The sequence below is a fragment of the Bacillus cereus group sp. BfR-BA-01350 genome, assembly GCF_022663775.1.
Lineage (GTDB): Bacteria > Bacillota > Bacilli > Bacillales > Bacillaceae_G > Bacillus_A > Bacillus_A paranthracis.
The window spans coordinates 1-57,671 of the sequence record NZ_JAKUGD010000011.1 but is presented as its reverse complement, the minus strand read 5'-3'; the positions used below and the strand labels follow the sequence as shown (position 1 = coordinate 57,671).

Sequence of the window (57,671 nt, the reverse complement as noted above, 5' to 3'; positions counted from 1 at the left end):
GCATTTTTTCTCGTGCTTCTTCGTCATTTCCATCTTTAAACGCTCTTGGTAAATATTTAAATACGAGATCAATGGCCTTTAATGCTAATCCATCTGTATAGTCATTTGCTAAAACAGACACATACGCCTCGATTGCATGCGTTAATACGTCCATCCCAGTGTCTGCTGTTACATGTGGTGGTACTGTCATTACAAATTGTGGATCAACAATTGCTACATCTGGCGTTAATTCATAATCGGCGAGTGGATACTTTATATTATTTTTCTTATCTGTAATAACCGCAAATGGTGTCACTTCTGATCCTGTTCCAGATGTTGTTGGAATAGCAACAAACTGCGCCTTACTTCCTAATTTCGGATATTTACATGTACGTTTTCTTATATCTAAAAACTTCTGTTTAATTCCATAGAATGTTGTTTCTGGGTGCTCATAGAAAAGCCACATCCCTTTCGCTGCATCCATCGCTGAACCACCACCAAGTGCGATAATGACATCAGGCTGAAAACTTCTCATCATTTCCGCACCTTTAAACACAGTTTCATCTGACGGATCTGGCTCAACCTCAAAGAAAACTTCAACTTTCACATCATTTGCATGTTTACGTAAATAATGCGTAACCGTATCTACATATCCGTGCTCAACCATTCCTGGATCCGTTACAATAAACGCACGTGAAATTTTAGGCATATTTGCTAAATATGCTGTCGCATGTTTTTCAAAATAAATTTTTGGTGGTAATTTGAACCACTGCATATTCTTTTTTCTATTTGCCAACCTTTTTATATTTAATAAATGCGTCGCTGTTACGTTTTGAGAAACCGAGTTTTTCCCGTAGGAACCGCAGCCAAGCGTAAGTGATGGAATAAATCCATTATATATGTCACCGATCCCACCTTGTGATGAAGGAGCATTTACAATAAGGCGGCAAGCTTTCATACGTAATCCAAATTGCTTTTGCACTTCTTTATTTACAGAATGGATAACTGCTGAATGTCCTAAACCACCGAGGTTTAACATTTCTTCACAATATGTAAATCCTTCTTCTAATGAATTTGCTTTTACACAAGCTAATACTGGACTTAACTTCTCACGAGATAGTGGATATGCGGCTCCGATGCCTTGTATTTCAGCTACAAGCATTTTTGTATTTTTAGGTACAGTAATTCCAACTAATTCGGCAATATACTGTGCAGATTTCCCTACAATATCACTATTTACTGCACATGTATTTTCATTAATAACAAGCTTTTCTAATTTACTTCTCTCTTCCTCGGTTACAAAATAACAATTATTTGCAATCATTTCTGTTTTCACATCATCATAAATTTCCTTGTCTACAATAATTGCTTGTTCTGATGCACAAATCATACCATTATCAAATGTTTTAGATAAAATCAAATCATTAACCGCTCGTTTTATATGCGCTGATTTCTCTATATAACATGGTACATTACCAGGACCTACACCTAGCGCTGGTTTTCCAGTAGAATAAGCTGATTTCACCATACCAGCCCCTCCAGTTGCCAAAACAAGAGCAATACCTTCATGGTTCATTAATTGTTTCGTCGCTTCGACAGAAGGCTTTTCAATCCACTGCATACAATGTTTTGGTGCCCCCGCCTTCACCGCTGCATCGTATACTGTTTTCGCAGCTGCAATAGAACAGTTTTGTGCGGAAGGATGAAATGCGAAAATAATTGGATTTCTCGTTTTTATCGCGATTAATGCTTTAAACATTGTTGTCGATGTTGGATTCGTTACTGGCGTTACCCCAGCTACTACACCGACGGGCTCCGCAATTTCTATTATTTCTTCATGAGGATCTTCGTGAATAACCCCTACTGTTTTATCTTTCTTTATGCTATGCCAAATATATTCAGTAGCAAAAATATTTTTAATACATTTATCTTCGTATACACCACGACCTGTTTCTTCAACAGCCAACTTCGCAAGCGGCATATGTTGATCAACACCTGCTAATGCCATTTCATGAACAATGTTGTCAATTTGCTCTTGTGTAAAACTTTCTAATGCTTGTAAAGCTCTCTGACCGTTATTCACTAACGTATCAATCATCTCTTTTACTTCCTGCATTTCATTTACAACTTTCTCTTTGACTACCATGTAAATTCCTCCTATTCTGCTATCTTGGACTAAATAAGACCCTACAGGTCATAATCAGTCCCGATTAGCGCAAAAAAATAGAATTGCTTTCCTACATGAACCTCATTGTTTGTGAAATATTTCACAAGTTTGTTCGTGAGTAACACTTCATGAATTCAATATACATGAAATCATTTTATTTGTGTATGTCTATTTTGTGAAATATTTCACAAAATAATGTAGTAAAAATGCACTGCCTATACTAGCAGTGCATTTTTACTACGCTAACGCTTGTGCTAAATCTTCAATTAAATCTTCTCCGTCTTCAATACCGACAGAAATTCGAATTAATGTATCTGTAATTCCTAGTTCTTTACGACGATCTGCTGGGATTGATGCATGCGTCATTTGAGAGGGGATAGAAATTAAACTTTCTACTGCTCCTAAACTTTCAGCCAGTGTAAAGTATTGTAATTTCTCAAGTACTTTATTTAATGTTTCTTCGCTATCTACATCAAATGAGATAATAGCACCAAATCCATTTGCTTGTTCTGTTGCTAATTCATGGTTTTGATGTGACTCAAGACCTGGATAATATACTTTATTCACTTTTGGATGATTATTTAAAAACTCAGCAATTGCGCGTGAATTCGTTTCATGCTCTTCCATTCGAATTCCTAATGTTTTTAAACCACGAAGTAGTAAGAAGCTATCTTGTGGGCCAAGAATGCCTCCTGTTGAGTTTTGTACAAAGTGAAGGTCTTCTGCTAATTGCGGGCTATTTACAACTACTAAACCTGCAACTACGTCACTATGACCTCCTAAATATTTCGTTGCACTATGAAGTACAATGTCTGCTCCTAAAGAAATTGGCGACTGCCAATATGGCGTCATGAATGTGTTATCAATAATTGTTAATAAATCTTTCTCTTTAGCAAGAGTAGATATTTTTTTAATATCAGTAATTTTTAGTAATGGATTCGTTGGTGTTTCTACATAAATCGCTTTCGTATTTGGACGAATGGCTTCTTCAACTTCCTCTAAGTTTGTTGTATCTACAAATGTATGCTCAATACCGAAGCGGTTTAACACTTTCGTAATCACGCGGTACGTTCCGCCATACACATCATCTGTTAAAATAACGTGGTCACCTTTTGAGAACAACATAATTGTAGCTGTAATAGCCGCCATTCCTGAACCAAATGCGAAACCAGCATGGCCGTTTTCTAATACCGCAATCATTTCTTCTAAAGCTGCGCGTGTTGGGTTTCCTGTACGTGAATATTCATATCCTTGATGCTTACCAACTGCTTCTTGTTTGTACGTACTCGTTTGATAAATCGGTACATTTACAGATCCAGTTGAAGGTTCTCCTATGCGAATACCATGAATTAACTTTGTCTTTGCTCTCATTTTTTATTCCCATCCTTTGTATATGTCTTTACTTAAATAGCGTTCACTACTATCAGGAAAAATCGTTACGATATTTGTACCTGGCGCCGCTTTCTCTGCTTCAAGTAAACTTGCATGAAATGCTGCTCCTGAAGAGCTCCCAACAAGAAGTCCTTCTTTTTGCGCTAATTCTTTCACTCGTAAAAATGCATTGCGATCAGAAATTGTATGAATTTCATCAAAATAAGATGTCTTCAAAAATGGCGGGATAAATTCCAGTCCAATTCCTTCGGTCTCATGTGAACCAGCCTTACCACCATTTAAAATAGATCCTTCTGGTTCCACAATAACCGTTTTTATATCTACATTTTTTTCTTTCAAGTAAGATGCAGTTCCCATAAACGTACCGCCAGTTCCTGCTCCAGCAACAAATATGTTAATCTCTCCATTCAATGCGTCCCACAGTTCAGGCCCTAATGTTTTAAAATATGCACGAGGATTTGCCTCATTTGCGAACTGACTTGGAGAGTATGAATTCGGTATCTCATTTACTAACTCTTTTGCTTTTGCAATTGCACCGGTCATTCCTTGCTCAGTCGGCGTATGCACGACCGTTGCGCCTAGTGCTTTCATTAATTCTTGTTTTTCAATGCTAAATTTCTCTGGTACACAAACGATAACGTGTAAATCATGTTGTAACGCTGCGAGTGCCAGTCCAATACCAGTATTTCCAGCTGTCGGTTCAATAATTGTTCCGCCCTCTGTAACAAGCCCTTTTTCTAGCGCATCTTCGATTAATTCTCTTCCTAATCGGTCCTTAACGCTTCCGCCTGGGTTATAAAATTCAAGCTTTGCAAATAAACGGACCCCTTCTGGAAGTGAAAAACGAGTAATTTCCACAATTGGTGTATGACCAATTAACTCATGAACTCCACGATATACATTCATCGTGTTCTCCCCCTTATTTGCCAATAAAGAAAAGGCAACTGTATGTATTTTCTTTATATGAGACAGTTGCCTTTTTGTTACATTACTTTAACTCTTCTAATACTTTTACAATAAAGTTTGTAGAATGAAGAGCTGCTTGATCTAAAAATTGATCAAATGAAACATTTGATTCTTTACCAGCAATATCAGAAAGTGCGCGAATGATAACAAACGGAACTTCGTATTGGTGGCATACTTGTGCAACAGCTGCTGCTTCCATTTCTACTGCATAAAGATTTTCGAATTTATCACGAATGGCTGCAACTCGGTTCGGATCACTCATAAATGAATCACCTGTTGCAATCATACCTTTTACAACTTGAATATTTTCTTCTGCCTGCATACATTTTTCAGCTAATGCAACTAATGCTTCATCAGCTTTAAATCCAGGCGGCATTCCTGGTACTTGCCCATACTCATAGTTAAATGCTGTTACATCTACGTCATGGTGACGAACTTCTGTTGAAATAACGACATCCCCAACATTTAGAGAATGATGGAATCCACCAGCTGAACCAGTATTAATGACTTTTTCAGGCTTATATCTTTCTAATAAAATTGTCGTTGACATCGCTGCATTTACTTTACCAATACCAGACTTTAACAAGATTACTTCATGTCCTGCTAATTGTCCTTTCGTAAATTCACAACCCGCAACCGTTTCTGTTTCTGCTTGTTCTAATTTGTCACGTAAAATACGTACTTCTTCTTCCATTGCTCCAATTACAGCAATTCTCAATCTAATCCCTCTTTCTATTGCTTAGTTGCCTCCATTACCCACACGAAATGATTTAATCTCGTAAACGTTACATGGAAGCCATTGTTTTCAAAAATAGTCTGCATAACTGGAATACGTGTATAGTATTCCGTTTGCAAATCGTTTGCTAACTGATGAAAACCTCTTTGTTTTGCTGCTTCAACAGTTTTATCATATGCATCTTGATCTGCAAATATCGTATCAGCAAACACTATTTTACCACCTTTGTTTAGCAATTGACTATACTTCGCAATCGCTACATTTTTTTCATCATCTGTTAAATGATGAAACGCATAGGTGCTTACTATGGTATCAATGGAATTCGGGACTTCAAACGAAAGAAAATCACCTTCTGTAACGGAAAACTCTTTTGGCAATTTCTCTTTTGCAATCATGCGCATTTCACGTGACGGTTCTATACCGTAAACTGTGCGGCCAGCAAGTAATAATTTATTTGTTAAATTACCTGTACCGACACCAAATTCTAATACGTTACCAAATGACTTGTTAACTACATCCTCTAGAATGTCCTCATAACGGGCGAAAACTTCTTTATATTGTATATCTTCGCCTTGTACAAATGAGTCGTACGTATGAGCCCACTCATCAAATAAACCATTAAATTCTGTACCCATAAAAATTCCCCTTTTTCTTATCGGTTTTATCAGTATGATATTCCCTCTTTCTAAAAATGTCAATTGAAATGTACATGGTATTTCCTTCTTTTCTTTGTTACACTATAGTTGATTACATAGGAGAGGGGCCGTCTTCATGTCATTTACCTTTGAAATGTTAGAAGATAAAGTAGAATTTTTTGAAGCGGGAGACTTAGCTTCTTTAGAACGTAAAATCAGTGAACAAATCGATAATAATAAAGCACTTATGCTTGAAGTTCATCACATCTCGCATCAAATGGTTATGGATCCTGAAAGTAAAAGACCATATTATAGCGCGGTTGTTCATTTTAAATTAAAGAAATTACGCTAACTAAAAAAGAGAAGCTCCTAAGGAGCTTCTCTTTTTTAGTTTAGAGTTTGAACAAGTACTGGTTTCCAGCCTTCATTGTCTACCCAATCAATATTTACATAATATCTTTTACCTGTTTGTTTATCTTGTACGTTACCGTAAGCTTTATTCTTACCGTTATTTCCGATTCGATGAATAATTAATTGCTCTACTGGAACGTCAATTGCAGCTGAAATCGCTTGATTCATCTCATTCCAATCTGCTGTACCTTTTTTAAACGTCATCGCAGGTGTTGCACCTTGCTCTGTTCCTACTGGCTTCCAAGAAGACTTCGTATAAGCGTCAGTTGCCTTTGGCTGTGTTTTTTCAGCTGGTACTTTCTCGTTAGCTTTCGCTTCTTCTTCAGCTTTTTTCTGTTCTTCTTCAGCCTTTAGCTTCTCTTCTTCTTCTTTCTTCTTAGCCTCTGTTTTCTCTTGTTCATTCTTCTTCGTCTCTTCTTTGCCTTTAGCTTTCTCAGACTTATTCTCTTTCGTTGTTTGCTGAGACACCTTTTTATCGCTAGAAGACGCTTGCTCTTTCGTATCAGGAACAAACAATTGATATGCTACAATAGCTACTGCTACTAGTACAATAGCGATTGCAATATTTAAAACACCGTTTTGACGACGTTTTTGTTGTTTCTGTTGGAATCTAGATCCTCCTGCCATTCTTCAAACCTCCATGCAGTTTTTCATACTTGCTATTGTAACATTAAATCTAGAAAGGTTGAACATTTACAATAATATTTTCACGAAATGAAAACATTTCACTATGAATTGCAAGATTACTTTTCATTCTCTAATCGATAGATTGATTCTACGATTGCTTTAAAAATAGGTGTAACTGCATTTACATTGCTACTCGTTTCTATATCCACGACAACTAAAGCATATCTTGGATTTTCATATGGAAAATAACCTGCAAACCAACGATTCTCTTTCGTTCCTTTTCCTGTTTGTGCTGTCCCAGATTTTCCAGCAACGCTTAATGGTAATGAACTAAATGCTGCTCCTGTACCTTTCTCCGTTGTTACAACGCTCCTTAATAACTGTTGTAATGTTTTCACTGTTTCATATGAAAGCTGTTTCCCACCTAATGTATGGTCTTCAAATGTATAAAAATCCGTTCCATTTTTGTATATTATTTTTTCAACAGCTTTCACTTCCATCTTTTCTCCACCTCTAGCAATCGTCGCCATCATATTTGCAATCGCTAGAGGTGACATGCGTACATCTTTCTGTCCAATTGCTGTTTGCGCTACCGCCTTTTTACTATTCTTATTTCCTTCATTCCGCCAAATCGTAGCACTCTTCTCCTCTGGCATTTGTTCAAAATGAGTTGTATGAAATACAGAACCTCTCCATCCAACCTTATCAGCGCCTCCTAAAGCCGCTACATAAGTTTCTAACACCATCCTATCCTTTTGTATTAACTCGTTGCCTAACTCTGAAAATGTCCTGTTACAACTTCTAGCAAAGCTCTCTTTAAAACTAAGTGTACCCATCATAACTTTTGGGTGGTCTTCACCATATAAATCTTTATTACAATTAAATGCGCGATTAAAAACATTTTTATTTTGATCAATCACTGCCGCTGCAACTATTGTTTTAAAAACAGAACCGGGAAAATGTGGTGTTAACATTTGATTTTCAAGTGTAGTTTTATATAAACTCTCATCTTTCACCTGTACAGATGGTTTGCTGACCATCGCTAAAATTTCATTTTTCTTTACATCAAGTAGCACTACTCCTCCCTTCTTTATTTCACTTGCTTCAACTACTTCTTCTGCTTTCTTCTGTAACTCGTTATGTAAAGTAGTTTGAATCGTCACTGGATAAAATGGATTTCCAGGTGATGTATATTTCGCTTGTTTTCCAAAAATCGGTTCTCCTTGCCGGTCCACTTGATACAATACTTTTGCCTCTCCATCAGTCAAAAGAAATTCATCAAATGATTGCTGCAATCCTGAAATGCCAATCGGTGTTTGTTTTGAAATTTTTCTTACTTCTCCGTACCGTTTTTGAAATTCTCGTTCATTCTCACCCACATTGCCAATTAAATGATTCATCACGCTAGTTTGCCGCAAACGAACTTCAGCTGCTACAATGCCTAATATATTTAATTGATTCACCTTCTCCATCTGCTCTCGTGCCAAGCGAAATGGTCCATTTCCTCTTTGCATAATAAATGCACTTTTCTTATCTTTCATTTGACTTTCAATCTCTTGTCTCGACATACCAATGATATGCGCAATCTTCTCTAACATGTCATTTTTTATTTGTAGAAAGGGAAAAATAATTAAAACAGGATACTTTTTCTCACCTATTTCCTGACCATTACGATCTATAAAATGGCCTCGTCCATCATCTAACGTAATGGATTGCGTCCGCTGTGTAACACTTTTTTCAATTAAATTAATCTTACGATCCGTAAATGATTCCGTATCGATAATTTGTATTTGAATTAAACGACAAAGTAATATAAACATGACACATATAAAACAAATTAAAACAATTGTAATTCTCCGTTTTATTTTCATAAAAAAACACCTCGTCTATTATAGTTTGGACGGAGTGTTTCATCTTTTATACAAATAAAAAAATCACTCGCTTTTACACGAGTGATTTTTAATTATTTTACAGAGATAATCTCTACTTGCATTTCTCCACCTGGTGTTTGGATTGCTACCTTCTCACCAATTTGCTTACCTAATAAGCTTTTCGCGATTGGAGAATCGTTAGAAATTCTTCCTTCAAATGGATCTGCTTCCGCACTACCTACGATTGTGTAAGCTTCTTCATCTCCATTTGGTAATTCTTTAAATGTTACTGTCTTACCTAATGTAACAACAGTAGATTCTTCGCCATTATCTGTGATGATAACTGCGTTACGGATCATGTTTTCTAATTGTGTAATACGTCCTTCTACGAACGCTTGCTCATCTTTCGCTGCATCATACTCAGAGTTCTCAGAAAGATCTCCGAAGCTACGTGCAATCTTAATGCGCTCTACAACTTCTTTACGTTTTACCGTTTTTAAATCTTCAAGTTCGTTCTCTAGCTTTTGCTTACCCTCTTGCGTCATAGGGTATGTTTTTTCTGTTGCCATATTTTCCACTCCTTTTATATACCAATCCCCCGAAAAAAGAGGAGTTCCATATGAAAACTCCCCCGCTTATATGTAAAGCGGAGGTTTCTAGCACGCCTGTACTAGCGGAGTTGTCACATACAACCCCGTATTCCCAATTCTTCTTTATATAAAGAAGATATGTATGGAAAGTTGATATAAATATGCCCTCACCTATATATAGATGAGGTTGCATGTTTCATTGTATTCGATAGGAAGGGAAAAAATCCCTTCCTACCGTATATCTTTTACTATGCTATTACAAATTTACTTTTTGTTCAAGAATTGTTGCAATTTTTGTAACCATAATATCAATTGCAACGTGGTTTTGTCCACCTTCAGGGATAATAATATCCGCAAATTTCTTAGAAGGCTCAATAAATTGATTGTGCATTGGACGTACAACATTTACATATTGATCAATAACTGAATCCATCGTACGACCACGTTCTTTAATATCACGCTGCATGCGGCGTAAAATACGAAGGTCAGCATCTGTATCAACGAATAACTTAATGTCCATTAACTCACAAAGACGTGGGTCTTCTAAAATAAGAATTCCTTCTAAAATGATTACATCTTTCGGCTCAACTGGAATAATTTCATCTGAACGCGTATGCAATGTATAGTCATATACAGGTTTCTCTACTTGTTTATATGCAAGCAACTGCTGCAAATGTTCAATTAACAAATCATTATCAAACGCTAATGGATGATCATAATTTGTTTTTAAACGCTCTTCCATTGGTAAATGGCTTTGATCTTTGTAATAATAATCTTGCTCTAAGATTAAAATGGAATGACCTTTAAAATGGTCAAAAATCGCTTTCGTTACACTTGTCTTACCTGACCCTGAACCACCAGCAATTCCAATTACAACAGGCTTATTCGTCCCCATTCGACTATCACTCTTTCTTATTGAAGTATGCTTTTGCGCATCATATTATTCACATACACTGGTTGATCCACTTTGAATTTCACGATCTGCAACGGATGTCTCGCTGCATCTAATTCGTTTCCATCCTCATCCCAAATTTTCTCCACCGTCTGCGTAAAGTTTTCTATTTCTGGTCCAAAGAACTCCACTTCATGTCCTGGTTTGAAATGATTACGTTGCTCAATCGTTACGATGCCCGTTTCTTCATTATAATCTAACACTAAACCAGCGAAATCATACGTTGTTTTCTTACTATGATTTCCAAACATTTGCTCTTGATGTCCTGGAACCCCTTCAAAGAATGCAGGAGCTGTATCACGATTTGCACATTTATCAAGCTCATCTAACCATTCTTGCTTAAACTCAAAGTTATCAGGATCCGCACAATATGCATCAATTACTTTACGGTATACTGTCGCTACAGTAGCTACGTAATGGATTGATTTCATACGTCCTTCAACTTTTAAGCTATCAATTCCAATTTCAATCATTTTCGGAATTGATAAAATTAAATTTAAGTCTTTTGGACTCATTGCAAAGTGAGCATCTTCTTCTTGGAATAGAGGAAGCTCTTTCGCATCTTTATGTTGTGATACTGTTTGAACTAAATCATAATCCCAGCGACAAGATTGACAACAACCACCACGGTTAGAGTCACGCGCTGTCATATGGTTACTTAGCGTACATCTTCCTGAATATGCGATACACATTGCACCATGGACGAATGCTTCAATTTCAATATCCACTTTTTCTTTAATCTCTTTCATTTCTTCATAGCTTGCTTCACGAGCTAATACAAGACGATGTAAACCTTCTTCTTTCCAATACTGTGCTGCTTTCCAGTTGGATAGTGATTGCTGTGTGCTTAAATGCACCTCAACAGAAGGCGCTACACGTTTACAAGTCTCAATGATAAGCGGATCAGCAACGATAATTCCCGTTACGCCAGCTTTTTCAATCCCTTTTAAATATTCCTCTAGCCCGTCCATATTTTCATTATGTGCAAAGATATTTGTTGTTACATATATTTTTGCTCCATATTTCTTTGCAAATTCCACACCTTCTGCCATTTCTTCCAGTGTAAAGTTACCTGCATTCGAACGAAGACCAAATTCTTGTCCACCTAAATATACAGCATCTGCCCCGTAATGGATAGCTACTTTTAATTTTTCTAAGTTACCCGCAGGGATTAACAGTTCAGGTTTCTTCACAATAACGCGTTTGCCATCGATCACTCGTGAAATTTCTTGTACAGTCATTTCCTACACCCTCCTCGTTTAGTAAACCGTCTCTTTAAAGAAGAATCCTGTATCTAACGGACGATTCACCGGTTGCATTTCTTCTATCTCTTTATATAAGTCGTCTTTCACGTCGTAATACGCATCACGATCTTCTACACATAAATCAATTGCTTTACGATATTTCTTCGTTACCTCAATAATGTATGCAGAGCTTTTTAGTACACCATCAACTTTTAAGCTATCAATTTCAGCATCAATTAGCTCTTCTAACTCATCGATGAAACAAATATCATTTGGACTCATAATGTGAGTACCATTTTCATCTTCATAAATTGGATATTTATTGTTACGCTCTGGGTCATATAAGAACATATTCTCTTCATATTTTTTCTTTTCGATGTCAAGATGACGTCCTTGATACTCAAAGTAGTTTCCTACTAACGAACGCTTCGACTGGAACATACAAGTCATACCGTGAATTTGCACTTCAAGTTCCACTTCAGCATTTTCTTTTAATTCAACAATTTCATCTAAGCTAAGCTCGCGAGCTAATACAGCACGTTTTGCTCCTCTTTGTCCCCAGTAGTTACAAGTAAACCAGTTTGTTGCTGTTGTTTCTGTATTCCAGTGCAATTGCATATTTGGCGCTACTTCGCGAACCGCCATTAATACTGCTGGGTCTCCAAAAACAATTGCATCTACATGTACTTCGTTTAAAAATGCAACATAGTCTGTTAATTCTTCTACTTTATCGTTGTGGAACATAGCGTTCATTGCTACGTATACTTTTACACCATTTTCATGTGCAATCTTCACAGCTTGTTTCACATCTTCACGTGAAAATTCCCCTGCTAAACGTAAACCAAACTTTTGCTCACCGATCATTACCGCATCTGCTCCTGCTTTCGCAAGAGGTTCGATATCCGCCACTGCTTTTGGTGTTACTAACAATTCTGGTTTCTTCATACCTTGGTCACCCTTTCTTTTTACTAACAGCTACTCCATCACCAATTGGGAAAATCGTTGTATCATATCCTTCATGGTTCATAAGCCATTCATTGTACGTCTTAATACGACGGATTAAACCACGTGTACGTCTGTTTTCAATTTTCTCTTTTGTCGTTACAAGGCCATGGTACATAACATTATCTGAAATAATTACGCCACCAGGATTTAATAACGGTTCATATAAATCAAAAAAGCGACGATATTGTCCTTTTGCTGCATCAATAAAAATAACGTCAAATGTTCCATGTTCTTCTACTTGCTCGCCTGTTTCTAACGCATCACCATAAATAACGGAAATACGCTCTTTAACTGGTGAACGTTCTATATATTCAAGTGCTTTTTCATATCGATCGCGATTGCGCTCAACTGTCACAATGCGAGAATTTGGAATAGCTTGCATCATACGAATGCTAGAATAGCCAATTGCTGTACCAAGCTCTAAAATACTCTTCGGTCCAATTAAACGTAAAAATTGCAACATAAATTCCATTCCAAGTCGATCCATAATTGGCACATGATTTTCTTTCGCATAGTCTTCCATTTCAAGAATTAATTTATCTTTCGGATCAATAAATGATAATAGGTACTCGTTAACTGCATCCTCCATAATGGTCCTCCTTATTTACATGGAGAAGTGCCTCTATGACGTCTTTTCACACATAGAATGCAATAAAAATACAAGCCAGCTTTACCCTTAGCTTGTACGTCCCGTTTTGATATTAAAAACGATTCTTCTGCCAGTTTTTAACCCGATATATTTTACCACAAAAAAGAGGGATGTGCGACCTTTTTCGCTATCCCTCCCCATTTCACTGCTTTTTCGTAATATATTTTTGCTTTAATGCATTATGCTCTTCCAATGTTTTCGCATAATACACTTCACCAGTTGGTGCAGCTAAGAAATAATAATACTCTGTTTGCGCAGGTTCTAACGCCGCTTCCACTGAATGTTTGCCAGAGTTTGCAATCGGACCGACAGGCAATCCTTTCACAACATACGTATTGTACGGTGAGTTAACCTTTAAATCTTCGTATAACACACGTTGTTTATGCTTTCCAAGTGCATATAATACCGTCGGATCAGTTTGCAGTGTCATGCCTTTTGCTAAACGATTATAAAAGACACTAGAGATCTTTTGACGATCTGTAAAGCCTGTTGCCTCTTCTTCAATAAGTGAAGAAAATGTTAAAAGCTGGTGAACATCCCAGTTTTTCGCTTTCATTTTTGCCTCGTTTTGAACAATGATTGCATTCGTTTTTTCAAGCATTGGAATTACAACTTCTTCTAACGTCGTATCTTTTTTATAGAAAGAGTACGTCGCAGGATATAAATAACCTTCTAATGGATATTTAATATTGCTATCAAAGATTTTATCGGTTAACAACTTTGGATACTTTTGCTGCATTTTTTGAATAAATGCTTTATCGTTTAATTGACGTACGACATCATCTTTATTCCACTTTAATTCGTTTGCAACCGTTTCTGCAATTTCAGTTACTTGTGCTCCTTCTTTTATCGTCACTTTATAAAGAGCTGGACGATGTACATTACCAGATGACATTTGCTCCATTACATCTTTCGCACTCATTGAAGGATTTAATAAATATGTACCCGCTTGTAAATTTTTAGATTTAGCCTTTGTATAAAAACTAAAAACTGTACCGTTTTTCACAGCACCTTTTTCTTCTAAAATCTCACCAATTTTACTAGTAGATGATCCCTTTGGAATTTCTACTTCAATCTCTTTTTTATTCCCGCTATCAACTGGTCCTAATGCGGATGAAATATACGCATAGACTGAACCACAAACTAAAAGCAGTGCAATAATCGAAAATAAAAAAATGCGTCTACGCTTCTTTTTCACTTGATTCTCTATCAAAACTCTTCCTCCTTATTCAATTGTAGGCCATATGTACATCTTTCTATACAACATGATGAAAAATCACAATAAACTTACCTATCATTTTTGACAGATATTTTATTTTTCTACAATCCGTCTCATTATACTACAAAGGATTACGCAGTTTCGACAAAAAATCTTTCATTTTACATATAAAAAAAGGTGGACGATATATCGTCCACCTTTTCAGTACTTATTATTCAGCTTCTTGCTCATCAGCTAGAGTGTTGAACATTTCTTGTACCATTTCCCACTCTTCTTCAGATTCGATTGGAAGTAAAGTTCCGCCCTCTTCTTCATTTTGCTCATAAGCCATTGCATCATAAATTTGGTCTCCATCTTCGTCTACTTCACCGATTGGAGAGAAGACTACGTATGATTTTTTGCCAAATTTTTCAGCGTCAAAAGTGAAAATAATTTCACATAAATGTTCGTTACCTTTTTCGTCTACAATTGTAATTTGATTTTCTTCCATTTTGGTCACCTCTTATTTACTATCTAAAAATCCTTGTAAGATTACGACTGCAGCCATCTTATCAATTACTTGCTTTCGCTTCTTACGGCTTACATCGGCTGAAATGAGTAGACGTTCCGCTGCCATCGTTGACAAACGCTCGTCCCACATTACAACGTCTAATTGTAACAGCTCTCGTAGGTTTTCTGCAAATTGTTGGCATGCTTCACCACGCGGGCCAATTGTACCATTCATATTTTTAGGTAAACCTACTACTATCTTGTCCACATCATACTGTTTTACTAACTCAGAAATGCGGTCAAAACCAAATTGACCTCGTTCTTCGTTAATCTTGATTGTTTCAAGCCCTTGCGCTGTCCAGCCCATTTCGTCACTAATTGCAACTCCGACTGTTTTTGTACCTACATCTAAACCTAATATCCGCATAAATTACTCCTCACGATGATGTTTCAAGTAAGACTTCACAAGCTCTTCAATTAATTCATCACGTTCAAGCTTGCGAATGATGCTTCGTGCATCTTTATGGCGAGGTATGTATGCTGGGTCTCCACTTAATAAATAACCGACGATTTGGTTAATCGGATTATAGCCTTTTTCTTGAAGTGCATCATACACAGTTAAAAGTACATCATTTACATGGACACTCTGTTTTTCATCTTGAATGCTAAACTTCATTGTTTTATCAAAACCGTCCATTTCAAGCACCTCACTTATATAGTAAGTATAGGGAGAAGAACTTCTCCTCTCCCTACCATTGTACACTACTATCTCTTTATTTTGAAACAGATTTAACGTACTCTTGTACAAATGCTAAAGCTTCCTCAACTTGCGCTGGGTTTTTACCGCCCGCTTGTGCCATATCAGGACGGCCGCCACCGCCACCGCCACAACGAGAAGCTACTTCTTTCACAAGTTTACCAGCATGGTATCCTTGGCTAATTAAATCTTTCGTTACGCCAGCTAAGATGTTTACTTTATCATCATTTACAGATGCTAATACGACAACTGCAGATTCTAATTTATTTTTCAGGTCATCCATCATCGTACGTAAGTTGTTCATATCTGCAACATTTACTTTTGCCGCTAATACGTTCACGCCATCAACTGTCATTACTGAATCAGTTAAGTTTCCAGCTTCAATATTGCTTAATTTTGCTGCAAGAGATTCGTTTTCTTTTTGTAGTTGTTTTACTTCAGCGAATAAACCATCTACTCTTGTTAAAATATCTTTCGGATTTGTTTTCATTTTTCCAGCTGCTTCTTTTAATAAACCTACTTGATCGTTCATTAATTCATAAGCAGACTTACCAGTTACTGCTTCAATACGACGAGTTCCTGCACCGATACCTGACTCAGCAACGATTTTGAAAATACCGATAGAAGCTGTGTTATCAACGTGACAACCACCGCAAAGCTCTAAGCTATAATCGCCAACTTGTACAACGCGTACAACATCACCATATTTTTCACCGAATAATGCCATTGCGCCCATTTCTTTCGCTTCTTCGATTGCTTTTTGAGAAATCTCAACATCAATACTTTCCCAAATTTTCTCGTTTACAATACGCTCAATTTTTTCTAATTCGTCAGCTTGTACTTGACCGAAGTGAGAGAAGTCAAAGCGTAAACGTTCAGAAGTTACAAGAGAACCCGCTTGGTTAACGTGCGTTCCAAGTACATCTTTTAATGCTTGGTGTAGTAAGTGAGTTGCTGTATGGTTTTTCACAACACTACTACGGTTTTTCGTATCGATAATAGCTTTTACAGCTGCATCTTTCGTTAACGTACCTTCTTCCACAACAACTTTGTGCAAGTTTTGGCCGTTTGGTGCCTTTTGTACGTCTTTTACAAGAACTTTCACGCCATCAGCAAGAAGATAACCACGGTCTGCAATTTGTCCACCGCTCTCAGCATAGAATGGTGTTACATCAAGCATTAATTGCCCTTCTTCACCAACTTGTAAGCTGTCTGTGTATTCACCGTTTTTCACAAGTGCAACAACGTTACTTTCTGTTGCAACTGTACCGTAACCAACGAACTCGCTCGCTACTTTCACTTCTCCAAGGACACCGCCTTGAACTTGCATAGAATCAACATCTTGACGAGCAGCACGTGCGCGCTCACGTTGTTTTTCCATTTCATTTTCAAAGCCTTCATGATCAACTGTCATACCAGCTTCTTCTGCATATTCTTCTGTTAATTCAATTGGGAAGCCGTATGTGTCATATAGACGGAACGCATCTACTCCAGAAATAACAGTTGTTTTTTCTTCTTTAGCTTTTGCGATAACTTCAGCTAAAATTGCTTCCCCATCATGAAGTGTTTCATGGAAACGCTCTTCTTCATTTTTCACAACTTTTGCGATGAAATCTTTCTTTTCAAGTACTTCTGGATAGAAGTCTTTCATTACTTCTCCAACAACCGGTACTAATTCAAACATGAACGGACGGTTAATGTTTAATTTCTTAGAGTAACGAACAGCACGGCGTAATAAACGACGTAACACATAACCACGGCCTTCATTAGATGGAAGAGCACCGTCACCAACAGCGAATGTTACTGTACGGATATGGTCAGCGATTACTTTAAACGCCATATCTTTTTCTAAGTCACCATTACGATATTTCTCGCCAGAGATTGTTTCTGTTGCACCAATCATTGGCATGAATAAGTCTGTGTCAAAGTTTGTAGGCACATCTTGAACGATAGATGTCATACGCTCTAGACCCATCCCTGTATCGATGTTTTTCTTAGGAAGTGGTGTATATGAACCGTCTGGATTATGGTTAAATTGAGAGAATACAAGGTTCCATACTTCTAAGTAACGCTCGTTTTCTCCGCCTGGATATAATTCTGGGTCACTAAAGTCATTACCGTAAGCTTCTCCGCGGTCATAGAAAATCTCTGTATTCGGTCCACTTGGTCCTTCACCGATATCCCAGAAGTTTTCTTCTAAACGGATAATACGCTCTTTTGGAACACCCATTTTCTCATTCCAAATTGTGAATGCTTCTTCATCTTCTGGATGAATTGTAACGGATAGTAATTCTTTATCGAATCCAATCCATTTGTCGCTCGTTAAAAATTCCCAAGCCCAAGTAATTGCTTCTTCTTTGAAGTAATCACCGATTGAGAAGTTCCCTAACATTTCAAAGAATGTATGGTGACGAGCTGTTTTCCCTACGTTTTCAATATCGTTTGTACGAATTGATTTTTGAGCATTTGTAATACGTGGATTTTGCGGGATTACACGTCCATCAAAATATTTTTTTAATGTTGCTACACCACTGTTAATCCATAGAAGAGATGGATCTTCATGTGGAACTAGTGATGCACTAGGTTCTACTGCATGTCCTTTTTCTTGGAAAAAGTCTAAAAACATTTGACGAATTTGTGCGCCTGTTAGTTGTTTCATTGTATTTTCCTCCTTAAATATAAAAAACTCCCGCCCCTATAAAAGGGACGAGAGTTAACTCGCGATACCACCCTAATTATGAATTGATTACTATAACAATCAATTCATCACCTCATGGTGCCGTAACGTGGCAAGACGGCAGTGATTAGCTGCTCTCAGGATTAGCTTTCTGTTACCCTTCATTTAAAGCTTCTTTCAGCCATATGGAAGCTTCTCTCTATAAATGGACTGTAACGTACTTGTTCCATCATTGATTTAATGTATTATATGACTAAATATAATAGAATTCTCTTAAGTTTGTCAATGTAGATAATCATTTATATTATATCAATTACTTATTAATCATAGCTATTCTACTATTCATTCTTAACAGCCTTTTCATATATTATGCATGTATTAACAAATTGTACTACTCCCACGTACTTTTCTGAATATTTTATTTTTGTTATAATTAAATTATTAATAATAAAGGAGCGATTATAATGACGACCTTATTGAACAAAGCTAAAAATATGTTAACGACTGATGAAACAATATTGTTTTACGTAGCCTGTTCACTAGACATATTTATTTATCGTTCCGTCGCAAGGCCAGGATTGCTAATTTTAACAGACAAACGGCTCTTCTTTTATGGACCAGATGTAAGTAAGAACCCTTTATTTGAAGAGTACGCTTTCGCGAAAATTTCAAATTTAAAAGAACAAAAGCGGCTTTTCAGCAATCAAATTGTATTTATGTACGATAATGAATGGAAAAAAATAAAACATATTCAAACAAATGATGTAAGCTCTCTCCTTCAAAAAATAAACGAGCAACTCTCTAAATAATGATAGCCCTCTACTTTTATAAGTAGAGGGCCTTCCTATTACACATCTTCTTTTTTCCAAAGAGGCCTTACATGAACGATTACTGTACGAATGACCGCTAAAATAGGAACTGATATTAATAACCCTACAATTCCTGCCACTTCTCCCCCAACTAATAATGCAAGCATAATAATAACAGGATGCATGCGAAGCGACTTACCAACGATATAAGGGGATAAAATGTTACTTTCTACGAATTGCAAAATAGCAATCGTAATCCCCGCTTTAATGAGTAAACTTGTTGATACCGTTGCTGCAATCATCAACGCTGGAATCGCTCCTAAAATAGGGCCAAAGTATGGGATTATATCTGTTATCCCGATGATGATGCCAAGTAATAATGGATATTTCATACCGATAAACCAAAAAGAAAGAACCGATACTCCTCCTAATACTAAACAAACGAATAACTGTCCGCGAATATAACTTCCGAGTGACTTATCAATTTCTTTCGCCAACATTTGCCCCGTACTACGCCACTTACTCGGGACTAGTTTCCAAAAGATATGATAAAACTCGCCGTAATCTTTTAATATGTAAAATACAATGAACGGAATTAAGAAAATAATGAGTAACGAATCTAGTACACCACGAGCTGTGCTCATCACTTTATTTAAAAGCGCTTGTATCTTCGTCTCTACTCCGACAAAAATTTGTTTCACCTTTTCATGAATAAATGACGGGAAATTCGCTGTTTGTTCTGTAACACCATCCATCCACGAATCATACATCTTTGTAAACTGCGGGAATTGTTCATTGATTTCTTGTAATTGCTTAATCACAACCGGAGTTCCTTTGTAAATTCCATAACCAATTCCACCAAAGAAAAGGATGTAAATAAGCAAAATAGCGAGTGTGCGCGGCATCCCTTCCTTATGAATTTTTTCAATTAAAGGATGCAATAAATACGCAATAAAACATGCAATAAGAAACGGTGTAATGGCCACTTTACATACAAAAATAATCGGTGCCCATAGCGGCTTAATTTTTAAAAAGACGAGCAAACAAAGAAAGACAAGCAACAATAATCCTAAACGGTATATCCAAATGATTTTAAGATTCTTCACACGAAAAACCTCCTCCACCTTTATTGTGAAAATAAATAGGGTAGGTTATGTGCAAAAGTTTTAAAATCTTTTTGTGCAGACCATACTGTTTTGTAAAGACGTACATATACATAACGTAACAAGGACAACCACCCCTGAGAATGCAACATGAAACAATATAATCAGGAGGGCTCATAATGGTTTTATTTATGCTCATATTATCTGCACTTTTTATGATTCTTGAATGGATTTGTATCGGGTTTGGTATTTGGAAAGGTTTTTTTGTTCGTTCCTCACGAAAAGAAAAAGCGAAGCAATTATTTCATTACGGAATGCTTGGCGTTGGATGTTACGGCCTATCTTATCTCTTCTCTGAAATTGGACTTTTATATTTGCATACAAGTGCATAAAAAACTCCCTTATCATGAAGGGAGTTTTTTACACTTATAAATAAGATTTAATCATCTTACGTGCTTTTTTCATATTGCGTTTTGAAAATACATCTTGTTTGCGAGCATATTGATATGCTGCCGCTCCAACACCTAATGCGATTAATGAATTGCGTAGATTCAAAGTAAATCCCCCTTTTCGTTATCCGATCGTTCTTTCATTCTCATCAAATAAATCATCAAGAGAGCTTAGTGAACCATCTTCTTCTACTTGATGCGTATGGATTTTCCCCTTTGAAACCGATAATTCGATATAACAATTCCAGCAATAAAATTGGTTGACACCTATTTTTCCAATGTCTTTCCCTTTGCAATTTGGACAAATAAACATATGGCGTTCATCTCCTTACAGTCTCCCGGATTCTATTCGCCATTATGTCCAAACTGCATTCATTTATACATTGCTGGAGCCTTTCAACGTTATACGTTTGAAAGTTTCACTATATAATTTCACCTTGTTACATGAAATCATACGGTGAAATGTTTTCCACGTCCATTTCTTCGCCATTAACCGTTACCATCTGTACTTCTCCTTGTGATTCTTGCAAGCGGCTAGCTAAAGTCGTTTGACGCATTGCATCATCAAGGCGATTTACACCAGACTGAAAAGCAGCTTCCTCCCCGCAAATAATAAGGAACTTCTTACTTCTTGTAATACCAGTATAAATTAAATTACGACGTAACATACGATTATAACTTTTCACTATCGGCATAATCACAATCGGAAACTCACTACCTTGCGATTTATGAATGGAACAGCAATAAGCATGTGTAATTTGATTTAAATCTGGTTTTGTATATGTTACCTCAATTCCATCAAATGAAACGATAATCATATCTTGTTGCTCAACGTTTTCTTTCGCATAAAACACCGAAACAATTTCGCCGATATCACCATTAAATACTTGGCTCTCCGGCTGATTAACGAGTTGTAAAACTTTATCGCCTCTTCGGTATACAACATCACCGTAAGCAATTTCTTTACTCTTTTCTCTTTTCGGATTAAACACTTCTTGCAACGCTTCGTTTAGTACATTAATACCAGCCGGTCCACGATACATCGGGGCCAATACTTGTACATCTCTTGCGCTAAACCCTTTTGTCTTAGCGTTTTCGCAAACCTTCTTAACAACCTCAACAATTTGAGCTCCTGTGCAGCCGATAAATGAACGATCTTTTTGATTTTGCGCTAAATCTGGTGGGAGCGTTCCATTTTTTATCGCATGGGCAAGTTGAATCACTGATGAACCTTCCGCTTGACGATAAATTTCAGTAAGCTTTACTGTTGGAACTGCACCTGCATTTAATAAATCTTTCAATACTTGCCCAGGTCCTACAGATGGTAATTGATCTTCATCGCCTACAACGATAACTTGAATGTTAGTCGGCAATGACTTAAACAGCTGATTTGCAAGCCAAATATCAACCATTGAAAATTCATCAATAATGAGTAATTTCCCTTGTACCGGATCTGTTTCATTACGCTGGAAAGACCCTTCTGGCGTCCATCCAAGTAAACGGTGAATTGTGCAAGCTGGAAGCCCTGTTGATTCACTCATTCGCTTCGCTGCTCTTCCTGTTGGAGCTGTTAATAGTATCGGAAATGGATTATCATCACTATATTCATTCGGATTTAACGATAGCCCGTGAAGTGACGCATACATTTCAACAATTCCTTTAATAACTGTTGTTTTTCCCGTTCCTGGTCCACCCGTCAATAACATCATCGGTTTATGAAGTGCCGTTTGAATTGCTTCTTGCTGAAGCGGTGCATACTGTACGTTCAATTGTTCTTCAATTTCACCTAACGTCTTTAACACTTCTGCTTCAGGAAATGAAGGTGTTTCTTCCTGATTCATGAGCCTGCGAATAGACTTTACAACACCTTTTTCAGAATAGAATAACGATGCCAAATATACTCGCTCTTCTTCGATGATGACTTTCCCTTCACTTTGCATCATTTCAATACAGCTTATAATGTCTTCCTCTGTCACTCTTCCTTCTTGATTATTTAAAAGTGACATCGTTTCTCTCATAAGTTGATCTTTTCTCATATAAACGTGACCAAGTTGTAATGATACATTCTCTAACGTATAAAAACATCCCGCGCGTACACGATCATCATGATTACCCGATATACCTAACGCACGTCCGATATCATCTGCTCTTCCAAATCCAATCCCATCCACTTCTTCAATAAGCTGATATGGGTTATTCCGAATCACTTCTAATGTCATCTCTTTATACTGCTGATAAATCTTAATAGAAAGCTTCGTTCCAAAACCGTAACCATTTAAAAAACTCATTACTTTCTCTAATCCTTGATGTTCAACAATTGTCTCATATATTTCTTGCGCTTTTTGTTTGTTAACAACACCGTTTAAAGCCTCAGGATCATCCATAATTTTAGAAATAGCATGTTCCCCTAGATGGTCCACAATTTTTTCAGCTGTACGTTTTCCTATCCCTTTAAATAAATCACTCGCTAAATATTGCACCATACCTGCTTTTGTTTGCGGCAATTCTTTCTTAAACGTTTCAACTAAATATTGTTTCCCATACTTCGGATGGTCTTTAAAATGTCCTGTCAACGTAAACACTTCATCTTCATGCATGCGGGGAAAATGACCGTTTATCATCACTTTTTTTTCGTCGTACGTTTCATTCGTTTCAATGACTTTCATACTGACAACGGAATAGAGGTTTTCTTCGTTGTGGAAAATGGTATGAAGAACTTGCGCTTTTATAAACTTTTTCTCTTCCTCAAACAAATCCATTGCATGTTGATTTCCCATCTTTCCTCTCCTTTCCGGTTTCGTTTCACTTTAATGAGCAGTACATCCCCCACCTCTTTAGATGAGGGATAACTACCCATTAAACAATATTTTTCTTATTCAGCTTCTTGCTCTAATAAACGAACACCATTACCAGCTAAAAAGTGATCTGGCTGAATTTCAGTTGCTTTCTTAAATAAAGCAAGAGCCTTCTCGTTATTTTCTTCAAACACGTACGCAACACCTAAATTATAATACGCATCCGCATGCTCTTCATCCATTTCTAATACCTTTTCAAAATAAGGTTTCGCCTCTTGAATATGTTCTAATCGTGCAAAACAAAGTCCGCACTGGAACACAGCTTCTACATCGTTTTCATCTAATTCTGTTGCTCTTTGTAAAAACGGCAGTGCTAGACGATCATTTCCAAGTTGCACATGCGTAATACCTAGCATAAATGTTACATCAGCTGATTGTAATCCAGCTTGCATCGCTTGTTCAAATACAGCTTTCGCCTCTGCAAATTGCTCTTGACCGTAATATACGTTCCCTAATCCATAATAAGCAGCCGCAGATTTATCATCTAACTCTAATGCACGTTTATAAAATAAAATTGCTCTCTCACTGTCACCTAATACATCTAATAAGTTTGCAAAATTAATATACCCAAGCGCATCTTTCGGATTTTCTTCGATTGCTTCTGTGAAATTTTTAGCAGCTTCTTCCCAGTTTCCTTCTTGCATATATTGAATACCTGTTTCAAGTTTGTTTGACATGTCCTTCACCTCTACAACAAATTATAACAAAGAATGTATTTTCCAAGCGAACGAAAATTCGCCTTATGTAAAAGAAACCTCTAACCGCGAATCGGCAGAGGCTTCTCGTTTTATCCTAAATAATCCAGTTTCTTACCGCTACGGTACACTTCATCAATTGTAGCACCGCCTAAGCACTCATCTCCATCATAGAAAACAACTGCTTGTCCTGGTGTAATTGCACGAATTGGCTCGTCACAAAGAATACGAACTGTATTTTCATCAACGATTTGAACCGTTACTTTATTGTCTTCTTGACGATAACGGAATTTCGCTGTGCACTTAAATTCTTTTTCTTTCGCTTCATTACTTACCCAGCCAACATTGGTAGCAATAACTTCGTCGCCATATAGAAGTTCGTTATGGAATCCTTGATCAACATATAAAATGTTTTCTTTCAAGTTTTTCCCAACAGCAAACCACGGATCACCGTTACCGCCAATACCAAGACCATGACGTTGTCCAATTGTATAGTACATTAAACCGTCATGCTTTCCTTTCACTTCACCAGATAATGTTTGCATCACACCTGGTTGTGCTGGTAAATAGTTACTTAAGAAATCTTTAAAGTTACGCTCACCAATGAAGCAAATACCAGTACTATCTTTCTTCGCCGCTGTCGCTAAACCAGCTTCTTTCGCCATTTCACGAATTTGTGGTTTCTTCAGTTCACCAAGCGGGAACATTGTTTTTGATAATTGCTCTTGGCTTAATTGATTTAAGAAATACGTTTGGTCTTTATTGTCATCAACGCCGCGAAGCATTTTATATTCGCCGTCCATATAAGCAACGCGTGCATAATGACCTGTCGCTACATAATCAGCACCAAGCGCAATGGCATGCTCTAAAAATGCTTTAAATTTAATTTCTTTGTTACACATTACATCTGGGTTTGGTGTACGACCAGCTCGGTATTCATCTAAGAAGTACGTAAATACTTTATCCCAGTATTGTTTTTCAAAGTTTACTGCATAATACGGAATACCAATTTGGTTACACACTTCAATTACATCATTGTAATCTTCTGTTGCTGTGCAGACACCATTCTCATCTGTATCATCCCAGTTTTTCATAAAAATTCCGATTACATCATAACCTTGCTCTTTTAATAAAAGAGCCGCCACAGATGAATCAACGCCACCGGACATCCCGATGACAACACGTGTTTCGTGAGGTAGTTTGTTCATCATGTCACCTCCCATGCTAATTTTGTGTTAATCGCTTCACGATTTTCACTGTTTCGTACGCCGCTTTCTCAATTTGCTCTTTCGTATTTCCAAGTCCGAAACTAAAGCGTACGGATGAACGTATTTGATCGGAGTCTTTTCCGAACATCGCCACTAATACATGTGATGGATCAATCGAACCAGCTGTACACGCCGAACCACTTGATACTGCAATGCCAGCTAAGTCTAAGTTCACAAGAAACGGTTCAATGTTCATTCCTGTAAAACTAATATTAAGCACATGTGGTAAGCGATATTCTAAGTTTCCGTTTACCTCGAAAGTAATGTCTTCATTTTGGAAGACAGATACCATTATATCTTTAAACTCTTCATATTGGGCATTTTTTTGCTCACGAGTTTTTTCAGCTAGCAAAATTGCATGTTGTAAACCAACAATACTTGGCACATTTTCAGTACCAGCACGGCGTTTTCTTTCCTGCTCTCCGCCTATTAATAACGGTTCAAATTTCACATTTGCACCAGCGTATAAGAACCCGACACCTTTTGGTCCGTTAATTTTATGAGCTGAGATCGATAATAAATCAATACCAAACTCTTTCACATTAATTTCTACTAGACCGTAAGCTTGTACCGCATCTGTATGGAAATAAGCTTGATGCTCTTTTAGCAGCTTACCTATTTCTGCAATTGGTTGCATCGTCCCAACTTCATTATTCCCAAACATAACAGATACAAGAATCGTCTCTTCTGTCAATGCCTTTTGTATGTCAGAAACTTGAACGCGTCCTGTTTCATCAACAGGTAAATATGTCACTTCAAACCCTTCACGTTCTAACAGTTCACACGTATGCAAAATTGCATGATGTTCAATTTGCGTCGTTATAATATGGTTACCTTTATGACGGTTCGCACGCGCTACACCGATAAGTGCTAAATTATCAGCTTCTGTACCACCGCTCGTAAATATAATTTCATTCGGATTCGCATGAATGCTACGTGCACATGCGCGTCTCGCCTCATCTACTGCATGGCGCGTTTGACGTCCATAAAAGTGAATACTAGACGGGTTTCCGAATGTTTCTGTCATATATGGAATCATCTTTTCGACCACTTCTGGGTGAGTCGGAGATGTCGCAGCATGATCTAAGTAAATGCGTTCCATTAAATCTCCTTCTTTCCAAATCGTTTCACAAGGAATTAAATGTAAAACATATAGCCCCCGTGATTTTCTTCCTCATAACGTACTAAATCTTCTAACGTTGTACTATCTAACACTTCTTGCACCGCATCACGAACACGCATCCATAATTGGCGTTGCGCTGGCTCTTCTTCTTCTATCATTTCTACAACACTAATCGGACCCTCTAATACACGGATTACATCCCCAGCTGTAATGTTAGCCGGCTGATCTGATAATACATATCCGCCATATGCCCCGCGTGTACTCTTTACTAGACGCGCGTTACGAAGTGGTGAAATTAATTGCTCTAAGTAATGCTCAGATAAGTCATGTGCCTGCGCAATTGATTTTAATGAAATCGGACCTTCACCAAACTTTTTTGCAAGATCGATCATAATTGTTAAGCCGTAGCGGCCTTTCGTTGAAATCTTCATCTATTTTGCACCTCTTTTCAAATTTTCACTTCTATTGGTTATATCTTATTTATAAAAGAACACAATTTAAAATCCTATGAAATTATAGCATAATATAGTATTATAAGAAATTTCAACTTGTGTATCAAAATGATAACATAAAATCACATTGAAAAACTCGGAAATTATTACAATTGAAAGAAAAATGAAAATATTCATATTCATTTTTCCCACAAAACAGCATCCTATTTCAAATTCCACTAAAAAAAATGATACGATAGAAAGAGATTATACATTAAGGGAGACGGTAAATATGAAACAACCACTCGCACATCGAATGCGCCCTACAAATATTCAAGAAATTATCGGACAACAACATTTAGTTGGCGAAGGAAAAATTTTATGGCGAATGGTCCAAGCGAATCATTTTCAATCTATGATTTTATATGGCCCTCCAGGCACTGGAAAAACATCCATCGCGAGCGCAATCGTAGGAAGTACCGGAACCCCTTTTCGCCTATTAAACGCTGTTACTCATAATAAAAAAGATATGGAAGTTGTCGTACAAGAGGCAAAAATGCATCGACACCTCGTTTTAATTTTAGATGAGGTACACCGTCTAGATAAAGCAAAACAGGATTTTCTATTACCTCATTTAGAAAGTGGACTCCTTACTTTAATTGGTGCGACGACAAGTAATCCGTTCCATGCTATTAATTCTGCTATTCGAAGCCGGTGTCAAATCTTCGAATTACATGCATTAACAGAAGATGATCTTTTAATTGGCTTAAAACGAGCACTTGAAGATAAAGAAAAAGGTCTTGGGGAATACGATGTAACTGTTACACCTGAGGCATTACATCACTTTGCAAATGCATCAGGCGGAGATATGCGTTCCGCTTATAATGCACTGGAATTAGCTGTTTTATCTAGCTTTACAACTAATGACAAAGCTGCGGAAATTACGCTAGAAATCGCCGAAGAATGCTTACAAAAAAAGAGCTTCGTTCATGACAAAGGCGGAGATGCTCATTATGACGTATTATCGGCATTTCAAAAATCGGTGCGCGGAAGTGATGTAAATGCAGCACTTCACTATTTAGCACGTCTTATTGAAGCTGGTGACCTACAAAGCATCGGTAGACGTCTTCTTATTATGGCATATGAAGATATTGGACTTGCTAGCCCGCAAGCTGGACCGCGTACGCTAGCAGCTATAGAATCAGCGGAACGAGTTGGATTCCCAGAAGCACGCATACCACTTGCAAATGCTGTTATCGAGCTTTGCTTATCACCCAAATCGAACTCAGCTTATAAAGCACTTGATGCTGCATTACACGATTTACGTAACGGTCAAACAGGAGACATTCCAAGTCATTTAAAAGATAGTCATTATAAAGGCGCAGAGGCACTTGGAAGAGGCATTGGATACTTATACCCACACGACCAACCAAATGGCTGGGTACAACAACAATACTTACCTGATAAAATAAAAAACAAACAATATTATAAACCGAAAACGACAGGGAAATTTGAACAAGCACTTTCTACTGTATATGAAAGATTACAAAGTTCGAATAAAACGAAAAATAAAGGGTAACATAAGCGAAAACGTCACCATTATGGAGGCTTCGCTTATGAAAACACGTCAAGATGCATGGACAAAAGAAGACGATCTCCTTTTAGCCGAAACTGTTTTACGGCATATTCGCAGCGGCAGTACACAAATAAAAGCATTCGATGAAGTCGGCGATGCTTTAAACCGGACTTCCGCAGCTTGCGGATTTAGATGGAATGCTGAAGTGAGACCGAACTACGAAGATGCGGTGCAACTTGCAAAAAAACAACGGAAAGAATTAAAGCGCTCTGAAGCTAAAATAGAAAAAGAGCATTTCACGAAAACGAAACAACTCGTAATCGATGCTGAGTTTTCAGAAGATATTGTACCAAGTAAACAAGAACTTACAATGCAAAATGTCATCTCGTTTTTGCAAAACTTAGAGCACAATAATCCTTCACTCGCAAAGTTACAAACTGAAAATGAAGTATTACAAACTCAGCTCACTTCCTTGCAAAAAACGAATGATGAGCTCGAAACTAAATTAGCTGTACTCACAAAAAAACAACAAGCAATCGAAGAAGATTATGCAATGCTCGTTAGAATTATGGATCGTGCTCGAAAACTCGTTTCAGTTGAAGAACAAGAAGAGCAGATCGCTCCCATTTTCAAGACAGATCAAAATGGAAATTTAGATATTATTTATTCTGCAGAGAATTAAAAAAGATGTCACCTAGCCCAATTTTCCGGCTAAGTGACATCCTTTTTTTGTCTCTTCGGTGGATAGCATATTGGTAAATGAAATTATATCGACGATTTTTCGAATATATCTATCGTAACTTACAATATATCAACGATTTTTTAATTATATCGACTATTCGACAAGGAATATCGATTTACCGACAAATATTTACAAAATAAGTAAACCTGCTATACAAAGAACTCCCCGAATCAACTGGATATTTTTTACTTAAATGTTACTATAAACATATACGATTGAAAGGAGCTGATTGCCATTTCATTAGTAGCCTTCAAAATAACACTCGGTATTCTCGTTCTAACGTTAGGTCTTTTTACCATTCACAGTTTAAAAAAGACCTCAGGTTATAAATCAGACAAATATGATTATTACTTACTGGCCTTGCTTACATTTGAACTAGTAGCAATGCAAATACCCCTATTTCTTTAGCACATATAAAAAAGCATATATCCGAAATGGATATATGCTTTCATTTTATTCTTGCCCTACACGTTTCACTTCTACATTTTTAATGCGTTCACGTACAACGTGACTTGCCATAATTAAGCCTGCCACAGATGGTACGAATGCATTTGATGAAGGTGGTAATTTCGCTTTACGAATTTTTGCATTTTCGTCTGGTACAATTTCTTTACGTACTTCTTCACGAATTACGATTGGGTTTTCATCAGAGAAGACAACTTTTACACCTTTTTTAATACCCTCTTTACGAAGCTTCGTACGAATGACTTTCGCAATTGGATCTGTATGTGTTTTAGAGATGTCTGCAATACGGAAACGAGTCGGATCCATTTTATTTGCTGCACCCATACTTGAGATAATTTTAATTTTACGACGTAAACATTGTTTAATTAAATGAATTTTGAACGTAATCGTATCAGATGCATCCACTACAAAGTCTAAACCGTACTTAAAGAACTCTTCATATGTTTCATCTGTGTAAAACATTTCTAGTCCAATTACTTCACACTCTGGGTTAATGTCTGCAATACGCTCTTTCATTAATTCTACTTTTGAACGTCCTACAGTAGATACTAAAGCGTGAATTTGACGGTTTACGTTTGTAATATCTACAACATCTTTATCTACTAATACGAGACGCCCAACTCCAGAACGTGCTAACGCTTCAGCTGCAAAAGAACCTACGCCGCCAATTCCTAAAATACCGACTGTACTATTTTTTAATATTTCAAGTCCTTCTTTACCGAAGGCTAATTCATTACGTGAAAATTGATGTAACATTCAGCTCTACACTCCTATTACAAAAATGGTCTACCATGTATTCTAGCGTTTTTCCGACTATTTGTATAGAAAAAGTTATAGAATTCCTAAAAATACATATTTCGAGAATGAAAACATAGACCAGAATTTTATTTCTTCCTAAATACACGTTTAACAAAGAGGGTTTAAAGAACCGAACAGATCGAGGCGCTGAAGCCAGGAGGAGCGCAGTGTAGCGTTACTACTCGAGCACCGGACTAGCATACGTAACGATGAGATGCGACAGCCATCTGGACCGGACTTTTTAAACAACCTCTCAAAAAAAGTCTAGATGGTATTAGTATAACCATCTAGACTTTATTCTTACTTCTCTTCTTTTAAGCTTAATTTTAAGTTTAATTCTTCAAGCTGTGCTTCTGCAACTGGGCTTGGAGCTTCTGTTAATAAGCAGCTTGCGCTTGCTGTTTTCGGGAATGCAATTGTATCACGAAGGTTCGTACGGCCTGCAAGTAACATAACAAGACGGTCTAAACCTAATGCAATACCACCGTGTGGTGGAGTACCGTATTCGAATGCTTCTAATAAGAATCCGAATTGCTCTTGTGCTTCTTCTTGTGAGAATCCAAGTGCTTTGAACATTTTTTCTTGCACGTCACGCTCGTAAATACGAAGTGATCCACCACCAAGCTCATAACCGTTTAATACAAGGTCATATGCTTGCGCACGTGCTTTTTCTGGTGCTGTTTCTAATAGCTCAACATCTTCACGGAATGGCATTGTGAATGGGTGGTGAGCTGCGAAGTAACGATCTGCATCTTCATCGTACTCAAGAAGCGGCCAATCCGTTACCCATAGGAAGTTAAATTTACTTTCGTCAATTAACTCAAGCTCTTTACCTAGACGTAAACGAAGTGCACCTAAGCTATCTGCAACAACGCTCTTCTTATCTGCTACGAATAGTAATAAGTCACCAGCAGTAGCTTCTAATGTAGTCATTAACACGTTTGCATCTTCTTCACCGAAGAATTTCGCGATCGGTCCTTTTAAGCCGTCTTCTTCCACTTTAAGCCAAGCTAAACCTTTTGCACCGTATACTTTTACGAATTCAGTTAATGCATCGATGTCTTTACGAGAGTATTTGCTCGCAGCACCTTTTGCATTAATTGCTTTTACTTGTCCGCCGCTTTCTACAGCACTTGTAAATACTTTAAATCCACAACCTGCTGCAAACTCAGATAAGTCTGTTAGTTCCATTTCAAAGCGTGTATCTGGCTTATCAGAACCGTAACGAGCCATTGCATCAGCGTAAGTCATACGAGGGAATGGTGCACTAATCTCTACACCTTTTGCATCCTTCATAACTTTCGTCATCATGCGCTCCATCATATCTAAAATTTCTTCTTGTGTTAAGAATGAAGCTTCAATATCGATTTGCGTAAATTCTGGCTGACGGTCCGCACGTAAATCTTCGTCACGGAAACAGCGTGCTACTTGATAGTAACGCTCAAATCCGCCGACCATAAGAAGCTGTTTAAATAGCTGTGGAGATTGTGGTAATGCATAAAACTCACCATCATGTACACGACTTGGTACTAAATAATCACGAGCTCCTTCTGGCGTGCTCTTCGTTAAAATTGGTGTTTCCACTTCTAGGAACTCTTCTGTGTCTAAGAAGTTACGAATTGTTTTTGTTACGTCATGACGCATTTTAAATGTGTTGAACATTACAGGACGACGTAAGTCTAAGTAACGATATTTTAAACGCACATCTTCTGATGCATCTGTATCATCAGCGATAATGATTGGCGTTGTTTTCGCTGCGTTTAATACGCTTACCTTTGTTGCTTGTACTTCAATACGACCCGTTGCCATATTGTCATTAATTGCGCCTTCACCACGCTCAACAACTGTACCTTCTACGTGTAATACGTATTCGCTACGAATTGTTTCTGCTACTTCTAGCGCTTCTTTTGATGTTTCTGGGTTAAATACAACTTGTACGATACCTGTACGGTCACGTAAGTCGATAAAGATTAATCCACCTAAATCACGGCGTTTTTGTACCCAACCTTTTAATTGAACTGTTTGTCCAACTGCTTCTACTGTTACTTTTCCACATGCATGTGTTCTTTCAGCCACTGTAAGTTCCCCCTATATTAATTTCTCTGCTACGTATGAAGCAAATACATCTAATGCTACTTCTTCTTGTTCGCCTGTTGCCATATCTTTTAAGTTGATGATACCTTTATCTAACTCATCTTCCCCTAATACAGCTACAAATTTCGCTTTTAGACGATCTGCTGATTTAAATTGTGCCTTCATTTTGCGATCTAAATAATCTTTTTCAACTGATAATCCAGCTTTACGAAGATCAAACGCAACTTTTGCAGCATGGTCTTTTGCTTTTTCACCAAGCGCTACAACGTAACAATCAATGCTATGTTCGATTGGCAATTCAATGTTTTCAGCTTTTAGTGCCATAATTAAACGTTCAATACTCATCGCAAAACCGATACCTGGCATTTCTGGTCCACCGATTTCTTGTACAAGTCCGTTGTAACGTCCACCACCGCTTAATGTAGTAATAGCACCGAAACCTTCTGCCTCACTCATAATTTCAAATACAGTGTGTTGGTAGTAGTCTAAACCACGTACTAAGTTCGGATCTTTTTCAAATGGAACATCCATCATCGTTAATAGTTCTTGAACTTTTTCGTAGTATACTGCTGAATCTTCGTTTAAGTATTCTGTAATAGATGGTGCTGTTCCCATTAATTCATGGTTACGGTCCTTCTTACAATCTAAAATACGAAGAGGGTTCTTTTCTAAACGAGATTGACAGTCAGAACAGAATTCGCCGATACGTGGCTCAAAGTGTGCGATTAATGCATCACGGTGTGCTTGACGGCTTGCTGCATCACCTAAGCTGTTTAATACAACTTTAATATTTTTTAAGCCCATGCCGCGGTAAAACTCTACAGCAAGTGCAATTACTTCTGCATCAATTGCAGGATCGTTACTACCGATTGCTTCAATACCGAATTGTACGAATTGACGATAGCGACCTGCTTGCGGTCTTTCGTAACGGAACATTTGACCGATATAATATAATTTCGTTGGTTGCGTTGCGTCACCGAACATTTTATTTTCAACGTAAGAACGTACAACAGGTGCAGTACCTTCTGGACGTAATGTTAAACTACGCTCTCCACGATCTTGGAATGAGTACATTTCTTTTTGTACGATATCTGTCGTATCACCAACACCACGTAAAAATAGCTCAGTGTGTTCAAAAATTGGTGTACGAATTTCTTTATAATTGTAACGACGGCAAATTTCGCGCGCTTGCCCTTCGATATACTGCCATAACTCAACAGTGCCTGGAAGAATATCTTGCGTTCCGCGTGGGATTTGAATAGACATATTCAGTTCCTCCTCAAATTGTTTTAATCTTAATAAAAATAAAAAAACTCCCGCCTCTACTGTTTGAACAGTAGGGACGAGAGTATTATACCCGTGGTGCCACCCTAATTGAAGCACGTATGCTTCCACTTTTTTAATAACGCTTAAATGTGCGTTCATCCCTACTAAGCGTATACGCCGTTCAAGTTGAAACCTCTAGAGTGTCATTCAATTAGTCATCATGTAGAAATGTTTTCAGCCTAAGACATTTCTTCTCTTTCCATGTGTGTCTCATTTACTCTTCTCTATCAACGGTTATATTCATATGTAAATATAAAATTACTATACGTTTGTTCAGTAGGATTGTCAAGTGCTCTAAGAGCGTTCAATCTGCTTCTTTAGACGCTTTACATCTTGAAGAGAAATGCCAAACTCAGAAGCAAGCTCCATTGAAGTATTGTTTTGCTCTTTTGAAATAAAATCATGAAAATTTACGTTAAACAGTTGATTTGCACCATTTGTAACAGAATGCCCTTTTTCATTCATACGCATACGTATATCCCTCACATTCAATATGGATGTTTTACTTTTTATTGTTCCATATTGATTAGAGAGTTATACATAAATGAAAAAGCTATTGACTCAAAATAAACATTAGTATTGGATTTATAACAATGAGCTAGTCCACTTGCTAGCATATGATGCTTCAAATAATATAACGATACAATACCTACCCCAATTACGAGAATTTCTAACATTACATGTAATACAACTTGCGCGGCCATTTCTTCTATAGGAAGTAAAGCATACCTTAAATTACTTCTACACTCTGATTCAATATACGAACCAACGCCTCTGGATTAGTTTCCATTACCCAATGCCCACCAACTTTAACAGGAAAAACTTCCCACTTTCTGTCCCTTGCTTTTTTTGCTGATTCTAAAAAGATAGGCGTCATTGGCCAATGTTCTGGATTATCCTTTACTTCTACGTATATATGCGGTATAAGTTGTGCTTTAGAGTTTTTTATTTCAACCGATTGTGTAAAAGCCAGCAATGGCATCGCTGATTTTCTTTCATCTATTGTATTTCTAGGAAGAACACGCCATCCTTCCCCGTATACTTTTACTTCTTCTATAAAATGCGCGGCCATTTCCGGTCCAGAAATATCCATAACAGAATCACCATCTTCCGGAAGCATTGCATCCACGTATACTAGCTCCTTAATGAACTCGGGAATCACTTCTGCCACCCCTGTAATTACCATACCAGAATAACTATGTCCTACCAAAATTACATCTTTTAGACCCTGATATTTAATAGTATTAACAATGTCTTGAATAAATGTCTTCAACCCTATATTAGGTTGCATAAGATGTGTTCGTTCCCCAAGTCCAGTTAATGTAGGAGTATATACACTATGACCCTCTTCCCTTAAAAGTTCAGCTAGTTTTTTCCAAACATAACCGCCATCCCATGCTCCATGAACGAGTACAAATGTTTCCATAAGTTTTACCTCCCATAATCCCCGATTATATCGTTTATTTTCTTAACTATCATAACAATAATTAACAAAATATACCATCAAAAACCATAAAAGAAGAGAGGGGCTCATCCCCTCTCTTCTTGCAACACTATTTACTTTCCACAATAAGGGTCACCGGACCATCATTGATTAAAGAAACATCCATCATTGCTCCGAACTTCCCTGTTTCTACATGCAATCCTTGCTTACGTACTTCTTCATTAAAGAAATCATATAAACGCTCTGCATAGTCAGGTTTGGCAGCATCCATAAAGTTTGGACGTCTTCCCTTGCGGCAATCTCCGTATAATGTGAATTGCGAGATGGATAGAACTTGTCCTTCTACATCGAGTACAGAATGGTTCATCTTTCCGCTCTCATCTTCAAAAATACGTAAGTTCGCAATTTTTTCTGCAATGTAAGTTGCATCTTTTTCTGTATCTTCATGCGTAATGCCAACTAGTAATGTTAAACCGAACGGAATTTGTCCTACGATCTCACCGTCTACTGTGACAGACGCTTCTTTTGATCGTTGTAAAACAACTCTCATCTTTTCTACACTCCCTATTAATGCATCATGCGTCGTACTGCATAAATTTCTGGAACACGTTTAATGCGTTCTACTACTTTTTTCAAGTGCTGTAAGTTACGAATAGAGATTGACATATTAATTGTCGCCATCTTATTACGGTCACTTCTACCAGAAACTGCTGAAATGTACGTTTTCGTCTCTGTAACAGCTTGTAATACTTCGTTTAATAAACCACGGCGATCGTAACCTGAAATTTCAATATCAACGTTATACTCAATTTCTTTTTCAGGACTACCTTCCCACTCTACTTCTAATAAACGCTCTACTGCTTCTTCTGTATGAACATTTACACAATCACGGCGGTGAATTGATACGCCTCGGCCTTTCGTAATATATCCAACGATATCATCACCAGGTACTGGGTTACAGCATTTTGATAAACGAATTAATAAATTATCCGCACCGCTCACTTTAACGCCAGAATCCCATTTTCGAATTTTCATCGGTTTACGAACTTCTTTAACTTCAACAATCTCTTCTTCTTCACGTTGCTTACGGAACTTGTCCGTTAGTCGCGTAACAATTTGTGATGCAGTGATGCCATTATATCCAACTGCCGCAAACATATCTTCTTCATTTGCAAAGTTGAATTTTTCAGCAACACGTTTTAAATTGTCAGGAGCTAACACTTCTTTCATCTCATACTCTAGGCTACGCACTTCTTTCTCAACAAGTTCACGGCCTTTTTCAATATTTTCATCTCTACGTTGCTTCTTAAAGAATTGACGTATTTTGTTTTTGGCATGAGATGTTTGAGCTAGTTTCACCCAATCTTGACTTGGTCCATACGAATGTTTCGATGTTAAAATTTCAATGATGTCACCTGTTTTTAATTTATAGTCAAGTGTCACCATTTTCCCGTTTACTTTTGCACCAATTGTTTTATTCCCAATTTCTGAATGCACACGATATGCAAAGTCAATTGGAACAGATCCAAGTGGCAATTCCATTACATCGCCTTTCGGTGTAAAGACGAATACCATGTCAGAGAATAAATCAATTTTTAACGACTCCATAAACTCTTCTGCATTAGAAGCTTCATTTTGCCATTCTAATATTTGACGGAACCATGTAAGTTTCTTCTCTAATGTGCCTGTTGTTTCTGCTGTTTTTCCTTCTTTATACGCCCAGTGTGCCGCGATCCCGAATTCTGCAATCTCATGCATTTCTTTCGTACGAATTTGCACTTCAAGCGGATCACCTTTCGGTCCAATTACAGTCGTATGAAGAGATTGATATAGATTTGCTTTCGGCATTGCAATATAATCTTTAAAACGACCTGGCATCGGCTTCCAGCACGTATGAATAATTCCAAGTACTGCATAACAATCTTTAATACTATTTACAACGACACGTACAGCTAATAAATCGTAAATTTCATTGAACTGTTTATTTTGCAGTGCCATTTTACGATAAATGCTGTAAATATGTTTTGGTCTTCCAGAAATTTCAGGTTGAATTGCAACTTCGTCTAATTTCTCACGAATACCAGTCATTACTTCATCTAAATACTCTTCACGTTCTGCACGTTTACGCTTCATTAAATTTACAATACGATAATATTGCTGTGGATTTAAGTAGCGAAGTGAAGTATCCTCTAGCTCCCATTTAATAGTACTAATTCCGAGTCTATGTGCTAAAGGTGCAAAGATTTCTAACGTTTCATTCGCAATGCGACGCTGCTTCTCTTGAGGCAAATGTTTCAATGTACGCATGTTATGAAGACGATCAGCTAGTTTAATTAAAATAACTCGAATATCTTGAGCCATTGCAATAAACATTTTGCGATGGTTTTCTGCTTGTTGTTGCTCATGAGATTTATATTTAATCTTTCCAAGCTTTGTCACACCATCAACAAGCATAGCAATTTCTTTATTAAATTCCCGTTCAATATCTTCTAATGTAATCTCTGTATCTTCTACTACATCATGTAAAAAACCTGCTGATACTGTAGCTGGATCCATGTGTAAATCAACTAAAATACCTGCAACTTGAATTGGATGAATAATGTATGGTTCACCCGATTTTCTGTATTGTTCGCTATGCGCATCGCGTGCATATTCATAGGCACGTGCTACTAGCTCAATATCTTCATCCACTAAATATTGACTTGCTTTCTCGAGTACCTGTTCAGCTGTTAGTACCTGCTCATTTGCCATCGAATCACCTTTTATTGAAAATTGACTTTATCTTTATTAAATAGAATAAATTATATTCTATCATTATAACCCAATGATTGTGAATTGTGAAAAGGAAAAGATTTTACTGACATTTCACCATAATTTTTTGTTCAATTATACAAAAGTACCCGCTCCTCTCCAAGAGATTCACGGGTACTTCTTATCACCGTAGTTTTACCTATATAGCGATTAGTATTTTTCTAATACTAATACATCGTAACCATCTAACATTTTACGACCATCTAAGTAAGTAAGTTCTACTAAGAATGCAATTCCTGCTACAACTCCGCCTAGCTCTTCAACTAGCTTAATTGTCGCTTCGATTGTTCCACCTGTAGCTAATAGATCATCTGTAATTAATACGCGTTGGCCTGGCTTAATTGCATCTTTATGGATTGTTAAAACATCTTTACCATATTCTTTACCGTAGTCAACTGTAATTACTTCACGTGGTAATTTTCCTAATTTACGAACTGGCGCAAATCCTACTTCTAATGCGTAAGAAACTGGGCAACCAATAATAAAGCCACGAGCTTCTGGACCTACTACAAGGTCGATGTCTCTCTCTTTTGCATACTCAACGATCGCATCTGTTGCTGCTTTGTATGCTTTACCGTCGTTCATTAACGGTGTAATGTCTTTAAACACAATACCTTCTTTTGGATAGTCCGGTACAATTGCGATATGTTGCTTGAAATCCATATTTCTGAATCCTCCTCAGATCTAAAAGGTTTGTAAATACAAATCCTTTACCCTAACTGTTCTACTTCTTTATGATTACGAATCGTTTCAAACCATGTATATAGTTGCTGATATGTGCTATAAACCAATTCTTTTTCTAATTGTAAGTGGTTCATTTTCTCACGATATGTGTTCGATTCAATTAAATCACGCTTTTGTTTTTTGTCTGCCATAAAAATGACGCCATCTTTTATTGTAACAAATTCTAACTCAAAAAACACCTGTGTCATGAAATTTACTGTATCTTTTGACCAACCTTTATGTTGACATAGTTGTTCTCCATATTGTCTTAAAGAAAATGGTGATTTTTGGCTCAAGAATGAATAGTACCATTTAAAGTGATCCCTCGTTGGAACAGTGCTAAATAAATGATTATTCTCTTGATAAAATAGCGTATAGATTCGCGATGGGAACCCAACTTTAAATAGATCTCGTAATTCATCTGTTCCTTTTGGTAAATCAAGTAACACGATGTATTGCTCATCTAACTCGGTTACTTCTGATGCATGCATCATATGCTCTTTATAGTCTTCTAAAGAAAATTTATTCAATACCTCTTTAGAAAAATACAACATCGTGATTTTTTCTTTCGGAAGTTCTGCTAAATTTGCTTCTACGTTACGCATACTACGCCAATCAAATAATTGCCATGCCTCTACAGCAATATCTTGCACCATTAATTGCGGCTTCTTAAAATTATTCCATTCATTGATAGACGCTTCTCCTATTACAGATACTTTTGCAACTGGAGAAATTTCTTTCGCATACGCTCCAAATCCAAACCCGATTGTATCCAGTGTTGCCTGTCCATCACGAAGAGACATCTTTAAATGAGAACCATCTGATCCGATTGCACGAATACTTTCTAACTCCGCATCTTTCACTGCAATACGTGGCTTTGGATTTCCAACACCAAATGGCGCTAACTTTTGCATATCTTCAATTGCTGCAAGTGTTACGTCCTCCACTTTGCAAAAAGCATCGACAGCTGTAATTGGAATAAAATCTTCTTCCGTTAAAATTGTATCTGCCTGTTCATTTAAACGGCGGCGTAATTCATCTACATCATTCATATGTAGCGTCATTCCCGCTGCCATCGGATGTCCTCCGAAGTGTGGCAATAACTCTCTACAATCTGACAAGTTTGCAAACAAATCAAATCCTGCAATACTACGCGCTGAACCTTTTGCAGTTTCTTTTACAGGATCAATGCATAATACAATCGTTGGACGATAAAAACGTTCAACTAATTTAGAAGCGACAATTCCAATTACACCTGGATTCCATCCTTCTTTTGCAAGCACTAATACTTTATTGTCTTCAGGCGGGAAATTATTTTCCACCTCAGCGATAGCTTCTTCTGTAATTTGCTTTACAATATCTTTTCGCAGTTTGTTCAGTTCATCAATTTCTTCAGCCAGCTCTTTCGCTTCTTCCGGATCCTCTGATAATAAAAGATGTACAGCCGGCGTAGCATCTTCTAAACGTCCAACTGCATTAATACGAGGTGCGATTGAGAAGCCAATACTCTCTTCTGTAATTTCACTTTGCGAAACATTAGCTACTTTAAATAGCGCCTTTAGTCCAATATTTTTCGTCATGCGCATATGTTTTAAACCGCGCTTCACTAGCAATCTATTTTCACCGTGAAGTGATACTAAATCGGCTACTGTACCAATTACTGCAATTTCTAATAAATGTTCTGGTACACGGCCAAGTAGTGCATGCGCAACTTTAAACGCAACACCAACGCCCGCTAAATAGTGAAACGGATACACACCGCCATCTAATTTCGGATGAATAATCGCAAGTGCTTCTGGCAATTCTGGTGGCGGCTCATGGTGATCTGTAATAATAAGATCTATCCCAAGTTCCTTCGCTACTTTCGCTTCATGTACAGCTGCGATACCAGTATCAACAGTAATAATAAGTGAGAATCCCGCGCTATGCGCCCAACGGAATGCTTCTTCGTTTGGTCCATAACCTTCTGTAAAACGGTTTGGGATATAAAATTCTACGTCTGCACCTAATTCTTGTAAGGCAACATATAATACAGTCGTACTACTTACTCCGTCCGCATCGTAGTCACCAAATATTAATATTTGCTCTCCATTTTGAATCGCCTTATTTACACGTTCTACCGTTCTATCCATTCCTTCTAATAAAAATGGATCATGAAATTCTTGATTTTCTGTATTTAAAAAATCTAAAATCTTATCTTCTGTATCTAGTCCTCTACCGAGGAATAACGAAACGACAAGTGGTGATAATTGTAATTTACTTGCTAATTCACTCACTCGCTCGCCATTATATTCTTTTTCTTTCCAACGCGTCTTCGGTTGTAACACGAAATCACCCCTTAACCTGTTCATTATACAAGACAGATTAAGGGGTGACAATATAATGCAAACTACGATGCAATATCTATATACTAAAATGTTAATAATGTTTAATTTGGAGAATACGGATTTATATGTACAAACACATTTTGTACGTTATCTTGTTTCATAAGCGTTTCTTTCACATGCTTTCCAATGCGATGTCCTTCTTCTACAGTAATATATGGATCTACAGAAACTTTAATATCAACAATAACGTAATGACCATGTTCCCTTGCGTATAACGAGCCGATTTTTTTCACACCATCTATTTGAAGTACGGCTTCTCTAAGCGGAATAACATCTTCCTCATGAAGAACATGATCAAGCGTTGCATGAATCGCTTCTGCCCCAATACTCCATGCCATTTTTGCAACAAGAAGTGAAACAAATAATCCTGCAATTGGATCAGCATATACAAGCCAATCTAATCCGAACTTACCACCGATAATCGCTGCACAAATACCGATTAAGGCTGCAATTGAAGAAAATACATCTGAACGGTGCTCATATGCATTTGCAATAATTGCATCACTATTTACCCTTTTCCCTAATCGGAATTTATATTGAAACATCCCTTCTTTTACAACAATCGAAAGAACGACAGCAAAAATCGTAATCCCTTTCGGTGGTTCTAGTTCTTGCGAAAAAGCTTTTATAGACGAAATCGCTATCTCAATTCCCACAATAAATAATAATACTGCAACAATAATCGCTGAAATCGATTCCGCTTTACCATGACCATACGGATGATCTTCATCGGGCGGTTGCTTCGCCGCTCGCAATCCAAACAGTACAGCTAGCGAACCAATTACATCCGATGCAGAATGCACGGCATCCGCTAATAGCGCTTTACTGTTCCCAATATAACCAATTACCGCCTTTATAATCGCTAATATAATATTACCAACGATCCCGACAATAGCACCAAACTCGGCCTGTTTAAAACGTTCATCTTTTTCCATAATTAAAATCCCTTCTTTTCTTAACCTATCTTTTTATTGTAACAAAAACAGCGATAACATCACCACTTTCTTCCATTTTATCATTTCAAAGTTGCTATCTTATTGTATCCACAAACGAAAAAAGAGATGCCTCCTAAAGAGACATCATCTTTTTTATACTTGCGGTTCAGATTCTACTTTCTCAACCTTCTTCTTGTTTTTACCCTTTTTCAAACGACGGTTTTCAAGCATTAACCAAATTTGAGAGGCAACGAAAACAGAAGAATACGTACCTACAATTAATCCAACTAGTAACGCAAACGAGAAGTTACGTAGTGACTCACTACCGAAGATAAGTAACGCAATTACTGGGAATAACACTGTTAATACGGTGTTAATCGAACGACCAAGCGTTTGGCGAATACTTGCATTTACGATTTCTTCTAAGTCTTTTATATCACGAACTCGTTTTTTCTGTTTGTATAATTCACGGTTTCTATCAAACGTAACAATCGAGTCATTAATAGAATAACCGATGATTGTTAATACCGCAGCGATAAACGTTAAGTCTACCTCTAATTGTAAAATACTAAATATAACAATCATAACGAATGCATCATGTAGTAATGCAAGTACTGCAGATAATGCGTACGTAAATCGGAATCGAATACTTACGTATAAAATGATAACTGCAGAAGCAATTAATACTGCGATAAATGCATTTCGTGCAATTTCTTTACCGATTGTCGGTGAAACTGTACTTACATTTGGATCTGTACCATATTTATCGTGGAAGAATGTTTTTGTTTTCGCAATTTCATCTTTTGATAGAACACCTAATGTACGAACTGCGAATCCTTTATTGTCATCTCCAGTCGGTACAATATTTTCTTCTTTCACATCAATGTTCAATTCTTTAAAATCTTTATGAACGTCAGACACAGTAACTGATTGTTTTGATTGCAAGTCGATACGTGTACCACTCGCAAAGTCAATACCAAGATTCATTTTGAAAATTGGTAAAATAATTGCACCTGCAATTACAACTACAATCGAGAAGATAAGGAATTTATGACCGACATTTACAAAGTTAATACGATCAAATTTCGTTGGTGGATGTACTACACCTTTTGTTAACGGAATAATATCCTTTTGTTTCACACCAAAGTATCCTGGTTTTTTATCAAAGTAACGGCTCTTTACAAGTAAACTTAGTAAGAAACGAGTACCGAATACGTTCGTAATAAAACCAACTAAAATACTTACAATTAAACTTGTTGCGAATCCTTTTACAGAGCTATTACCGTAAACGAATAATACACCAGCTGCTGCAAGTGTTGTAATGTTCGCATCTAAAATTGTTGCTAATGAACGATGGTTACCAGCACGGAATGCTGACATCATTGACTTACCAATTTTCAGTTCTTCTTTTAGTCTCTCGTACGTAATAATATTCGCATCAACTGCGATACCTACCCCGAGCACTAACGCCGCAATACCTGGCAACGTCAGAACTGCATGCATCCAGTTAAAGACAAGTAATGTAACGAAAATGTATAAACCTAACATAATAACCGCTACAAGTCCTGGTAAACGGTAGAATACAAGCATAAATAAGAAAATAAGAGCGATACCAATCGCACTAGCGAAAATCGTTTGCTCTAACGCTTGTTGACCAAATTTCGCTCCAACAGATGTTGAATACATTTCTTTTAAATCAACCGGAAGTGCACCTGCGTTTAATAAAGATGAAAGTTGTTTTGCACTTTCAACTGTGAAGTTTCCACCTACGATAGATACTTCAGCTTGGTTAAATACTTGACTTACTGTTGCTGCTGATAAGAATTTCGGATTCGGTTTTGCAGATTCTGCTTTGTACGAATCTTTTCCTTCTTCAAAATCAAGCCAAATTACCATTAAATTCGTTGGTGGTGGCATTTTTGAAATTTTCTCAGTTACTTCACGGAATTTTTCAGCGCTTTTTAGTGTAAGACCTACACTCGCACGGCCTTGCTCATCAAATGTTTGCTTCGCTCCGCCACCTTTTAAATCCGTTCCATCCATAAGAAGGTTGTCATCTACATCACGGAATGTTAATTTCGCTTGTGTTGATAACATTTCACGTGCTTTTTGCTGATCTTGTACACCAGCAAGCTGTACACGAATTCGATCTTGCCCTTCGATTTGAATGTTCGGCTCACTTACACCGAGAACATTGACACGATTTTCAAGAGCACCTACTGTACTTACAAGTACATCTCGATCGATTTTATCACCTTTTTTGGCTGGTTTTACTTCATACAGAATTTCAAAACCACCGCGAAGGTCTAGTCCTAGACTAATTCCTTTTGCTATGTCTTTTCCTGCCGCACCAATTACTCCACCGATTAATAAAACGATGAGGAAAAAGGCGGCAATTCTCGTACCACGCTTTGCCATATGTACCCTCTTTCCGCTACTAACACTTCAAATAAATCTTTTACGATTCACTTTTACACGTGTGCATACGCCTAGTTAGTAGACTTCCTTTCTATAATTTTGCTAGTTCATCACCAGCTGTGTCGATAAGTTTTTCACATTACCTACACTTTCATTATTTATTTTCTCTCTTCACTACCCCCTTTATATATAATCTTAGACATAATTATTTCCTCATTATCAATACCTATCATTATACTGCAAAAGGAAGAACAAACCAATTGCAGTCGGTTATTTATTTTCATATTCATCAAATGACCAAAGCGGCGCTTGATATGCTTCAACAGTTAAATAAGTCATATATTCATTAGCACTTACTGTTAATACGTCATTAACTAATTCATACAATCTAACATCGCTGTCTATCTTCTTCCACTTTTTCACTTTAAGAAACTTCCAAATGTCATCATCTGTCACTCGGTCGTAACCGAACATTTGGAACTCTTCTACTTTACTTTCTAAAACGACTTGTAACTGTCCGCGGTACGATTCTACCAAAGCCTCTCTATCTAACATACATAACATCTCCTTCTTATTTCAGCACGAAAAGTCGCCTTTAATCCCGCTCTAATGGACAGCAATAACTACTTTCAAGAGCACTATCATACTTCACTCTCTCAAATGCTTGTCATTCTTGTCTCGTACGTGCATATAAATTATTGTAAATCATTCCACTGATTTTGAGAAGGTAGGAGAAGACCATGACGAGACAAAGCTTTTTAAAAGGCGCATTTATTTTAATGATCGCCGGCTTTATTACCAAAATTCTAGGATTTATTAATCGTATTGTAATGGCTCGTATTTTAGGAGAAGAAGGCGTTGGCCTTTATATGATGGCCGTCCCTACATTTATTCTAGCAATTACATTAACACAAATCGGTCTTCCTGTCGCAATCGCAAAATTTGTAGCAGAAGCGGAAGCTGTGAATGATAAACAAAAAGTAAAAAAAATATTAACCGTATCATTAGCTGTTACATCTGTTATTAGCATCATTTTAACAATTGGAATTATGCTCCTCACACCTATTTTAGCAAAAACATTATTAACTGATGAACGAACATATTATCCATTAATGGCTATTCTACCTGTCGTTCCTGTTATTGCTGTTTCTTCTGTTTTACGCGGTTATTTCCAAGGGAAACAAAATATGAAACCTAGCGCTTACGCCCAAGTTATTGAACAAATTGTCCGTATTACAATTATCGCTATATGTATTCAATTATTTTTACCTTACGGCGTAGAATATGCTGCAGCTGGCGCTATGTTATCAGCCGTTCTCGGTGAAGTAGCATCGTTATTATTTTTACTTACTTTATTCCAGCGCGAAAAACATTTATCTATACGCTCTGGATTTTTCACTACTGTAAAGGAGAGCAAAGGAACATTTTATTCTCTTATGGATATTGCACTTCCAACTACAGGAAGTCGTTTAATCGGTTCCGTTTCCTATTTTTTTGAACCTATCGTCGTTATGCAAAGCTTAGCGATTGCCGGCGTTGCTGCCTCCGTCGCAACCCAGCAATACGGTATATTAAACGGGTATGCATTCCCGCTCCTTTCACTGCCAGCCTTTATTACATACGCTCTCTCTACAGCACTCGTTCCATCTATTAGCGAGGCAATGGCAAAGAGGCAGCATAAATTAGTAGAACACCGTTTACAACAAGCTCTTCGGATCTCATTGATTACTGGTGGATGGTCAGTCGTTATATTATACGTATTTGCTTCTCCTGTTTTAACTCTTATGTATGGATCGGATAGTGCAACAGCATTCATCCAGCTTCTTGCACCTTGCTTTTTATTTCACTATTTTCAAAGTCCACTTACCTCTGTTTTACAAGCTTTAAACTTAGCACGTGCGGCCATGATGAATACATTTATTGGTGCAATCGTGAAATTAATCGTTATTTTTGTACTAGCTTCAAGGCCAGAGTTTCAAATGATGGGGGTTGCCCTTGCAATTGCAGCAAATATCGTAACAGTAACATTTCTTCATTACGCTACTGTTTTAAAGAAAATTACATTTACCATTTACGCAAAAGACTATATTTTTGGCGGACTTGCCATCGGTATCGCAGGCTCCTTCGGTTTTTATCTTCATAAGTATATAGTTTTCTCTCATTCACTTGGCGTACAAACATTATGGGAAATCACTTTAACAACACTCGTTTATATTGTGCTCCTCTTCATTTTCAAGCTCATTCGAAAAGAAGAGTTAAGTCGTCTCCCTATCATTCGAAAACTTTCATTTTTGAAGTAAATAGGCTTACTACGTCGTATAGTAAGCCTCTAGTTTTCTTTCAAATCAACAAAAAATTTTCCATTTTGAAAACTACAGTATAAAATTTGTGTTACATCGTTATAGCCTAAGTTTTTTAATTTTTCAACAAGCCACTCGTCTGTATGTTCAATCATTTTTAAATGATTCGATTGAATTTCTCCATCGATAATAAGGGGAAGCGTAAACTGCAATGCACCCTGCCCGCCTTTTTGTTTTTGAAAGACAGATAACTTCCCAGATGGTTCTAAAATAGCGTATTCTACATCCCTAATATCTCCGACTCCCTGCTCTCTTAATTGCATCATTAAATCATCTATATTATATCGCTGGTTTCTCATCTTTTTTTCATCAATTTTTCCAGCATTAATAATGATTGCTGGTTCTCCTTCTATTAAATGCCGAAATCGTTGAAACTTTAAAGAAATGACAGACAAAATGATCTGTATACACATAAGAAAGACCATCGGGACTAATTGATGCCAAAGTGATTTATCCGTATTTTCAATTGCGACTACAGCCATTTCACCAAGCATAATGAATACGACTAAATCTAATACACTTAATTCTCCTATCTCACGTTTACCCATAAGACGAAAGATAATTAAGATGATAATATACAACAGCATCGTCCGGCCAATGATTGATACCCATTCCATTTCTACATCTCCTTTTTACGTATAGACTCCCCTATAAAAAAGAAAATAGTCTAACTTAGGCAAAAGGAAAATATGCTTGTATTAAAAAGGGGGAATGTATAAATGGATGGAACGAAAAAATTATCAACTGCAATCGGCTTCGGTATCGTTATCCTATTAATTCTCGCAACAGTTACTAGCATGATTATGGCTCTTTTATTAAAATTTACAGATATGAATGAAGGAACATTAGCTGTTACTATTTTTATACTAGCACTTTTATCTATGCTTATATCCGGGTTTTCTGCCGGCAAAAAAGCACAAGGAAAAGGTTGGCTAGTAGGCTTCACAACAGGACTTACATTCACTATACTTGTTTTTCTAGTTAACTATTTAGGTTTCTCTCAAACTTTATCGAACTCACAGTTACTTTATCAATTAGCATTAATGGGCGCGAGTACACTTGGTGGCATTTTCGGTGTAAATATGTCCAAACAAAATAACTAAAAAAGGCCCTGCACATTTCATGCAGGGCCTTCCTCATTAGTTTTTCACAACTTCACGAATCGCATTACGATCGAAAGTTAAGTGTGAACCACCAGATTTAATAACGATTTTCGTCTCATCTACTGATTCGATTGTACCGTGTAAACCACCGATTGTTACGATAGCATCACCTTTTTTTAACTCACTTTGCATTTGAGCAACTGCTTTTTGACGTTTTTGTTGCGGGCGAATTAATAAGAAATAGAAAATCGCAAACATCGCAACGATCATAACGATATTCATCATACCTGGATTCATCTTTTATTCCTCCTTTTAAATTATGTATTAGAAGTTTTTAGCATTCGGTTTATTAAAGCCATACTGTTCAAAGAATTCTTCGCGGAAATCGCCAAGACGGTCTTCACGAATAGCTTGTCTCACCTGCTCCATTAAGTTTAACAGAAAATGAAGGTTGTGATAAGACGTTAAACGAATTCCGAACGTTTCATCACATTTCATTAAGTGACGAATGTACGCACGAGAATAATTTTTACATGTGTAGCAATCACAATTTGGATCAAGCGGACCGAAGTCTCTTGCGAATTTCGCATTTTTGACAACAAGGCGGCCTTCACTTGTCATACATGTACCATTTCGAGCGATACGAGTTGGCAGTACGCAGTCAAACATATCAATACCACGAATTGCACCATCGATTAATGAGTCCGGAGAACCTACTCCCATTAAGTAACGTGGCTTATTATCTGGAAGAAGTGGTGTTGTAAACTCAAGTACACGGTTCATAATATCTTTCGGCTCACCTACAGATAAACCACCTACCGCGTAACCAGGGAAGTCCATTGAAACAAGGTCTTTTGCACTTTGACGGCGAAGCTCTTCAAATTCTCCGCCCTGTACAATACCGAATAAACCTTGATCTTGTGGACGTTCATGCGCTTTTAAGCAACGCTCTGCCCAGCGACTTGTACGCTCTACAGACTTCTTCATATATTCAAAAGTAGCTGGGAATGGTGGACACTCATCAAATGCCATCATAATATCTGAACCTAATGCATTTTGAATTTCCATCGCTTTTTCTGGCGATAAGAATAATTTATCTCCATTTAAGTGGTTACGGAAGTGAACGCCTTCCTCTTCAATGCGACGGAAGTCACTTAAACTGAATACTTGGAAACCACCAGAGTCCGTTAAGATTGCACGATCCCAGTTCATAAATTTATGCAAACCGCCTGCTTCACGAATAATTTCGTGACCTGGACGTAGCCATAAATGATACGTATTACTTAAAATAATGCCAGAATCCATTGCTTTTAATTCTTCTGGTGACATTGTCTTAACTGTTGCAAGTGTACCAACTGGCATAAATGTTGGTGTATCAAATGAACCGTGCGGCGTATGTACACGTCCTAAACGAGCACCTGTTTGTTTACAAGTTTTAATAAATTCATAACGAATTGCTGTCATAATTTACTCCTTTTATTTGTTTCCCATTTTAGCGTGAGATGCAACGAACATTGCATCACCGAAGCTAAAGAAACGATATTTTTCTTTTACTGCTTCATTATAAGCATGAAGTACATTATCTCTGTTTGCAAATGCACTTACAAGCATAATTAATGTTGATTTCGGTAAATGGAAGTTTGTAATTAAACCATCAATTGCTTTAAATTCATAACCTGGGTACATAAAAATGTCTGTCCAGCCAGAAGCAGCACAAAGCTTGCCATTATGATCTGTCGCAATTGTTTCTAACGTACGAGTTGAAGTCGTACCTACCGTAATAATACGTCCACCATTCTCTTTTACACGGTTTAATAATGCCGCTGTCTCTTCAGACATATGGTAATATTCTGCGTGCATATGGTGTTCTTCAATTGTATCAGCAGAAACTGGTCTAAATGTTCCAAGCCCTACGTGAAGTGTAATAAATGCTAACTCAACGCCTTTTTGTTTTAACTTCTCCAGTAACTCTTCTGTAAAATGCAGTCCTGCAGTAGGCGCTGCTGCTGAACCGATTTCTTTCGCATATACTGTTTGATAGCGATCGCGATCTTCTAGCGTCTCTTTAATATATGGAGGAAGTGGCATTTCTCCAAGTTCATCTAAAATTTCATAGAAGATGCCGTCATATGAAAATTCAAGCTGACGTCCACCTTGATCTGCAGTTCCTGTGCAAGTTGCTTTTAATTTCCCTTCGCCAAAAGAGATAACAGTTCCTTCTTTTACACGTTTCGCTGGCTTAACAAGTGTCTCCCACTTATCGCCTTCTTCTTGTTTTAAAAGAAGTACTTCAATATGTGCGCCTGTATCTTCTTTCACACCGTGCAAACGAGCTGGCATTACTTTCGTTTCATTTAAAACTAAGCAATCCCCCTCATGTAAGTAAGAAAGAATGTCCGTAAAATGTTTATGCTCAATATCACCTGTTTCGCGGTCTAACACCATTAATCTTGATGTTTCACGCTCTTCTAATGGGACTTGTGCAATAAGTTCTTCTGGTAAATGAAAATCAAACAGATTAATATCCATAACTATATCCACCTATTTCTTATTTGAATCGATTTATTATATACATAATAAAAGATAATACAATACTTAACACAATACATGTAATGATAGGAAAATAAAAGGTAACGTTTCCTTTTTTCACAAAAATATCGCCTGGAAGCCTTCCAATGAACTTCCAAGCTAATCCAACAACGACAAGTAAGATACCTGCTGTAATAAGCAATTTCGGCATCTCCGTCATACTTTTGGCATCTCCATTCCAAAATGCTCATATGCAAGCGGCGTTACAATTCGGCCCCTTGGCGTTCGTTGTAAAAAGCCAATTTGTAATAAATACGGCTCATACACATCTTCAATCGTATGAGATTCTTCTCCAATCGTTGCCGAAACGGTTTCTAGTCCAACTGGGCCACCGCGGAATTTCTCAATAATACCAAGCAATAATTTATGATCAATATGATCTAGACCTAATTTATCTACTTGCAGCAATTCTAACGCCATTTGCGTAATTTCCATCGTAACTGTTCCGTTACCACGAACTTGTGCGAAATCTCGTACACGTCGTAATAAACGATTCGCAATACGAGGTGTGCCACGAGCACGTCTTGCAATTTCTAGTGCAGCTAACGAATCAATTTCAACTTCAAATACTTCTCCTGTACGTTCCACAATCGCAGAAAGCTGATCTACTGTGTAATACTCTAATCTTGAAAGTACACCGAAACGGTCACGTAATGGCGCTGATAATGCTCCCGCACGTGTCGTTGCTCCAACTAATGTAAATGGCGGTAAATCTAAACGTACAGATCGCGCTGACGGTCCTTTTCCAATGACAATATCAAGGCAAAAATCTTCCATCGCAGGATATAGTACTTCTTCAATTGATCTATGCAAACGATGAATTTCATCAATAAATAATACATCCCCTGGTTGAAGCGATGTTAATACAGCTGCTAAATCTCCTGGCCTTTCGATTGCTGGACCTGAAGTTGTTCTAACATTTACTCCCATTTCATTGGCAATAATATTCGCAAGCGTCGTTTTACCAAGTCCTGGTGGTCCATATAAAAGCACGTGATCTAACGTTTCTTCACGCATTTTCGCCGCTTCAATAAACACTTCTAAATTATGTTTCGCTTTATCTTGGCCAATATACTGACGGAGCGTCTGTGGCCGTAATGAATATTCTAAATCCGCATCTTCATATGCAGATTCCCCTGAAAGGAGACGTTCGTCCATTATACTCACCTCTTACCATTTAGTAAAAGACTAAGTGCCTTTTTAATATACTGATCCGTCGTTAATGATTCTTTTAATAACTCTGGTACAACGCGAGAAACTTCTCGTTCTGCGTATCCAAGTGCGCGCAGAGCTTCCAGCGCCTCATCAAGCTCAGCTGACGAACCTTTCTTCTCATCAAAACGTTCTTCGTCTGAGAATAAATCAACAAATGCATCTGGTACAACGTCTGCTAGTTTTCCTTTTAAATCTAAAATCATTTGGCGTGCTGTTTTCTTTCCGACGCCCGGGAACTTCACTAAAAACTTCTCATCTTCATGTTCAATCGCTTGAACGACCTGTCCTGTTTGACCAGAAGCTAAAATTGCAAGAGCACCTTTTGGTCCAATACCAGACACCCCTAACAACTTTGTAAATAATAAACGCTCTTCACGTGTTTTAAACCCGTAAAGTGCCATAATATCTTCTCTCACATAATGATATGTATAGACACGGATTTCTTGCTTACTTCTTTGAAATACATACGGATTCGGTGTGAAAATTTGATAACCAATTCCATTATGATCAATTACGACATATTCCGGTCCTACATACTCCACGTAACCTGTAACATATTCAAACAAAATACGATCTCTCCCTCTTAAATCATGTATTCCATTTTAACATATTTAATGATAGAAAAGCGAGACTACCCCAACAAATGTTCTCTATTTGAAACTTCTGTGATTTTCCATTGACAGAAAGGTTAAAGCACATTAATATACAGAAGTCGATAATGATTATCAATACTAATTAAAGGGGTTACATTAGGATGAAACGTAAGCTATTTATTTTATTTACTATTATGCTAGTTGTTCTTTCTATCGTTGGATGTTCTTCTCAAAAAGAAGAATCAAAAGCAAAAGAACAACCGAAAACAAAAGTTGTAAAACACGCTAAAGGGGAAGCTACAATTCCAGTAAATCCAAAGAGAATTGTTGACTTATCTGGATCAACAGAAGAATTATTACTTCTTGGACACAAACCTGTTGGTACAGCAAATACATATAAAGATAAAATCCAAAAGCATTTGACAGAAAAGCTAGATGGAGTAAAGGCAGTAGGTTGGTACTGGGCACCTAAAGTTGATTTAGAAGCTGTTACTGCTTTGAAACCAGACTTAATTATTTTGAACAATCGTCAATTAAAAATTTATGATCAACTAGAAAAGGTTGCACCGACAGTTGTTCTAGAAACAAACTTAGAAGACTGGCGCGGTAAGTTTAAAGAAGTAGGTAAACTATTTGACGAAGAGAAAAAAGCAGACAAATGGATTGCAGACTACAATAAAAAAGCCGACTCTTTATCTAAAAAGATTAAAGAGAAAACAAAAGATGACAGCTTTATGTTCGTCGCAGTTACACCACAAAACTTCCGTGTATACGGTAGCTTCGGGTACGGTGACATCATCTTTAACGACTTAAAACTTCCAGCAACAAAAGGTACAGATTTAAAACAAACGATGGCGCAAGTATCGCTAGAAGGTCTTGTTGCATTCCAACCTGACCAAATGTTTATTGTAAACTTTGGCGGCGAAGCTGATAAAGTTTACGAAGACTACAAAAACAGTGCCGTCTGGAAAGACAATAAAGCTGTGAAAAACAATCATGTATATGAAGCATCAAACGAAGTCTTCAATACGAAAGCTTTCAATCCAATCGGAAAAGATATGCTAATTGATGAAATCGCAAAAGAAATTTTAGCTAAGAATAAATAAGAAAAAAGCAGCTCACCATGAGCTGCTTTTTTTCTTATTTTGCACTGCGTATTGTTTCATTTTTTCAATCGTCTTCACAAAACCTTCTTTTGATTTAATGCGAATACCACGCTTCAATTTCGCACGCTCATAACTCTCCAACTTTTTCATATCAATTTGAAAGAAGGAATGAATCGCATTATCACTTTTCGGTACACCTTTGAAAATTTGTAATATCCCTTCCTCTGATACTCCAAAATAACCGCTAGTTTTTAATAACGGAGAAATATCATCAACTTTCTTTTGTAATACAATTTGCACATCATCACGATCAACGAGTTGCCATTCTTTATACTGCTGTAAAAATTTTTCTAAATCCGCCACTTTTTCTGTAAAGATTTCCTCACTTACTTCGCCATCAACATACATTCGCTCTAATAAAATTGTAACTTCCGGTTCTTTTTCTGTTACTTCTGGTACCGGGCCTTCCGCCTTCGCATTCGTTCCATAAACGAAACAAAACATCATAACGAAAGCTTGCATCGCAATCAGTATCCATTTCATTTCCGTTCACCTCTTTTAGGCAAGATCATACTTTCATTAGTAGTTTTTCCGGAAATGGGGGTTTTATCCCTAATTCATAGATTGCTCACATCAAGAATTATAGAGTTCAATTATTCCTATTTATATTCCGACTTTTATTCAAATAAAAAAGGGAAGATTGGATTCCTCCATTCTTCCCTTTACATTCATATAAAATGAAAGACGCCTGCAAAGCAGGCGTCTTGATGCGTTTACGGCGAGAGACCAGGCGACCACATTCGCGTGTTTAGCACTTAAGCATATCTCTCGTCTTACGTAAATTAGCTCATCGCTTTGCTAATATAACATTAATAAAGTATAAGTGCAACATGTTTATAAAAAATATTTTATTTCCTCTTTCATCCAAATGAATTATATGTAAATTATAAATTGATAATTGTAATATATATGTTACAATTAATATAAAAGCGAAATCATAATAAACAGGAGATGGATATTATGAAAAAAATTAAGGATGAACGTCTTATTCTGCAAACATTGAAAAATATACGTATTGTCTTTCTTTTTCAATACATTGGCGTAGTTGGAATTTTAGGCTATATTGGATTCACTGAAGGAATGGATCAAATTACGAAAACTCCATTGTGGCTATTATTTATGCTTACGAGTATTTTACTTGCTTATTTACAGTTAAGTGTTTCAATCGATGTAGAAGAAGGCGAAAAGGAAATAAAGTTAACTCCTTATTACAAACTTGTTTTACGCTCTCTTATTGTAGGAATCGTTATGGCTATTATTTATATCATTTTCAGTCCAGAAAGACCTCTATTGGAAGCTATTTTAACAGGTAATTATTCTCTTCATATGCTTTTTAGTTTCTTATTCCATTAGTTATTTTATTAAAAAGCATCGTTTACAAGACGACGATGAATAAAGAGGAAGGGCTCACCCTTCCTCTTTTGTTTTGTTATCGCACAGTACCAGTTAAACCGTAACGAATGTCTCGGAACATATTCACTATGTCACGATTAAAATCGTTTGTAACTGTACCGTTACGTAAGCGTGTACTCATTGCATCGACACGAGTAAACATGTCATTTCTTACAGAAACATATACATTTCTGTTTCCAACTTCATTTGCAACAGCTTGACGAATTTCGTTCGCCATTGCCGTTTCATTTGTCACTGTGTTACGTGGTTTTACCGCAATCGCTACATCATTTCCATATACAACTGTAGACACACGGTCTACGTTATTCATACGTTTCACACGATTTGTAATTTTTTCTGCAGTTTTACCATCATTGTTGATGTATGAATTGTTCATTGTAATATTACGTGTTGGATGCGGATTAGCAATTTGACCGTTATAATTTACATCACGGTAATAGTTATATCCTGTATCGTTACGACCATTTCTATATGTTACATAGTCTGTATAACGATCGTTACGCGTCACATTATCACGATACTGATGTGTATCATTATAAGATGTACGCTCGTAATTGTAGTTACGTCCATCCATTGCATTGTTTTTTGGTGTACCACATGCAGCTAATGCACTAGTAACTAACAAAGAAGCAGCAATCACTTTTACTTTCGTATTCAATACAAAAACCCCCTCTGTTAGAATGAGCTTCTCTTCTGAAAAGCTCCCTCTTATGATGAGTAACAGAGAAGGTTTTTACACTGTTAATATTTCACTGAGGATTTTCTAACATTTGGTGTAAATCTTCCGTTTCCAGAACGAATCTACACACAAAAAAAGGTGGGAATCATCCCACCTTTTTTAAACTTCTTCTTCATCCTCTTCTTCTGAAACTGGTTCCCCAAATACATTTGGCGGATCTGGTTGATAGTACATCGTTCCTGGCTGTGGTGCATATGCGGATTGGGTTGGTTGATAATATAAAGGATTCGCGTATTGTGGCCCTCCAGGTTGCGGACTATATAGCCTACTCTCTCCTCCGCATCCACAATCTTCCTCTCCTTGCACGAGCGGCGGCATATTATTATCTATCGGCATCATATTTGGATTTGGCATAGACGTATATTGCGGTCCAAACGGTGCTCCTTGCTGATATGGCATTTGATATGGATTTTGTTGTTGATAATACGGATTCGGTGGCATCATAGGCTGTTGATACGGCATTTGATATGGCATCATATTCGGCATTTGGTTATTATCCATAATCGGCATCATATTTGGCATTTGATTATTATCCATAATTGGCATCATGTTTGGTATTTGATTATTATCCATAATTGGCATGATGTTTGGTGGCTGATTATTATCCATGATTGGCATGATGTTTGGTGGCTGATTGTTATCCATGATCGGCATCATGTTTGGTGGCTGATTGTTATCCATGATCGGCATCATGTTTGGTGGTTGATTGTTATCCATGATCGGCATCATGTTTGGTGGTTGATTGTTATCCATGATCGGCATCATGTTTGGTGGTTGATTGTTATCCATAATCGGCATCATGTTTGGTGGTTGATTGTTATCCATAATCGGCATCATGTTTGGTGGTTGATTGTTATCCATAATCGGCATCATGTTTGGCACTTGAATATTTGGCGGTATTACTTGCGGAATCACTACATTTTCTTTCGATACATTTGGCGACACTATATTTCCTACATTTTCTTTCTTCACTTGCGGTGATACGATATTCCCTACATTTTCTTTCTTCACTTGCGGTGATACGATATTCCCTACATTTTCTTTCTTCACTTGCGGTGATACTATATTCCCTACATTTTCTTTCTTTACTTGCGGTGATACTATATTCCCTACATTTTCTTTCTTTACTTGCGGTGATACTATGTTTCCTACATTTTCTTTCTTCACTTGTGGTGATACGATATTCCCTACATTTTCTTTCTTTACTTGCGGTGATACTATATTATCTTTTTTCGTTTGCGGAGAAATTATGTTATTAGGTTTCATTTTAGTAATTTGAGGAGCAATTAATTCGCTTCCTTTTTTAATTACATCTGAAATTTTATATTCTTTTTTCGCTTTTATTGGTGGTTGCGGTGGCTGCGGTAACACATTTACCGAAAACTTCGTGTTTTCTTTCTCTGCTGGTTTTTGCTTTTCTATAACAGGTGGTTTTTGGATAACAGACGGTTTTTCAACTGGTTTTTCTATTTGAATTGGCTTTTCTTTTTGCACTTCTTTTTGTGGTTTTACCTGCACTTCTTTTTGCGGTTTCACCTGCATTTCCTTCTGCGGTTTTACCTGTACTTCTTTTTGCGGTTTCACCTGCATTTCCTTCTGCGGTTTTACCTGTACTTCTTTTTGTGGTTTCACTTGCATTTCCTTCTGTGGTTTTACTTGCACTTCTTTTTGTGTT

General features: G+C 37.2%; 55 protein-coding genes, 1 pseudogene and 2 other annotated features (1 of these 58 running past the window's edge). Of the genes and pseudogenes, 9 read left to right on the top strand and 47 right to left on the bottom strand.

Annotated elements, in window-relative coordinates:
• The 5 genes from adhE to MR147_RS20905 all read right to left on the bottom strand — a co-directional run.
• A protein-coding gene (adhE, locus tag MR147_RS20925) for a bifunctional acetaldehyde-CoA/alcohol dehydrogenase (protein WP_242304693.1) crosses the window boundary here: on the bottom strand, positions 1-2,125 show its 5' portion. It extends 479 nt beyond the left edge of the window; only the first 2,125 of its 2,604 coding nucleotides appear in the window; it begins with the start codon at positions 2,123-2,125; its stop codon lies off the left edge, out of view.
• Between the two features lie 258 nt (positions 2,126-2,383).
• Positions 2,384-3,517, bottom strand: a complete 1,134-nt coding sequence (locus tag MR147_RS20920) for a bifunctional cystathionine gamma-lyase/homocysteine desulfhydrase (RefSeq protein WP_001201908.1) — start codon at positions 3,515-3,517, stop codon at positions 2,384-2,386.
• 3 nt (positions 3,518-3,520) lie between these two features.
• Positions 3,521-4,444: an O-acetylserine dependent cystathionine beta-synthase gene (locus tag MR147_RS20915; protein WP_074610332.1), complete on the bottom strand. Its 924-nt coding sequence runs from the start codon at positions 4,442-4,444 to the stop codon at positions 3,521-3,523.
• Positions 4,445-4,526: 82 nt separating this feature from the next.
• Positions 4,527-5,222, bottom strand: a complete 696-nt coding sequence (gene mtnN / locus MR147_RS20910; RefSeq protein WP_001217039.1) for a 5'-methylthioadenosine/S-adenosylhomocysteine nucleosidase — start codon at positions 5,220-5,222, stop codon at positions 4,527-4,529.
• A gap of 14 nt (positions 5,223-5,236) precedes the next feature.
• Positions 5,237-5,875, bottom strand: a complete 639-nt coding sequence (locus tag MR147_RS20905) for a class I SAM-dependent methyltransferase (RefSeq protein ID WP_242304691.1) — start codon at positions 5,873-5,875, stop codon at positions 5,237-5,239.
• Positions 5,876-6,011: 136 nt separating this feature from the next.
• On the opposite strand from MR147_RS20905, the gene MR147_RS20900 reads away from it, so the two are divergent.
• Positions 6,012-6,227, top strand: a complete 216-nt coding sequence (locus MR147_RS20900) for a YrzA family protein (protein ID WP_000010984.1) — start codon at positions 6,012-6,014, stop codon at positions 6,225-6,227.
• 35 nt (positions 6,228-6,262) lie between these two features.
• On the opposite strand, the gene MR147_RS20895 is transcribed toward MR147_RS20900, so the two are convergent.
• The 12 genes from MR147_RS20895 to alaS all read right to left on the bottom strand — a co-directional run bounded on the left by MR147_RS20895 (position 6,263) and on the right by alaS (position 18,348).
• Positions 6,263-6,913, bottom strand: a complete 651-nt coding sequence (locus MR147_RS20895; RefSeq protein WP_074607716.1) for a YrrS family protein — start codon at positions 6,911-6,913, stop codon at positions 6,263-6,265.
• A gap of 116 nt (positions 6,914-7,029) precedes the next feature.
• On the bottom strand, positions 7,030-8,784 hold the full coding sequence (locus MR147_RS20890; protein WP_242304689.1) for a peptidoglycan D,D-transpeptidase FtsI family protein: 1,755 nt from the start codon (positions 8,782-8,784) through the stop codon (positions 7,030-7,032).
• Positions 8,785-8,876: 92 nt separating this feature from the next.
• Positions 8,877-9,353 (bottom strand): transcription elongation factor GreA, encoded by a 477-nt coding sequence (gene greA / locus MR147_RS20885; RefSeq protein ID WP_000179966.1) that lies wholly within the window; start codon positions 9,351-9,353, stop codon positions 8,877-8,879.
• Positions 9,354-9,630: 277 nt separating this feature from the next.
• Positions 9,631-10,269 carry a uridine kinase gene (gene udk, locus MR147_RS20880; RefSeq protein WP_000537087.1) on the bottom strand — a complete coding sequence of 213 codons (639 nt, stop codon included), beginning with the start codon at positions 10,267-10,269 and terminating at the stop codon, positions 9,631-9,633.
• A 17-nt stretch (positions 10,270-10,286) separates the two neighbouring features.
• The gene (locus MR147_RS20875; RefSeq protein WP_000217969.1) at positions 10,287-11,567 is read right to left on the bottom strand and encodes a peptidase U32 family protein; all 1,281 of its coding nucleotides are present in this window, start codon (positions 11,565-11,567) and stop codon (positions 10,287-10,289) included.
• A gap of 18 nt (positions 11,568-11,585) precedes the next feature.
• The gene (locus tag MR147_RS20870) at positions 11,586-12,515 is read right to left on the bottom strand and encodes a peptidase U32 family protein (RefSeq protein ID WP_000742781.1); all 930 of its coding nucleotides are present in this window, start codon (positions 12,513-12,515) and stop codon (positions 11,586-11,588) included.
• Positions 12,516-12,522: 7 nt separating this feature from the next.
• Positions 12,523-13,164: an O-methyltransferase gene (locus tag MR147_RS20865; protein ID WP_000389089.1), complete on the bottom strand. Its 642-nt coding sequence runs from the start codon at positions 13,162-13,164 to the stop codon at positions 12,523-12,525.
• 202 nt (positions 13,165-13,366) lie between these two features.
• Positions 13,367-14,437: an endolytic transglycosylase MltG gene (mltG, locus tag MR147_RS20860; protein ID WP_242304687.1), complete on the bottom strand. Its 1,071-nt coding sequence runs from the start codon at positions 14,435-14,437 to the stop codon at positions 13,367-13,369.
• Positions 14,438-14,654: 217 nt separating this feature from the next.
• Positions 14,655-14,933 carry a DUF1292 domain-containing protein gene (locus MR147_RS20855; RefSeq protein WP_000392247.1) on the bottom strand — a complete coding sequence of 93 codons (279 nt, stop codon included), beginning with the start codon at positions 14,931-14,933 and terminating at the stop codon, positions 14,655-14,657.
• A gap of 12 nt (positions 14,934-14,945) precedes the next feature.
• Positions 14,946-15,359 (bottom strand): Holliday junction resolvase RuvX, encoded by a 414-nt coding sequence (ruvX, locus tag MR147_RS20850; protein ID WP_001221197.1) that lies wholly within the window; start codon positions 15,357-15,359, stop codon positions 14,946-14,948.
• A 3-nt stretch (positions 15,360-15,362) separates the two neighbouring features.
• Positions 15,363-15,629 (bottom strand): IreB family regulatory phosphoprotein, encoded by a 267-nt coding sequence (locus tag MR147_RS20845; RefSeq protein WP_000348590.1) that lies wholly within the window; start codon positions 15,627-15,629, stop codon positions 15,363-15,365.
• A 76-nt stretch (positions 15,630-15,705) separates the two neighbouring features.
• Positions 15,706-18,348: an alanine--tRNA ligase gene (gene alaS, locus MR147_RS20840; protein WP_000811836.1), complete on the bottom strand. Its 2,643-nt coding sequence runs from the start codon at positions 18,346-18,348 to the stop codon at positions 15,706-15,708.
• Between the two features lie 40 nt (positions 18,349-18,388).
• Positions 18,389-18,608 (bottom strand) — a binding site (T-box leader).
• A 222-nt stretch (positions 18,609-18,830) separates the two neighbouring features.
• On the opposite strand from alaS, the gene MR147_RS20835 reads away from it, so the two are divergent.
• On the top strand, positions 18,831-19,175 hold the full coding sequence (locus MR147_RS20835) for a PH domain-containing protein (RefSeq protein WP_098946824.1): 345 nt from the start codon (positions 18,831-18,833) through the stop codon (positions 19,173-19,175).
• Between the two features lie 38 nt (positions 19,176-19,213).
• On the opposite strand, the gene MR147_RS20830 is transcribed toward MR147_RS20835, so the two are convergent.
• On the bottom strand, positions 19,214-20,281 hold the full coding sequence (locus tag MR147_RS20830) for an AI-2E family transporter (protein ID WP_000793117.1): 1,068 nt from the start codon (positions 20,279-20,281) through the stop codon (positions 19,214-19,216).
• 176 nt (positions 20,282-20,457) lie between these two features.
• Here MR147_RS20830 and MR147_RS20825 point away from each other — a divergent pair, with 176 nt between their 5' ends.
• Positions 20,458-20,670 carry a hypothetical protein gene (locus MR147_RS20825; RefSeq protein ID WP_000242545.1) on the top strand — a complete coding sequence of 71 codons (213 nt, stop codon included), beginning with the start codon at positions 20,458-20,460 and terminating at the stop codon, positions 20,668-20,670.
• A 34-nt stretch (positions 20,671-20,704) separates the two neighbouring features.
• On the opposite strand, the gene MR147_RS20820 is transcribed toward MR147_RS20825, so the two are convergent.
• The 7 genes from MR147_RS20820 to cymR form a co-directional block, all read right to left on the bottom strand.
• On the bottom strand, positions 20,705-20,833 hold the full coding sequence (locus tag MR147_RS20820; RefSeq protein ID WP_001053553.1) for a YrzQ family protein: 129 nt from the start codon (positions 20,831-20,833) through the stop codon (positions 20,705-20,707).
• Positions 20,834-20,851: 18 nt separating this feature from the next.
• Positions 20,852-21,040, bottom strand: a complete 189-nt coding sequence (locus MR147_RS20815) for a hypothetical protein (protein ID WP_000469281.1) — start codon at positions 21,038-21,040, stop codon at positions 20,852-20,854.
• A gap of 127 nt (positions 21,041-21,167) precedes the next feature.
• Entirely contained in the window at positions 21,168-23,504 is a 2,337-nt protein-coding gene (recD2, locus tag MR147_RS20810; RefSeq protein WP_074607709.1) for an SF1B family DNA helicase RecD2, read from the bottom strand.
• Between the two features lie 95 nt (positions 23,505-23,599).
• A complete protein-coding gene (locus MR147_RS20805) occupies positions 23,600-24,259 on the bottom strand; it encodes a tetratricopeptide repeat protein (protein ID WP_000066395.1) in 660 nt (219 codons plus the stop codon).
• Positions 24,260-24,369: 110 nt separating this feature from the next.
• Positions 24,370-25,485 carry a tRNA 2-thiouridine(34) synthase MnmA gene (mnmA, locus tag MR147_RS20800; RefSeq protein WP_001038006.1) on the bottom strand — a complete coding sequence of 372 codons (1,116 nt, stop codon included), beginning with the start codon at positions 25,483-25,485 and terminating at the stop codon, positions 24,370-24,372.
• A gap of 16 nt (positions 25,486-25,501) precedes the next feature.
• The gene (locus MR147_RS20795; RefSeq protein ID WP_000439909.1) at positions 25,502-26,647 is read right to left on the bottom strand and encodes a cysteine desulfurase family protein; all 1,146 of its coding nucleotides are present in this window, start codon (positions 26,645-26,647) and stop codon (positions 25,502-25,504) included.
• 35 nt (positions 26,648-26,682) lie between these two features.
• Complete coding sequence (gene cymR / locus MR147_RS20790; RefSeq protein WP_000704116.1) at positions 26,683-27,099, bottom strand: cysteine metabolism transcriptional regulator CymR; 417 nt, start codon at positions 27,097-27,099, stop codon at positions 26,683-26,685.
• A gap of 292 nt (positions 27,100-27,391) precedes the next feature.
• Between cymR and MR147_RS20785 the strand changes: the two genes are divergently transcribed.
• Together MR147_RS20785 and MR147_RS20780 are read left to right on the top strand one after the other, a co-directional pair.
• Positions 27,392-28,678 (top strand): replication-associated recombination protein A, encoded by a 1,287-nt coding sequence (locus MR147_RS20785; protein WP_242304684.1) that lies wholly within the window; start codon positions 27,392-27,394, stop codon positions 28,676-28,678.
• Between the two features lie 37 nt (positions 28,679-28,715).
• Positions 28,716-29,357, top strand: coding sequence for an RsfA family transcriptional regulator (locus tag MR147_RS20780; RefSeq protein WP_242304682.1), 642 nt, complete (start codon positions 28,716-28,718; stop codon positions 29,355-29,357).
• A gap of 513 nt (positions 29,358-29,870) precedes the next feature.
• Here MR147_RS20780 and MR147_RS20775 read toward each other — a convergent pair.
• From MR147_RS20775 to MR147_RS20720, 12 genes are all read right to left on the bottom strand, one after another.
• Positions 29,871-30,638, bottom strand: a complete 768-nt coding sequence (locus tag MR147_RS20775; RefSeq protein WP_000903179.1) for a tRNA threonylcarbamoyladenosine dehydratase — start codon at positions 30,636-30,638, stop codon at positions 29,871-29,873.
• 342 nt (positions 30,639-30,980) lie between these two features.
• Complete coding sequence (gene aspS / locus MR147_RS20770; RefSeq protein ID WP_074607704.1) at positions 30,981-32,756, bottom strand: aspartate--tRNA ligase; 1,776 nt, start codon at positions 32,754-32,756, stop codon at positions 30,981-30,983.
• A gap of 12 nt (positions 32,757-32,768) precedes the next feature.
• On the bottom strand, positions 32,769-34,040 hold the full coding sequence (hisS, locus tag MR147_RS20765) for a histidine--tRNA ligase (RefSeq protein WP_000027087.1): 1,272 nt from the start codon (positions 34,038-34,040) through the stop codon (positions 32,769-32,771).
• Between the two features lie 69 nt (positions 34,041-34,109).
• Positions 34,110-34,340: a binding site (T-box leader), on the bottom strand.
• 54 nt (positions 34,341-34,394) lie between these two features.
• Positions 34,395-34,571 carry a hypothetical protein gene (locus MR147_RS20760; RefSeq protein WP_001242605.1) on the bottom strand — a complete coding sequence of 59 codons (177 nt, stop codon included), beginning with the start codon at positions 34,569-34,571 and terminating at the stop codon, positions 34,395-34,397.
• 259 nt (positions 34,572-34,830) lie between these two features.
• On the bottom strand, positions 34,831-35,526 hold the full coding sequence (locus MR147_RS20755; protein ID WP_074607702.1) for an alpha/beta fold hydrolase: 696 nt from the start codon (positions 35,524-35,526) through the stop codon (positions 34,831-34,833).
• 127 nt (positions 35,527-35,653) lie between these two features.
• Positions 35,654-36,094 carry a D-tyrosyl-tRNA(Tyr) deacylase gene (locus MR147_RS20750; protein WP_001266956.1) on the bottom strand — a complete coding sequence of 147 codons (441 nt, stop codon included), beginning with the start codon at positions 36,092-36,094 and terminating at the stop codon, positions 35,654-35,656.
• A 17-nt stretch (positions 36,095-36,111) separates the two neighbouring features.
• Positions 36,112-38,295: a GTP diphosphokinase gene (gene relA, locus MR147_RS20745; protein WP_001262810.1), complete on the bottom strand. Its 2,184-nt coding sequence runs from the start codon at positions 38,293-38,295 to the stop codon at positions 36,112-36,114.
• 210 nt (positions 38,296-38,505) lie between these two features.
• Positions 38,506-39,018: an adenine phosphoribosyltransferase gene (locus MR147_RS20740; protein ID WP_000346214.1), complete on the bottom strand. Its 513-nt coding sequence runs from the start codon at positions 39,016-39,018 to the stop codon at positions 38,506-38,508.
• A 47-nt stretch (positions 39,019-39,065) separates the two neighbouring features.
• Positions 39,066-41,405, bottom strand: coding sequence for a single-stranded-DNA-specific exonuclease RecJ (recJ, locus tag MR147_RS20735; RefSeq protein WP_242304681.1), 2,340 nt, complete (start codon positions 41,403-41,405; stop codon positions 39,066-39,068).
• Between the two features lie 101 nt (positions 41,406-41,506).
• The gene (locus tag MR147_RS20730) at positions 41,507-42,400 is read right to left on the bottom strand and encodes a cation diffusion facilitator family transporter (RefSeq protein ID WP_000409725.1); all 894 of its coding nucleotides are present in this window, start codon (positions 42,398-42,400) and stop codon (positions 41,507-41,509) included.
• 153 nt (positions 42,401-42,553) lie between these two features.
• On the bottom strand, positions 42,554-44,818 hold the full coding sequence (gene secDF, locus MR147_RS20725; RefSeq protein WP_152155029.1) for a protein translocase subunit SecDF: 2,265 nt from the start codon (positions 44,816-44,818) through the stop codon (positions 42,554-42,556).
• Between the two features lie 270 nt (positions 44,819-45,088).
• Positions 45,089-45,373 (bottom strand): post-transcriptional regulator, encoded by a 285-nt coding sequence (locus MR147_RS20720; protein WP_000886978.1) that lies wholly within the window; start codon positions 45,371-45,373, stop codon positions 45,089-45,091.
• Positions 45,374-45,558: 185 nt separating this feature from the next.
• On the opposite strand from MR147_RS20720, the gene spoVB reads away from it, so the two are divergent.
• Positions 45,559-47,118, top strand: coding sequence for a stage V sporulation protein B (gene spoVB, locus MR147_RS20715; RefSeq protein ID WP_000198282.1), 1,560 nt, complete (start codon positions 45,559-45,561; stop codon positions 47,116-47,118).
• A gap of 29 nt (positions 47,119-47,147) precedes the next feature.
• On the opposite strand, the gene MR147_RS20710 is transcribed toward spoVB, so the two are convergent.
• Complete coding sequence (locus tag MR147_RS20710) at positions 47,148-47,795, bottom strand: DUF421 domain-containing protein (RefSeq protein ID WP_242304679.1); 648 nt, start codon at positions 47,793-47,795, stop codon at positions 47,148-47,150.
• Positions 47,796-47,897: 102 nt separating this feature from the next.
• On the opposite strand from MR147_RS20710, the gene MR147_RS20705 reads away from it, so the two are divergent.
• Positions 47,898-48,281 carry a TIGR04086 family membrane protein gene (locus MR147_RS20705; protein ID WP_016718530.1) on the top strand — a complete coding sequence of 128 codons (384 nt, stop codon included), beginning with the start codon at positions 47,898-47,900 and terminating at the stop codon, positions 48,279-48,281.
• Between the two features lie 36 nt (positions 48,282-48,317).
• On the opposite strand, the gene yajC is transcribed toward MR147_RS20705, so the two are convergent.
• From yajC to ruvA, 6 genes are read right to left on the bottom strand one after another with little or no spacing between them, the layout of a single operon-like run.
• Positions 48,318-48,578 carry a preprotein translocase subunit YajC gene (gene yajC / locus MR147_RS20700; RefSeq protein ID WP_001068066.1) on the bottom strand — a complete coding sequence of 87 codons (261 nt, stop codon included), beginning with the start codon at positions 48,576-48,578 and terminating at the stop codon, positions 48,318-48,320.
• Between the two features lie 27 nt (positions 48,579-48,605).
• Positions 48,606-49,745 carry a tRNA guanosine(34) transglycosylase Tgt gene (tgt, locus tag MR147_RS20695; RefSeq protein ID WP_000125362.1) on the bottom strand — a complete coding sequence of 380 codons (1,140 nt, stop codon included), beginning with the start codon at positions 49,743-49,745 and terminating at the stop codon, positions 48,606-48,608.
• Positions 49,746-49,757: 12 nt separating this feature from the next.
• Complete coding sequence (queA, locus tag MR147_RS20690; protein WP_000354030.1) at positions 49,758-50,810, bottom strand: tRNA preQ1(34) S-adenosylmethionine ribosyltransferase-isomerase QueA; 1,053 nt, start codon at positions 50,808-50,810, stop codon at positions 49,758-49,760.
• A gap of 19 nt (positions 50,811-50,829) precedes the next feature.
• Positions 50,830-51,030 (bottom strand): DUF2905 domain-containing protein, encoded by a 201-nt coding sequence (locus MR147_RS20685; protein ID WP_242304677.1) that lies wholly within the window; start codon positions 51,028-51,030, stop codon positions 50,830-50,832.
• Entirely contained in the window at positions 51,027-52,028 is a 1,002-nt protein-coding gene (ruvB, locus tag MR147_RS20680; protein WP_000344459.1) for a Holliday junction branch migration DNA helicase RuvB, read from the bottom strand. Before ruvB ends, MR147_RS20685 begins: the two co-directional genes overlap by 4 nt.
• Positions 52,029-52,033: 5 nt before the next feature.
• Positions 52,034-52,651, bottom strand: a complete 618-nt coding sequence (ruvA, locus tag MR147_RS20675; RefSeq protein WP_000464508.1) for a Holliday junction DNA helicase RuvA — start codon at positions 52,649-52,651, stop codon at positions 52,034-52,036.
• 188 nt (positions 52,652-52,839) lie between these two features.
• Here ruvA and MR147_RS20670 point away from each other — a divergent pair, with 188 nt between their 5' ends.
• The gene (locus MR147_RS20670) at positions 52,840-53,784 is read left to right on the top strand and encodes an iron-hydroxamate ABC transporter substrate-binding protein (protein WP_242304674.1); all 945 of its coding nucleotides are present in this window, start codon (positions 52,840-52,842) and stop codon (positions 53,782-53,784) included.
• A gap of 12 nt (positions 53,785-53,796) precedes the next feature.
• On the opposite strand, the gene MR147_RS20665 is transcribed toward MR147_RS20670, so the two are convergent.
• The gene (locus MR147_RS20665; protein ID WP_000871182.1) at positions 53,797-54,327 is read right to left on the bottom strand and encodes a BofC C-terminal domain-containing protein; all 531 of its coding nucleotides are present in this window, start codon (positions 54,325-54,327) and stop codon (positions 53,797-53,799) included.
• Positions 54,328-54,804: 477 nt separating this feature from the next.
• On the opposite strand from MR147_RS20665, the pseudogene MR147_RS20660 reads away from it, so the two are divergent.
• A pseudogene (locus MR147_RS20660) lies at positions 54,805-55,240 on the top strand (branched-chain amino acid ABC transporter substrate-binding protein).
• Between the two features lie 33 nt (positions 55,241-55,273).
• Here the strand turns inward: MR147_RS20660 and MR147_RS20655 are convergent.
• Both MR147_RS20655 and exsA read right to left on the bottom strand, forming a co-directional pair.
• Positions 55,274-55,915, bottom strand: coding sequence for a YhcN/YlaJ family sporulation lipoprotein (locus MR147_RS20655; protein WP_242304672.1), 642 nt, complete (start codon positions 55,913-55,915; stop codon positions 55,274-55,276).
• A gap of 180 nt (positions 55,916-56,095) precedes the next feature.
• On the bottom strand, positions 56,096-57,671 hold a 1,576-nt coding region (exsA, locus tag MR147_RS20650), incomplete at its 5' end, for a spore coat assembly protein ExsA (protein WP_242304670.1).

What these genes read in the sequence shown, in the direction of transcription:
- MR147_RS20920 (WP_001201908.1), bottom strand. Translation starts at nt 3,517, where the DNA reads ATGAGAGCAAAGACAAAGTTAATTCATGGTATTCGCATAGGAGAACCT.
- MR147_RS20915 (WP_074610332.1), bottom strand. Translation starts at nt 4,444, where the DNA reads ATGAATGTATATCGTGGAGTTCATGAGTTAATTGGTCATACACCAATT.
- MR147_RS20905 (WP_242304691.1), bottom strand. Translation starts at nt 5,875, where the DNA reads ATGGGTACAGAATTTAATGGTTTATTTGATGAGTGGGCTCATACGTAC.
- MR147_RS20900 (WP_000010984.1), top strand. Translation starts at nt 6,012, where the DNA reads ATGTCATTTACCTTTGAAATGTTAGAAGATAAAGTAGAATTTTTTGAA.
- MR147_RS20895 (WP_074607716.1), bottom strand. Translation starts at nt 6,913, where the DNA reads ATGGCAGGAGGATCTAGATTCCAACAGAAACAACAAAAACGTCGTCAA.
- MR147_RS20890 (WP_242304689.1), bottom strand. Translation starts at nt 8,784, where the DNA reads ATGAAAATAAAACGGAGAATTACAATTGTTTTAATTTGTTTTATATGT.
- greA (WP_000179966.1), bottom strand. Translation starts at nt 9,353, where the DNA reads ATGGCAACAGAAAAAACATACCCTATGACGCAAGAGGGTAAGCAAAAG.
- udk (WP_000537087.1), bottom strand. Translation starts at nt 10,269, where the DNA reads ATGGGGACGAATAAGCCTGTTGTAATTGGAATTGCTGGTGGTTCAGGG.
- MR147_RS20875 (WP_000217969.1), bottom strand. Translation starts at nt 11,567, where the DNA reads ATGACTGTACAAGAAATTTCACGAGTGATCGATGGCAAACGCGTTATT.
- MR147_RS20870 (WP_000742781.1), bottom strand. Translation starts at nt 12,515, where the DNA reads ATGAAGAAACCAGAATTGTTAGTAACACCAAAAGCAGTGGCGGATATC.
- MR147_RS20865 (WP_000389089.1), bottom strand. Translation starts at nt 13,164, where the DNA reads ATGGAGGATGCAGTTAACGAGTACCTATTATCATTTATTGATCCGAAA.
- MR147_RS20855 (WP_000392247.1), bottom strand. Translation starts at nt 14,933, where the DNA reads ATGGAAGAAAATCAAATTACAATTGTAGACGAAAAAGGTAACGAACAT.
- ruvX (WP_001221197.1), bottom strand. Translation starts at nt 15,359, where the DNA reads ATGCGGATATTAGGTTTAGATGTAGGTACAAAAACAGTCGGAGTTGCA.
- MR147_RS20845 (WP_000348590.1), bottom strand. Translation starts at nt 15,629, where the DNA reads ATGGACGGTTTTGATAAAACAATGAAGTTTAGCATTCAAGATGAAAAA.
- alaS (WP_000811836.1), bottom strand. Translation starts at nt 18,348, where the DNA reads ATGAAACAACTAACAGGCGCACAAATTCGTCAAATGTTTTTAGACTTT.
- MR147_RS20835 (WP_098946824.1), top strand. Translation starts at nt 18,831, where the DNA reads ATGACGACCTTATTGAACAAAGCTAAAAATATGTTAACGACTGATGAA.
- MR147_RS20825 (WP_000242545.1), top strand. Translation starts at nt 20,458, where the DNA reads ATGGTTTTATTTATGCTCATATTATCTGCACTTTTTATGATTCTTGAA.
- MR147_RS20815 (WP_000469281.1), bottom strand. Translation starts at nt 21,040, where the DNA reads ATGTTTATTTGTCCAAATTGCAAAGGGAAAGACATTGGAAAAATAGGT.
- recD2 (WP_074607709.1), bottom strand. Translation starts at nt 23,504, where the DNA reads ATGGGAAATCAACATGCAATGGATTTGTTTGAGGAAGAGAAAAAGTTT.
- MR147_RS20805 (WP_000066395.1), bottom strand. Translation starts at nt 24,259, where the DNA reads ATGTCAAACAAACTTGAAACAGGTATTCAATATATGCAAGAAGGAAAC.
- mnmA (WP_001038006.1), bottom strand. Translation starts at nt 25,485, where the DNA reads ATGAACAAACTACCTCACGAAACACGTGTTGTCATCGGGATGTCCGGT.
- MR147_RS20795 (WP_000439909.1), bottom strand. Translation starts at nt 26,647, where the DNA reads ATGGAACGCATTTACTTAGATCATGCTGCGACATCTCCGACTCACCCA.
- cymR (WP_000704116.1), bottom strand. Translation starts at nt 27,099, where the DNA reads ATGAAGATTTCAACGAAAGGCCGCTACGGCTTAACAATTATGATCGAT.
- MR147_RS20785 (WP_242304684.1), top strand. Translation starts at nt 27,392, where the DNA reads ATGAAACAACCACTCGCACATCGAATGCGCCCTACAAATATTCAAGAA.
- MR147_RS20780 (WP_242304682.1), top strand. Translation starts at nt 28,716, where the DNA reads ATGAAAACACGTCAAGATGCATGGACAAAAGAAGACGATCTCCTTTTA.
- MR147_RS20775 (WP_000903179.1), bottom strand. Translation starts at nt 30,638, where the DNA reads ATGTTACATCAATTTTCACGTAATGAATTAGCCTTCGGTAAAGAAGGA.
- hisS (WP_000027087.1), bottom strand. Translation starts at nt 34,040, where the DNA reads ATGTCTATTCAAATCCCACGCGGAACGCAAGATATTCTTCCAGGCACT.
- MR147_RS20760 (WP_001242605.1), bottom strand. Translation starts at nt 34,571, where the DNA reads ATGCGTATGAATGAAAAAGGGCATTCTGTTACAAATGGTGCAAATCAA.
- MR147_RS20755 (WP_074607702.1), bottom strand. Translation starts at nt 35,526, where the DNA reads ATGGAAACATTTGTACTCGTTCATGGAGCATGGGATGGCGGTTATGTT.
- MR147_RS20750 (WP_001266956.1), bottom strand. Translation starts at nt 36,094, where the DNA reads ATGAGAGTTGTTTTACAACGATCAAAAGAAGCGTCTGTCACAGTAGAC.
- relA (WP_001262810.1), bottom strand. Translation starts at nt 38,295, where the DNA reads ATGGCAAATGAGCAGGTACTAACAGCTGAACAGGTACTCGAGAAAGCA.
- MR147_RS20740 (WP_000346214.1), bottom strand. Translation starts at nt 39,018, where the DNA reads ATGGATTTCAAGCAACATATCGCAATTGTACCGGACTATCCAAAAGAA.
- MR147_RS20730 (WP_000409725.1), bottom strand. Translation starts at nt 42,400, where the DNA reads ATGGAAAAAGATGAACGTTTTAAACAGGCCGAGTTTGGTGCTATTGTC.
- secDF (WP_152155029.1), bottom strand. Translation starts at nt 44,818, where the DNA reads ATGGCAAAGCGTGGTACGAGAATTGCCGCCTTTTTCCTCATCGTTTTA.
- MR147_RS20720 (WP_000886978.1), bottom strand. Translation starts at nt 45,373, where the DNA reads ATGTTAGATAGAGAGGCTTTGGTAGAATCGTACCGCGGACAGTTACAA.
- spoVB (WP_000198282.1), top strand. Translation starts at nt 45,559, where the DNA reads ATGACGAGACAAAGCTTTTTAAAAGGCGCATTTATTTTAATGATCGCC.
- MR147_RS20710 (WP_242304679.1), bottom strand. Translation starts at nt 47,795, where the DNA reads ATGGAATGGGTATCAATCATTGGCCGGACGATGCTGTTGTATATTATC.
- MR147_RS20705 (WP_016718530.1), top strand. Translation starts at nt 47,898, where the DNA reads ATGGATGGAACGAAAAAATTATCAACTGCAATCGGCTTCGGTATCGTT.
- yajC (WP_001068066.1), bottom strand. Translation starts at nt 48,578, where the DNA reads ATGAATCCAGGTATGATGAATATCGTTATGATCGTTGCGATGTTTGCG.
- tgt (WP_000125362.1), bottom strand. Translation starts at nt 49,745, where the DNA reads ATGACAGCAATTCGTTATGAATTTATTAAAACTTGTAAACAAACAGGT.
- queA (WP_000354030.1), bottom strand. Translation starts at nt 50,810, where the DNA reads ATGGATATTAATCTGTTTGATTTTCATTTACCAGAAGAACTTATTGCA.
- MR147_RS20685 (WP_242304677.1), bottom strand. Translation starts at nt 51,030, where the DNA reads ATGACGGAGATGCCGAAATTGCTTATTACAGCAGGTATCTTACTTGTC.
- ruvB (WP_000344459.1), bottom strand. Translation starts at nt 52,028, where the DNA reads ATGGACGAACGTCTCCTTTCAGGGGAATCTGCATATGAAGATGCGGAT.
- MR147_RS20670 (WP_242304674.1), top strand. Translation starts at nt 52,840, where the DNA reads ATGAAACGTAAGCTATTTATTTTATTTACTATTATGCTAGTTGTTCTT.
- MR147_RS20665 (WP_000871182.1), bottom strand. Translation starts at nt 54,327, where the DNA reads ATGAAATGGATACTGATTGCGATGCAAGCTTTCGTTATGATGTTTTGT.